Source organism: Microbispora bryophytorum, assembly GCF_006874465.1.
Classification (GTDB): Bacteria; Actinomycetota; Actinomycetes; order Streptosporangiales; family Streptosporangiaceae; genus Microbispora; species Microbispora bryophytorum.
Genome location: NZ_VIRL01000003.1, coordinates 54,387 through 112,057, shown reverse-complemented (window position 1 = coordinate 112,057; position 57,671 = coordinate 54,387). Strand labels below are relative to the sequence as shown.

General features: G+C 72.9%; 46 protein-coding genes and 2 pseudogenes (1 of these 48 only partly in view). 17 read left to right on the top strand and 31 right to left on the bottom strand.

From position 1 onward, the window contains the following. Nucleotides 1–37: 37 nt before the first annotated feature. A complete protein-coding gene (locus FLX07_RS08035) occupies nucleotides 38–721 on the top strand; it encodes an ABC transporter ATP-binding protein (RefSeq protein WP_142569894.1) in 684 nt (227 codons plus the stop codon). Continuing rightward, nucleotides 718–1,848 (top strand): annotated as a pseudogene (locus FLX07_RS38820) (hypothetical protein); the annotation flags it as partial. The gene FLX07_RS08035 and the pseudogene FLX07_RS38820, both read left to right, overlap by 4 nt. On the opposite strand, the gene FLX07_RS37550 reads toward FLX07_RS38820, so the two are convergent. Further along, nucleotides 1,788–2,222 carry a hypothetical protein gene (locus tag FLX07_RS37550; protein WP_229689527.1) on the bottom strand — a complete coding sequence of 145 codons (435 nt, stop codon included), beginning with the start codon at nucleotides 2,220–2,222 and terminating at the stop codon, nucleotides 1,788–1,790. The pseudogene FLX07_RS38820 and the gene FLX07_RS37550 sit on opposite strands and share 61 nt — an antisense overlap. 164 nt (nucleotides 2,223–2,386) lie before the next feature. On the opposite strand from FLX07_RS37550, the gene FLX07_RS08025 reads away from it, so the two are divergent. After that, nucleotides 2,387–3,343 carry an FtsX-like permease family protein gene (locus FLX07_RS08025; RefSeq protein WP_142569150.1) on the top strand — a complete coding sequence of 319 codons (957 nt, stop codon included), beginning with the start codon at nucleotides 2,387–2,389 and terminating at the stop codon, nucleotides 3,341–3,343. Nucleotides 3,344–3,396: 53 nt separating this feature from the next. Here FLX07_RS08025 and FLX07_RS08020 read toward each other — a convergent pair whose 3' ends face one another. Together FLX07_RS08020 and FLX07_RS08015 are read right to left on the bottom strand one after the other, a co-directional pair. Then, nucleotides 3,397–4,437, bottom strand: coding sequence for a sulfotransferase family protein (locus FLX07_RS08020; RefSeq protein ID WP_142569148.1), 1,041 nt, complete (start codon nucleotides 4,435–4,437; stop codon nucleotides 3,397–3,399). A 122-nt stretch (nucleotides 4,438–4,559) separates the two neighbouring features. Beyond that, nucleotides 4,560–5,450, bottom strand: coding sequence for a CDP-alcohol phosphatidyltransferase family protein (locus FLX07_RS08015; RefSeq protein WP_142569146.1), 891 nt, complete (start codon nucleotides 5,448–5,450; stop codon nucleotides 4,560–4,562). Nucleotides 5,451–5,604: 154 nt separating this feature from the next. On the opposite strand from FLX07_RS08015, the gene FLX07_RS08010 reads away from it, so the two are divergent. After that, complete coding sequence (locus FLX07_RS08010) at nucleotides 5,605–7,185, top strand: stealth family protein (RefSeq protein WP_142569144.1); 1,581 nt, start codon at nucleotides 5,605–5,607, stop codon at nucleotides 7,183–7,185. Here the strand turns inward: FLX07_RS08010 and FLX07_RS08005 are convergent. The 5 genes from FLX07_RS08005 to FLX07_RS07985 all read right to left on the bottom strand — a co-directional run bounded on the left by FLX07_RS08005 (nucleotide 7,152) and on the right by FLX07_RS07985 (nucleotide 19,406). Continuing rightward, complete coding sequence (locus tag FLX07_RS08005) at nucleotides 7,152–8,906, bottom strand: glycosyltransferase family 39 protein (RefSeq protein ID WP_142569142.1); 1,755 nt, start codon at nucleotides 8,904–8,906, stop codon at nucleotides 7,152–7,154. The two genes, FLX07_RS08010 and FLX07_RS08005, sit on opposite strands and share 34 nt — an antisense overlap. Further along, a complete protein-coding gene (locus FLX07_RS08000) occupies nucleotides 8,903–11,968 on the bottom strand; it encodes a bifunctional glycosyltransferase/CDP-glycerol:glycerophosphate glycerophosphotransferase (RefSeq protein ID WP_167748155.1) in 3,066 nt (1,021 codons plus the stop codon). Before FLX07_RS08000 ends, FLX07_RS08005 begins: the two co-directional genes overlap by 4 nt. A gap of 121 nt (nucleotides 11,969–12,089) precedes the next feature. Then, nucleotides 12,090–15,557, bottom strand: coding sequence for a bifunctional glycosyltransferase/CDP-glycerol:glycerophosphate glycerophosphotransferase (locus FLX07_RS07995; protein ID WP_142569138.1), 3,468 nt, complete (start codon nucleotides 15,555–15,557; stop codon nucleotides 12,090–12,092). Nucleotides 15,558–15,603: 46 nt separating this feature from the next. Continuing rightward, on the bottom strand, nucleotides 15,604–17,370 hold the full coding sequence (locus FLX07_RS07990; RefSeq protein ID WP_167748154.1) for a glycosyltransferase: 1,767 nt from the start codon (nucleotides 17,368–17,370) through the stop codon (nucleotides 15,604–15,606). After that, the gene (locus FLX07_RS07985; protein ID WP_142569135.1) at nucleotides 17,367–19,406 is read right to left on the bottom strand and encodes a glycosyltransferase family protein; all 2,040 of its coding nucleotides are present in this window, start codon (nucleotides 19,404–19,406) and stop codon (nucleotides 17,367–17,369) included. The genes FLX07_RS07990 and FLX07_RS07985 overlap by 4 nt, the downstream gene beginning before the upstream one ends. Before the next feature lie 219 nt (nucleotides 19,407–19,625). Here FLX07_RS07985 and FLX07_RS07980 point away from each other — a divergent pair, with 219 nt between their 5' ends. Then, nucleotides 19,626–20,363, top strand: a complete 738-nt coding sequence (locus tag FLX07_RS07980) for a polysaccharide deacetylase family protein (RefSeq protein ID WP_142569133.1) — start codon at nucleotides 19,626–19,628, stop codon at nucleotides 20,361–20,363. Here FLX07_RS07980 and FLX07_RS07975 read toward each other — a convergent pair. The 4 genes from FLX07_RS07975 to FLX07_RS38310 form a co-directional block, all read right to left on the bottom strand. Beyond that, nucleotides 20,302–21,522, bottom strand: coding sequence for an acyltransferase family protein (locus tag FLX07_RS07975; protein ID WP_229689526.1), 1,221 nt, complete (start codon nucleotides 21,520–21,522; stop codon nucleotides 20,302–20,304). The two genes, FLX07_RS07980 and FLX07_RS07975, sit on opposite strands and share 62 nt — an antisense overlap. A gap of 136 nt (nucleotides 21,523–21,658) precedes the next feature. Further along, a complete protein-coding gene (gene guaA / locus FLX07_RS07970) occupies nucleotides 21,659–23,230 on the bottom strand; it encodes a glutamine-hydrolyzing GMP synthase (protein ID WP_223853070.1) in 1,572 nt (523 codons plus the stop codon). A gap of 170 nt (nucleotides 23,231–23,400) precedes the next feature. Further along, nucleotides 23,401–24,258 (bottom strand): class I SAM-dependent methyltransferase, encoded by an 858-nt coding sequence (locus FLX07_RS07965; protein WP_142569129.1) that lies wholly within the window; start codon nucleotides 24,256–24,258, stop codon nucleotides 23,401–23,403. Nucleotides 24,259–24,297: 39 nt separating this feature from the next. Further along, the gene (locus FLX07_RS38310) at nucleotides 24,298–24,954 is read right to left on the bottom strand and encodes a TetR/AcrR family transcriptional regulator (protein ID WP_142569127.1); all 657 of its coding nucleotides are present in this window, start codon (nucleotides 24,952–24,954) and stop codon (nucleotides 24,298–24,300) included. Nucleotides 24,955–25,056: 102 nt separating this feature from the next. Here FLX07_RS38310 and FLX07_RS38815 point away from each other — a divergent pair. After that, nucleotides 25,057–27,102: pseudogene (locus FLX07_RS38815) on the top strand (HelD family protein); the annotation flags it as partial. Here the strand turns inward: FLX07_RS38815 and FLX07_RS07950 are convergent. The 3 genes from FLX07_RS07950 to FLX07_RS07940 form a co-directional block, all read right to left on the bottom strand. Next, nucleotides 27,027–28,793 carry a GMC oxidoreductase gene (locus FLX07_RS07950; protein WP_142569890.1) on the bottom strand — a complete coding sequence of 589 codons (1,767 nt, stop codon included), beginning with the start codon at nucleotides 28,791–28,793 and terminating at the stop codon, nucleotides 27,027–27,029. The pseudogene FLX07_RS38815 and the gene FLX07_RS07950 overlap by 76 nt on opposite strands. A gap of 2 nt (nucleotides 28,794–28,795) precedes the next feature. After that, nucleotides 28,796–30,352 carry a succinic semialdehyde dehydrogenase gene (locus FLX07_RS07945; RefSeq protein ID WP_142569125.1) on the bottom strand — a complete coding sequence of 519 codons (1,557 nt, stop codon included), beginning with the start codon at nucleotides 30,350–30,352 and terminating at the stop codon, nucleotides 28,796–28,798. Between the two features lie 128 nt (nucleotides 30,353–30,480). After that, nucleotides 30,481–30,963, bottom strand: coding sequence for a MarR family winged helix-turn-helix transcriptional regulator (locus tag FLX07_RS07940; RefSeq protein WP_142569123.1), 483 nt, complete (start codon nucleotides 30,961–30,963; stop codon nucleotides 30,481–30,483). Nucleotides 30,964–31,184: 221 nt separating this feature from the next. Between FLX07_RS07940 and FLX07_RS07935 the strand changes: the two genes are divergently transcribed. The 3 genes from FLX07_RS07935 (at nucleotide 31,185) to FLX07_RS07925 (ending at nucleotide 35,045) form a co-directional block, all read left to right on the top strand. Beyond that, nucleotides 31,185–32,144 carry an aldo/keto reductase gene (locus tag FLX07_RS07935; RefSeq protein ID WP_142569121.1) on the top strand — a complete coding sequence of 320 codons (960 nt, stop codon included), beginning with the start codon at nucleotides 31,185–31,187 and terminating at the stop codon, nucleotides 32,142–32,144. A gap of 33 nt (nucleotides 32,145–32,177) precedes the next feature. After that, on the top strand, nucleotides 32,178–32,858 hold the full coding sequence (locus FLX07_RS07930) for an MBL fold metallo-hydrolase (RefSeq protein WP_142569119.1): 681 nt from the start codon (nucleotides 32,178–32,180) through the stop codon (nucleotides 32,856–32,858). A gap of 189 nt (nucleotides 32,859–33,047) precedes the next feature. After that, nucleotides 33,048–35,045, top strand: coding sequence for a beta-propeller domain-containing protein (locus FLX07_RS07925; RefSeq protein ID WP_142569117.1), 1,998 nt, complete (start codon nucleotides 33,048–33,050; stop codon nucleotides 35,043–35,045). On the opposite strand, the gene FLX07_RS07920 is transcribed toward FLX07_RS07925, so the two are convergent. Then, nucleotides 35,038–36,798, bottom strand: a complete 1,761-nt coding sequence (locus tag FLX07_RS07920) for a glycerol-3-phosphate dehydrogenase/oxidase (protein WP_142569115.1) — start codon at nucleotides 36,796–36,798, stop codon at nucleotides 35,038–35,040. The genes FLX07_RS07925 and FLX07_RS07920 overlap by 8 nt on opposite strands. A 270-nt stretch (nucleotides 36,799–37,068) precedes the next feature. Beyond that, the gene (locus FLX07_RS07915; RefSeq protein ID WP_142569113.1) at nucleotides 37,069–37,797 is read right to left on the bottom strand and encodes a class I SAM-dependent methyltransferase; all 729 of its coding nucleotides are present in this window, start codon (nucleotides 37,795–37,797) and stop codon (nucleotides 37,069–37,071) included. Between the two features lie 329 nt (nucleotides 37,798–38,126). Here FLX07_RS07915 and nagA point away from each other — a divergent pair, with 329 nt between their 5' ends. Next, nucleotides 38,127–39,272, top strand: coding sequence for an N-acetylglucosamine-6-phosphate deacetylase (nagA, locus tag FLX07_RS07910; protein ID WP_142569111.1), 1,146 nt, complete (start codon nucleotides 38,127–38,129; stop codon nucleotides 39,270–39,272). A gap of 47 nt (nucleotides 39,273–39,319) precedes the next feature. Here nagA and FLX07_RS07905 read toward each other — a convergent pair whose 3' ends face one another. Next, nucleotides 39,320–39,751 (bottom strand): DUF6223 family protein, encoded by a 432-nt coding sequence (locus FLX07_RS07905; protein WP_142569109.1) that lies wholly within the window; start codon nucleotides 39,749–39,751, stop codon nucleotides 39,320–39,322. 229 nt (nucleotides 39,752–39,980) lie between these two features. Between FLX07_RS07905 and FLX07_RS07900 the strand changes: the two genes are divergently transcribed. Next, nucleotides 39,981–41,096, top strand: a complete 1,116-nt coding sequence (locus tag FLX07_RS07900; RefSeq protein ID WP_142569108.1) for a sensor histidine kinase — start codon at nucleotides 39,981–39,983, stop codon at nucleotides 41,094–41,096. Continuing rightward, a complete protein-coding gene (locus FLX07_RS07895; protein WP_142569106.1) occupies nucleotides 41,093–41,755 on the top strand; it encodes a response regulator in 663 nt (220 codons plus the stop codon). The genes FLX07_RS07900 and FLX07_RS07895 overlap by 4 nt, the downstream gene beginning before the upstream one ends. 51 nt (nucleotides 41,756–41,806) lie before the next feature. On the opposite strand, the gene FLX07_RS07890 is transcribed toward FLX07_RS07895, so the two are convergent. Next, entirely contained in the window at nucleotides 41,807–42,925 is a 1,119-nt protein-coding gene (locus FLX07_RS07890; RefSeq protein ID WP_189104893.1) for a GuaB3 family IMP dehydrogenase-related protein, read from the bottom strand. A gap of 33 nt (nucleotides 42,926–42,958) precedes the next feature. Beyond that, nucleotides 42,959–44,440 carry an IMP dehydrogenase gene (gene guaB / locus FLX07_RS07885; RefSeq protein WP_142569105.1) on the bottom strand — a complete coding sequence of 494 codons (1,482 nt, stop codon included), beginning with the start codon at nucleotides 44,438–44,440 and terminating at the stop codon, nucleotides 42,959–42,961. Nucleotides 44,441–45,040: 600 nt separating this feature from the next. Here guaB and FLX07_RS07880 point away from each other — a divergent pair. Next, nucleotides 45,041–46,048 (top strand): helix-turn-helix transcriptional regulator, encoded by a 1,008-nt coding sequence (locus tag FLX07_RS07880; protein WP_142569103.1) that lies wholly within the window; start codon nucleotides 45,041–45,043, stop codon nucleotides 46,046–46,048. An 84-nt stretch (nucleotides 46,049–46,132) separates the two neighbouring features. Continuing rightward, nucleotides 46,133–46,510 carry a DUF5319 domain-containing protein gene (locus FLX07_RS07875; RefSeq protein ID WP_139573618.1) on the top strand — a complete coding sequence of 126 codons (378 nt, stop codon included), beginning with the start codon at nucleotides 46,133–46,135 and terminating at the stop codon, nucleotides 46,508–46,510. On the opposite strand, the gene FLX07_RS07870 is transcribed toward FLX07_RS07875, so the two are convergent. From FLX07_RS07870 to groES, 4 genes are all read right to left on the bottom strand, one after another. Further along, nucleotides 46,471–46,686: an anti-sigma-D factor RsdA gene (locus FLX07_RS07870; protein ID WP_142569102.1), complete on the bottom strand. Its 216-nt coding sequence runs from the start codon at nucleotides 46,684–46,686 to the stop codon at nucleotides 46,471–46,473. The genes FLX07_RS07875 and FLX07_RS07870 overlap by 40 nt on opposite strands. Next, on the bottom strand, nucleotides 46,683–47,309 hold the full coding sequence (locus FLX07_RS07865; RefSeq protein ID WP_142569100.1) for a sigma-70 family RNA polymerase sigma factor: 627 nt from the start codon (nucleotides 47,307–47,309) through the stop codon (nucleotides 46,683–46,685). The genes FLX07_RS07870 and FLX07_RS07865 overlap by 4 nt, the downstream gene beginning before the upstream one ends. Before the next feature lie 330 nt (nucleotides 47,310–47,639). After that, nucleotides 47,640–49,265 (bottom strand): chaperonin GroEL, encoded by a 1,626-nt coding sequence (gene groL / locus FLX07_RS07860; protein ID WP_142569098.1) that lies wholly within the window; start codon nucleotides 49,263–49,265, stop codon nucleotides 47,640–47,642. A 69-nt stretch (nucleotides 49,266–49,334) separates the two neighbouring features. Further along, entirely contained in the window at nucleotides 49,335–49,646 is a 312-nt protein-coding gene (groES, locus tag FLX07_RS07855) for a co-chaperone GroES (RefSeq protein WP_030508383.1), read from the bottom strand. A 340-nt stretch (nucleotides 49,647–49,986) separates the two neighbouring features. On the opposite strand from groES, the gene FLX07_RS07850 reads away from it, so the two are divergent. From FLX07_RS07850 to FLX07_RS07840, 3 genes are all read left to right on the top strand, one after another. Beyond that, nucleotides 49,987–50,562 carry a MarR family winged helix-turn-helix transcriptional regulator gene (locus tag FLX07_RS07850; RefSeq protein ID WP_142569096.1) on the top strand — a complete coding sequence of 192 codons (576 nt, stop codon included), beginning with the start codon at nucleotides 49,987–49,989 and terminating at the stop codon, nucleotides 50,560–50,562. Between the two features lie 28 nt (nucleotides 50,563–50,590). Further along, nucleotides 50,591–51,844: a class I SAM-dependent methyltransferase gene (locus tag FLX07_RS07845; protein WP_142569094.1), complete on the top strand. Its 1,254-nt coding sequence runs from the start codon at nucleotides 50,591–50,593 to the stop codon at nucleotides 51,842–51,844. 155 nt (nucleotides 51,845–51,999) lie between these two features. Then, a complete protein-coding gene (locus FLX07_RS07840; RefSeq protein ID WP_142569092.1) occupies nucleotides 52,000–52,848 on the top strand; it encodes a hypothetical protein in 849 nt (282 codons plus the stop codon). A gap of 118 nt (nucleotides 52,849–52,966) precedes the next feature. Here FLX07_RS07840 and tsaD read toward each other — a convergent pair whose 3' ends face one another. From tsaD to FLX07_RS07805, 7 genes are all read right to left on the bottom strand, one after another. Continuing rightward, nucleotides 52,967–54,004 (bottom strand): tRNA (adenosine(37)-N6)-threonylcarbamoyltransferase complex transferase subunit TsaD, encoded by a 1,038-nt coding sequence (gene tsaD / locus FLX07_RS07835; RefSeq protein ID WP_142569090.1) that lies wholly within the window; start codon nucleotides 54,002–54,004, stop codon nucleotides 52,967–52,969. 94 nt (nucleotides 54,005–54,098) lie between these two features. Next, on the bottom strand, nucleotides 54,099–54,557 hold the full coding sequence (gene rimI, locus FLX07_RS07830; RefSeq protein ID WP_142569886.1) for a ribosomal protein S18-alanine N-acetyltransferase: 459 nt from the start codon (nucleotides 54,555–54,557) through the stop codon (nucleotides 54,099–54,101). 49 nt (nucleotides 54,558–54,606) lie between these two features. Continuing rightward, on the bottom strand, nucleotides 54,607–55,329 hold the full coding sequence (gene tsaB / locus FLX07_RS07825) for a tRNA (adenosine(37)-N6)-threonylcarbamoyltransferase complex dimerization subunit type 1 TsaB (RefSeq protein WP_142569088.1): 723 nt from the start codon (nucleotides 55,327–55,329) through the stop codon (nucleotides 54,607–54,609). 178 nt (nucleotides 55,330–55,507) lie between these two features. Continuing rightward, entirely contained in the window at nucleotides 55,508–56,062 is a 555-nt protein-coding gene (locus FLX07_RS07820; RefSeq protein ID WP_142569086.1) for a class F sortase, read from the bottom strand. Between the two features lie 2 nt (nucleotides 56,063–56,064). Continuing rightward, nucleotides 56,065–56,703: a hypothetical protein gene (locus tag FLX07_RS07815; RefSeq protein WP_142569084.1), complete on the bottom strand. Its 639-nt coding sequence runs from the start codon at nucleotides 56,701–56,703 to the stop codon at nucleotides 56,065–56,067. A gap of 307 nt (nucleotides 56,704–57,010) precedes the next feature. Next, entirely contained in the window at nucleotides 57,011–57,466 is a 456-nt protein-coding gene (gene tsaE, locus FLX07_RS07810) for a tRNA (adenosine(37)-N6)-threonylcarbamoyltransferase complex ATPase subunit type 1 TsaE (RefSeq protein WP_142569884.1), read from the bottom strand. Between the two features lie 2 nt (nucleotides 57,467–57,468). Then, nucleotides 57,469–57,671, bottom strand: the end of a protein-coding gene (locus FLX07_RS07805) for an alpha/beta fold hydrolase (RefSeq protein ID WP_142569082.1). Its footprint extends 850 nt past the window's final position; 203 of the gene's 1,053 nt are visible here — the last part of the coding sequence; the start codon falls outside the window, past its right edge; the stop codon is at nucleotides 57,469–57,471.

Sequence of the window (57,671 nt, the reverse complement as noted above, 5' to 3'; positions counted from 1 at the left end):
CCGGTTGCCCGCGCCGGACGGCGAGCCGGTCGTCCGCATGACCGGCGTCGTACGCGTCCACGGCGAGGGGACGGGGGCCGTCCACGCGCTGCGGGGCGTCAGCCTGGACGTCGCCGCCGGGGAGCTGGTCGCGGTCATGGGCCCGTCCGGGTCCGGCAAGTCCACCCTGCTCAACCTCGCGGGCGGGCTGGACCGCCCGACGGAGGGATCGGTGCGGCTCGAAGGCCGCGAGCTGCGGGATCTGTCGCCGGAGCAACTGGCGGAGCTGCGCCGCAGGAGCGCCGGTTACGTCTTCCAGGACCTCAACCTCGTCCCGTCGCTGACCGTCGCGGAGAACGTCGCGCTGCCGCGCGAGCTGGACGGCGTCCGTACGGCGAAGGCCAGGCGGGAGGCCCTGGCGGTGTTGAAGGAGGTCGGGCTCGCCGACCTGGGCGACCGGTTCCCCGACGACCTGTCGGGCGGCCAGCGCCAGCGGGCCGCGATCGCCCGCGCGCTGGTCGGGGAGCGGCGGCTGCTCCTGGCGGACGAGCCGACCGGCGCCCTCGACACGCGGGCGGGTGACGAGATCATCCAGGTGCTCCGGCAGCGGGCCGACGCCGGGGTCGCCGTGCTGCTGGTCACGCACGAGCCGCGCTACGCCGCCTGGGCCGACCGCGTCGTCTTCCTCAAGGACGGGCAGATCGCCGACTCGGCGGCCGCCGGGACGGAGACCGCCCGATGAAGGGCGTCAGGGCCGCGTTGCGGATCTCCCGCCGCAACGCCCGGCGGTCGACGTGGCGCAGCGCGCTGATCCTCGCCATGATCGGGCTTCCGGTCGCCCTCGCCTCCTTCGTGCTGAGCGCCCTCTTCGGCCCGGGGCCGCTTCCCGACCACGGGCACTACCCCCTCGGACAGGCCGGCGCGCTGGTGACCGGCGCCCACGAGTGGGCGGGCCTCACCCAGGACGCGTGGGGAAACAGCGACTCCCGGCAGCCCGGGCGCGATCAGACGCCGTTCACCCCAGCCGAGATCGCGGCGCTTGTCGGCCCCGGCAACCGGATCGTCCCCTTCGCTCAGGCGTACGTCCGATACCTCACGCCGCAGGGGTATGGCACGGGGGAGATCCGTCAGGTCGATCTGAACGATCCGATGTCCCGTGGCACCTTCCGGCTGATCGAGGGCAGGCTTCCCACAGCTCCCGGCGAGGCCGTCGTGTCCGCCGCGCGGCTGGATTCGGCCGAGGACGCGGCTCCGGGGGTCACGCTCTACGTGGGCGAGGAACGCCGGCCACTCCGGATCGTCGGCGTCGCCCTGTTCGACCTGGCGGGGATCGAGCCCGCGTTCGCGGCCTTCCCCGGCAGCCTGCCCGACGCCGCCTTCGGACCGGTCGATCCCGGGCTGATGTCGCGCGGCTGGCTGGTGGACTCAACACGCCCCGTGACGTGGGCGGACGTGCGACGACTCAACGCACGCGGCCTCGTGGTCGTCAGCCGCGCCGTCGTCGACGCGGCGCCGCCGGACGAAGCGCCGTCGCGTGTGCGCGTGTCCTCCATCGCGCAGACCGCGCCGTGGGTCGCGATCATGCTGCTGGAGGTCGTCCTCCTGGCCGGGCCGGCCTTCGCCGTGGGACGGCTGCGAAGGGCGCGCGAGTTCGCGCTCGTCGCCGTCCAGGGCGGCTCCCCCGCCCATCTGCGGACGATAGCGCTCGCCGACGGCCTGCTGTTCGGCGTCGCCGCCTCGGTGTCCGGCGCGGCGCTCGGCGTCGGCGCGGCCTGGCTCGCGCGACCGCTGCTGGAACGGCGGGCGGGCTACCTGCTCCCCCCGTTGGCCGTCCCCTGGGCGGCGGTCGCGACGGCCGCGGCGCTGGGCGTCGTCGCGGGACTGCTGGCCGCCCTCGCCCCCGCCGTCTCGGCGAGCCGTACGGACCCCGTCGCCGTGCTGTCGGGCAGGCGCGAGCGAGGCCGCGAGCGCGCGGGCCGGCCACTGCTCGGGATCGTGCTCGTCGTGGCGGGCACCGCGGCGACCATCGCGAGCGCGGGCCACGAGCTCGGCTTGATCGCGGCCTCGGCCCTGGTCACCCAGCTCGGCCTGGTGGCCCTGACGCCGGTGCTCGTCGCGGCGGTCGCCCGGCTCGCCGCCCGGCTCCCCCTGCCGCTCCGGTTCGCCGCCAGGGACGCCGTGCGCAACAGGGGCCGCACGGCGCCCGCCGTCGCCGCGGTGATGACCGCGGTCGTGGCGCTCACGGCGGTGGGGGTGACGTGGCAGAGCCGGCTGGCGCAGAAAACCGGCGTACGCGCAGGACTACCCCCAGGCGCCGGCAGGGGCGCTGTGGATCGCCGGGCCGGACCTCACTCCCGGGCTCTGGGATCGCGTCCGGTCCGCCGTACGCGCGGAGCTGCCCGCCGGCGTGCCCCTGGTCGAGGCGCGGATGCTCGCGACGAGCGCCGGGGCCCCGGTGTACGCCTCCGTGCCGGACGACGCCTCGGGAACGAGCAGGGTGGAGTGGTTGGACGCGAGCCGGTCCGGAGGCCTTCTGGTCGGGAACGACGACCTGCTCCGCTACGTGATGCGGCGCGACGACCCTCGCGCGGCGGCGGCGCTGCACGAGGGGAAGGCCGTCGTGCTCAACCCCGCGGTGATCCGGCAGGGGCAGGTGAGTATCGACGTGCCGCCCGCCGCCGGGCCGGACGACCCGGCGCCGCTCACGCTGCCCGCCGTCGGCACGCAGGCCACCGGGGAGGGCTGGGCCCGCGCGGTCGTCGCGCCCGAGGTGGCCGCGAAGCACGGGTACGGCACCGTCACCGCCATGCTCGTGGTGGATCCCGCGGACTTCCGCGTCCCGAGGGCGACGGCGGACCGGATCACCGCGAAGGTGACGGGCATCACCGGCAAGGCCACCGTGCGGCTCGAAGTGCCGGAGCCTCCCGACGACACGCTGCTCCTGGTCGTGCTGGGCATCGCCGCGGCCGTGCTCGTGCTGGGGATGACGTTCGTCGCCACCATGCTGGCCGCCGCCGAGGCGCGCCCGGACCTCGAGACCATGTCCGCCGTGGGCGCGGCGCCGCGCGTGAAGCGGGCGATCGTCGCCGGGCAGGCCCTGGTCATCGCGCTGCTGGGCTCGGTCGCGGGCGTGCTCGCCGGTTTCGCTCCGGGCATCGCCGCGGCCCGATACCCCGACTCCCACCCGGCGGTGTTCCTGCGCGCCGACGGAGTGACGACGATGGTGCCGGCGGACACCCCGGTGATCGCGATCCCCTGGGCGCTCGTCGGCCTGCTCGTCGTGGCCCTTCCCCTGCTGGCCGCGCTCGGCGGCGCCGCGTTCACCCGGTCGCGCCTGCCGCTCCCCCGGCGGAGGGCGACCTGACGGTGGGGCCATGTGGTCGCCCCCCGCCGGCCGCCTGGCTCGAGCAGGGGATGTCAGCGGGGGAGCAGCTCGTACGAGCGCTGCTGGGGCAGCCCGGCGAGCCGCCGCTGGCCCTCCGTCAGCAGCGCGGCGATCGGGCCGGGCTCGCGCAGCCGGGTGAGCCGGTCGCGGTTGTACTTGCGCAGCCGCGCCGCGCGCCGCTTGGCCCCCGCCGCCTTGAACGCGGCGACGTGCTCGCGGTCGGGCTTGCGCGCGCCGCTCAGCTCGTAACCGTAGGCGGCGAGCCGCTCGCCGAGCACCTCCTCGCACAGCGAGATCTCCCAGGGCTCCAGCCGGGAGGCCCACTTGCCCGAGTGGGCGGTGGTCACCTCCTCGTGCGTGTTGCTGTGCCACACCTTGTGCTTGGGCACGGCCAGCTCGGCGATGTGGCGCGGATCGCACATCGCCGGGTCGTACTCCTCGCCGATGAAACCGCACAGCTTCTTCAGCTCGGTCTCCGGGTCGGCGGTGAGGTCCTCGTACCGCAGCTCGTAGAAGCTGTCGGCCGGCAGCTTGCGCGCGTGCTTGCGGCCGAAGTCGACGGCCTCGGCCCAGTTGGCCATCGCGTGCACCGCGTCCGCCTTGTACCAGGGCATCTGCTTCAGCGAGGCCACACAGTCGCGACCGTCCCTGACGAGGTGGACGAACTGCGCGTCGGGGAACATGCGCATCAGCATCTCGACGTGCCGGTAGTAGCTGGGCCGCTTGTCGCCCCAGCGCGGCTTGCCGAAGCGCTCGGCGTAGCTCTTGAAGACCATGCCGACGACCGAGCCGAAGCTGCCCGGGCCGAGCATGGCCGCCTGGACGAAGTCGGGACGGCTCAGCCCGAGCTCGTGGAACTTCGTGGTCCGGCCCTCGGCGATCCAGGTCGCCAGCCTGCGCCTGTTGTCGGCCAGCCGCATGTCGCCGTACGTCCGGCGGGAGAAGTAGGCCGGAACGAGGAACCGCGTCTCGGGCGGGACCGCGATGCGCGGGTGCGAGTGCAGCATGAGCTGCAGCATTGTGGTGCCGGAGCGCGGGCAGCCGACGACGAAGACAGGTCTGTCCGAATGCATAAGTTCTATCCCCCGTGGTGAAATTGCCAGACGTCAGGCCGCTCTCCCCCGAGCGCGGCTTGTGACGCGGGTCCTACGGCGTCACGCCGTAACGTGCGTGCGGAATCGGCCGGAACGGCCGGTCAGACAAGGATCTTCTGTTTCTCGGCGGCGGTGCTGGGCACCTGCCTCGCGGCCAGCCAGACGCGGTAGACGAGGCTCATCTCGAACGTCAGCAGCAGCGCGCCGGCCACGACCGAGACCGGCACCATGGCCCTGGGACCGAACAGCGGGCCCACGACGAAGACCGCGGCGTGGAACTCGATGCCGCTCACCACGTGGGTGCGCACCCGGTGCCGCACCAGGAAGACGCGGAACCGGTCGTACCAGGGGAAGCGGGCGTGGAACGCCTTCTGCAGGTCGACCACCGTCGCGCCCTCGTCGGTGGCGACCTCGCCGAACTCCGCGGCGGCCTGCTCCAGCTCGCTGCGCGGCCTGGAGCGCAGGACGCTCTCGGCGAGGACGTACTGCCCGTCCAGCCGCGCGTAGAGCAGTGCGCGGGTGGCGTCCTTGACCCGCTTCAGCTGCGGGCCGTTGATATAGCGGAACAGGTCGAGCACGACGACGCCGACGGCGGCGAGCACCACGTCGGTGTCCCCCGTGCGGGTGTATTCCCCGAACCCCCATCCGAAGGCGCAGCAGACCACCCGCACCCGGTCGCCGACATAGTCGAGCCACAGACCGAAGGGCGTCCCCGTGCCCTTGAGCCTGGCGATCTTGCCGTCCATGCAGTCGACCGTGAAACTCAGATAGAACAGAACCGCCCCGGCGGCGAGCATGCCCTCCGTGAAGGCGGCCGCCGAGGCGAAGCCGATCAGCATGGACAGCCGGGTCAGCCCGTTCGGCGTGATCGATGTGTGATTGGCCACGAGCAGCGCGAGCCGGCAGGCGAGCGGATCGACCATGAAGACGGTCCACCACGAGTCTCTCGGCTTGCGCGTCGCGAGTATGTCGTCCAGCGTGAAGCCTCCCATGCAGGCAAGAATGACTACAACCGGTAGCCGTTGGCCTGCTCTTCGGTAACAGGCAGGGAATCTCATTGCCGGTTCTTGACCGTTCCCCTCGTGTACGTAAACCCTGCGCCAATCCGGTCGCCGATCGGTTACAGTCCGTGGTCGAGGGGGAACCATGCCCGTTGTCACGTTGTACCGGCGGCTGCAGGGGCGGCTGCCGTCGCGGGAGCCCGCACCGCGGGCCGCGCTCATCCGGGCGGACGCCGGTCCGCTCCAGGCCCAGCGCGAGACGCTGGACGTGGTCTGCGCCCTGCTGGCCGAGGCGAAGGTGCCGTACTTCTGTGTGCGCCCGCTGCCCAACCGGCCGCCGGTGATCGCCGTACCCGAGGACGACCGCACGCGCGCGTTCGCCGCGCTCGTGGCCGGCAGTCAGCCGCTGTTCGCGGCGCGGCAGCCGTACGGCAGGCAGGGGGCACGGACGCGCCAGACGGACGCGGGCCGGATGCGCCCGGTGCGGCGGGCGGCGGCGCTGCTCGGCGACGCCAAGGTCGTGCGGCTGGCCATGTATTTCGCCAGCCCGTCGCGCACGCTGATGCTCGGTCCCGAGAATGGGTGCGACCTGGAGTTCTGGTCCCGGGAGGGCGACGAGCTGGTCGCCCCGAGGCCGAACCCCGCCTGCGACCGCGTCCCCGCCGACGGCCCCGCCGTGGACGGCGGCGAGGAGCTGTTCACGCCGCTGGCGTGCGCCGCCCGCCGCGCCCGCGCCTACCGCACCCGCCCGGAGTTCGTCCGGCGGCTGCTGGACGACATCGACTTCCCGATCGACGCCGTCTACACGTGGGTCGACGGCGGCGACCCGGCCTGGCGGGCGCGCCGCGTCCGGGCCGAGCGCGACATGGCGCTGCGCACCGGCGCGCCGCTGAGCGAGATGGCGACCACGGAGGCCCGGTTCACCAGCAGGGACGAGCTGCGTTACTCGCTGCGCTCCCTGCTGATGTACGCCCCCTGGATCAACCGGGTGTGGATCGTCACCGACGGCCAGACGCCGTCGTGGCTCGACACCACCCACCCCCTGGTCGCGGTGGTCGACCACAAGGAGATCTTCACCGACCCGTCGATGCTGCCGGTGTTCAACTCGCACGCCATCGAGACGCAGCTTCACCACATCGACGGGCTCAGCGAGCACTTCCTGTATTTCAACGACGACTTCTTCCTGGGGCGGCCGCTGCCTCCCCGGACGTTCTTCGAGGGCAACGGGATCACCCGCTTCTTCCCCAGCACCGTCCACGTGCCCTTCGGCGTGCCGGAGACCGAGGAGTCCCCGGTCCACGCCGCGGGCATGAACAACCGGCGCATCCTGGAGAACCTGACCGGCCGCACGATCACGCAGAAGCTCAAGCACGTGCCGTACGCGCTGCGCCGGTCGCTCATGTACGAGCTGGAGGGGCGTTTCCCGGCGGAGTTCTCGGCGACCGCCCGCAGCAGGTTCCGCACGTCGCGGGACATCTCGGTGGTGTCATCGCTGGCGCACTACTACGGCTACCTGAGCGGGCGGGCGGTCCCGGGCACGGTCGACTACACCTACGTGGACCTGTCGCTGCCGAAGACGCCGGCCAAGCTGCGCCGCATGCTGGCCCGGCGCAGGCACGACGTGTTCTGCCTCAACGACACCGCCCCCACGACCCCCGACCAGGACGCGCTGCTGGCGCGGTTCCTGGACGCCTACTTCCCCACCCCGGCGCCGTTCGAGCGGTGAGCGTGCCGCAGGACGTACCGGTCCACGAACAGGCCGCGGAACGTCCAGCGGCCGGCCGGGGCGAAGGTACGGGTGACCAGGGCGCGCCGCCGCGCGGGCAGCACGTTCTTGCCCGTGTGGCCGACGACCCAGAGCGTGCGCAGCCCGTCGAGCCGGGCGGCGAGCACCCGGGCGCCCACCTCGCGGCCGGGGAAGCTGCCGTCCTGCTCGGGTGACCGGGCCAGCGCCACGTCGCGGAGCCTGCCGAAGACCGACGGGTAGACCGTTTCGTACTTCCTGACCTTGGCGGGGACGAACAGCACCCCGTCGCCCGGCTGCGCCTCGGCCGCGAGCAGCGCCATGACGGGCCGGGGGTCGTCCTGCCTGCCGTCCGGCCCCCGCGTGGCGAGCTGCCCGGGAACCGACAGGCCGAGCCAGGCGGTCAGCACGGCGGCGGCGAGGCCGGGGGGCAGCGCGGCCAGGCCCGCCCCGGCGAGCAGCGCCGCCGCGGGGACGCAGCAGAAGACGTAACGGAACACGTACACGGGATGGACCGTCCACGAGGCCGCGAGCAGCACCAGCGCCGGAACGAGCAGCCACGGCAGCGTCAGCCGTACGAGCGCGGCGGGCGTCCCGGCACGCTCGTGACCGGGCGTCTCCGCACGCGCGCCGGGCCCGTCGGCACGTCCTGCCGCGGGCTCTGGCGTGTGCTCTTCCCCGGGCTCTGGCGCGTGCTCTGGCGCTGGCTCTTCCATGCGACGGGCCGCGCGGGCCCGGCGGACGCCCACGACCGCGGCGTACGCGAGGCCGAAGAACGCGAGCGCCCAGGTCGGCGGGGCCACCCCGGGGCCCGTCGCCCCGCCGAGGTCGCCGAACAGCTGAACGGCCAGCCTGCCCACGTCGTCCGCCGCCGGCCGGGGGATCCACCCCACCTGCGCGCTCTGCCGGGAGCCGAGCCAGGCCAGCGGCGCCACGGCGGCCAGTGCCGGCGTCGCCGCGCACGCCCACTGGAGCAGCGGTCCCCTCGACAGGATCAGCGCGATGCCGTGCGCCCCCACGACCAGTAACGCGAACAGGTTGAGATAGGCCAGCACGGTCAGCGCCGCCGCGTACGCGGCCAGGACCGCCGACGTCGGCGACCGCAGCACGCGCAGGAACAGCAGGGTCACGCCGACGGCCGCCGCCGCCGTCAGCGCGTACGGCCGGGCCTCCTGGACATACCTGGAGAAGATGGGCATGAGGGCCAGCAGCACGCCGCCGTACAGACCCGCCCGGGGGGCGCCGAGCGCGCGGCCGATCGCGCCGGTCCCGGCCGCGGCCAGCGCGCCCGCGACGACGGACGGGATCCGCAGCGCCACCTCGGCGGTGCCGGACAGCCCCGCGACCATGTGCATCAGCGCGTAGTAGAGGCCGTGCACCGCGTCGACCGACCACAGCAGGTGCGCCAGCTGGGGAAGGGTGCGGCCGACCGCGCTGACGGTGGCCGCCTCGTCCCGCCACGGCGGCGGCCCGCCGAGGTCCCACAACCCGGCGGCCAGCGCGAGCACGGCAGGCACGACGATCACGACGGACAACCGGTCCAACCGGGCGGCGCGCTCGGCCGCCTCCGCCGGGGCCGTCGGCGCCGCAGGGGCCGTGGGCGCCGTGGGGGCTGTGGGCACCGTGGGCGCGGTGCCTCGCGACGGCGCTTCGGCCGTACGGCGGGGCGAACGGCCGGCGGCGTGCCGGGACGGGCGGGTCATGGCCGCACGCGCGCGACCACGCGCGCCGAGGCGTGACCGTCGTCCCACGGGCAGTATCTGCGGGCGAACCCCTCGTAGCGCGCCGCGAACTGCCCGAGGTCGCCGTACCGCAGCACGTCGAGCACGTCGTCGGCGGTCCCGAGGACGGGCCCGGGGGCCTCGGCCTCGAAGTCGAAGTAGAAGCCGCGCACCTCGTCGCGGTAGTGCTCCAGGTCGTGCGTGAAGAACACCATGGGCCTGCCGGTGCACGCGAAGTCGAACATCGCCGACGAGTAGTCGGTGACCAGCACGTCCGCGGCGGCCAAGAGATCCGCCATGTCGGGAAATCTGGAGACATCGCGGATGCGATCGCCGTTCGGGATCGTCATGTCCCGCGCCACCAGGTAGTGCGCCCGCACGAGCAGCAGGTCGTCGTCGCCCAGCGCCCCCGCCACCCTGACCGGGTCGAGCGCGAGCCGTCCGCCGGTGTCGTCGTCCCGCCACGTCGGCGCGTACAGGATGATCCGCCGGTCGCCGGTCAGGCCAAGCCGCCGCCGGGCCGCGCGGGCGCGAGCGGGATCGAACAGCAGGTCGTTGCGCGGGTAGCCCGACTCCAGGATCTCCCCCTCGTAGCCGAACGCGCCGCGCAGCGCGGAGGTGGCGAACGGGCTCGGCGACAGCAGCAGATCCCAGGTCGCCACCTGCCGCGCCAGCTCGTCGCGCGGCACCCGCTGCGCGTACGGCATGCCCTCCAGGTCAAGCCCAAGGCGTTTGAGCGGCGTGCCGTGCCAGGTCTGCACGACCGTCTGCCCACGCGGCTTGCGATACCACCCCGGCTGCGTACGCCGGTTCGCCACCACGAAGCGGCTGGTGCGCAGCGCCTCCTCGTGCTCGCGCGAGCCGTACAGGACCAGGCGCACCCCCGGCGGGACCGCGAACTGCCCGTCCCGGGTGACCCAGACGATCTCCATGCCCGGGTGGCGGCGCGCCAGCTCCTCCGAGACGGCCCGGGGATTGCAGGAGTACTGCCCGCCGCCGTAACTGTCGAACACCGCCGCGTCCCGCAGGGTCGTGCGGCGCGGCGCCACCGCCCGCCGCCTGCGCGTCGCGTACGGCCCACGCTCGTGCGGGCCGAGCGCGGGGCGCACCGCGAGGCTCAGGTCGCCGTCGCGTGAGGTGCGGACGGAGATCTCGTGGAACCCGGTGACGCGCGGCCGCGGCGGGTCGGCGATCAGGGCCGCGCTCAGGCGCACGCGCGCGTCCGTGCCCTCCGGTGACAGGGTGCCCTCCGGTGACACGGCGCCCTCCGGTGACAGGGTGCCCTCTGGTGACAGGGTGCCCTCTGGCGACGGGGCGAGCACCCGCCAGGTCCCGCTGCGGAGCGGGAGTCCCTCGGCCGTCCTGCCGACGGCGGCCGTCCACGTCTCCTCGTCCTGGCGGACCGGCCAGGAGTGCCGCTCCGCCCCGCGCTCCAGCACGATCCGGCCGGCAGGGCACCGGCCCGTCCCCTCCAGGACCAGCTCGCCGGACTCCGTCCACCGGATCGTGCTTATTTCGCCGCCGGACTCCGTCCGCCGGGCCGTGGCCATTTCGCCGCCCGGATCGGGACGCGGGCCGCCGCCGGTGCGGGGGCCGAGCGTCAGCCCGCGGTCACGGGTGAGGGAGACGCGCGTGTTTCCGGCGTCGAAGACGCGCTCGCCCGGGGCTCCGACCGCCCGGCCCGTCCGGGTCACGCCCCGCGCCCGGACCCGCGCGTGCAACGCCCACCGGCCGGCGGGCAGGGTGTCGAGGGCGATCACGGTCTCGAAGCCGGAGTCGTCGTGGCAGGCGACCGACTGGCGGGAGTCGGCGGTCACGTCGGGCCTGCGGGTCCGCCGCACCGGCAGAGCGATCCGCTCCTCCCCCCGCTGAAGCCACAGCTCGATCCGGCTGCGCCCGCTGTCCAGGTGGGCGATGTACGCGTGGCCGGCCAGGGCCAGCCTGTCGTCCGCGTGCCGTACGTCGTCCACGCAGGCGACGAGCCGCAGGTCGTGGGTGGCGTCGAACAGGGAGCGCGGGAGCCGGGGATCGCGGCGGAAGGGGTAGTCGAGATACCAGCGGCGGGGCCGCAGCCCCCGCCGGAGCACGCCCCGGTGCCTGATCTCCGACGCGGCGAACGTCCGCAGCTCCGCCAGCTCGCCGGTCATGCCGCTGGCGGCGAGGTGGATCTGCAGCCGCCTGAGGACCGGCAGCCGTTCCACCGCTTCGGGGTCCAGGCGGCCCAGGCGGCCCAGGATCTCGGCGGGCGCGTCGGGAACCGGGTCGCGTACGGACCCCAGCACGGCGTCGAGGTCGGGGCCCTCCGCGAGGCGCAGGTCGTAGGCCGTGCGCAACTGCGGTGCGTGCCGTCCGAGCAGGTCCGACACCTCCAGCATCGCCTCCAGACGGCGCAGCGGATCGGCCGGCGGCCGGGACCCGCGCGTGAGGCAGACCACGTCGCCGAGCACGTCGGCCGAGGTGGACAGCACGTGCGCGGGAATCGTCACCGGGAAGTCCTCGCCCAGGCCCGCGAGGAAGGCGAACCCGTGCCGGTTCCAGAACTCCCGGCGGAAGACCGTGCCGCCCGCCCGCGGGTCGTCCAGCAGCTTCGGATGCCGGGTGATGTGCGTGCGCAACCGCGCCCTGCCCTTCGGATCGCCCTTCTGATCCGGGACATCCGCCGGCGTGGACGTGTGGTCCGGCGCGTACGGCGTCCAGGCGCGGATCCGGCCGCAGGCGAGGTCGGAGCCGGTGTACTCGAGGGCGCCGACCAGCGCGCGGTAGGCGTCCGCGGGGACGACCGAGCCGGGGTCGGCGAAGGCCAGGTAGCGCCCGGTGGCGAAGGACGCGCCCGCATTGCGCGCCGTGCCGGGGTCGTCGCCGCCGTCGCCGAGAGTGAGGAGTGTGAACCTGTGGTCGGGCGGGCGAAGGCCCCGTGGACGGCCGACGAGGATCACCTCGATGTCGTCCAAGGTCTGGTCGCGCAGGGATTCTAGGCACTCCTCGGCGTGTTCCTCTCCGCCGTGCAGGGGAACGACCACCGAGAGCCTGGCAGGCACCGTCACGCCGTCAGGATGCCGACGCGGGACGGCACGCCACCCGGTCCATCCCCATTGCCTTACGGTCGCTTGGCCAGCTCTTGACCCGCGAGGGCCGCCAGACCGCGGATCTCCGGGTTCGCGGCGGTCAGCCGAACAGGGCGTCCGCCACCCGGCGGGCGGCCTGCCCGTCGACCATCGGGCGATACCTCGCCAGGAACGCGGCGTACGCGTCCCGGTGCTTGGCCGCGACCTCGCCGAGGTGCGCGAGCGCGTCGAGCACCTCGTCTTCTCCCCCGGCGCCACCCCAGGCGTTACCGTGCAGCACCGGCCCCGGCGCCTCGGGCAGCAGCCACAGGTCCCGCGGCCGGCCGGCGTGCAGGAGCACCGGGCGTCCCGTCACGGCGAAGTCGAACACCGCCGCCACGTCCCCGGCGATCAGGACGTCGGCGGCGAGGTACAGCTCGTGCGGGTCGGGATGGCCGCTCACGTCCCGCAGGCGGACGCCCTCCGTCCCGGTCCCCGCCGGATGACGGACCAGCAGGACCTCGTCGCCGGTGAGTCGCGCCGCCAGGCGTCCGGCGTCGAGTGTGTCGTGCTCCCCCGCGACGTACAGCAGGACGCGGGCGCGGCCCGGCAGGCCGAGGCGGCGCCGCACCTCGGCGGCGCGCTCCCGGGCGCCGGCTCCGGTCAGCAGGTCGTCACAGGGCAGGCCGGTCTCCAGCACCTCTCCCTCGAAGCCGAACGTGCGCCGCAGCAGCGGCGTCCACCATGGGCCCGCGGAGACGAGATGGGTCCACTGACCCGCGCGGAAGCCGTCCGCCGCACCGGTCGCGGAACCGCCGGCAGAACCGGCGGCGGGGCGATCGCAGGAAGAACCGTGCACCGAGGCACCGGCCGCGTGCACGGGCTGCTGCCAGGTCTGCACGACCACCTGGCCGGGCCTGCGCTCGAACCACGGCGGCAGCGGCGCGTCGGTGACGATGTAGCGGCACCGGGCGAGTGCCTCGTAGTGCTCCCGTCCCGACGTGCGCACCGGTTCGACGTCGCCGGGCAGGGCGACCTGGCCGTCCCGCACGTTCCACAGCAGGGGCAGGTCGGGTTCCCGGCGGCGCAGTTCCTCGCAGACCGCCCTCGGACTGCCGCCGAAGCGGGTGCCCGCGCCGCCGTCGAACAGGACGGCGTCCCGCAGCGGCCTGTCCCTCATCTCGGGATAGGTCCTCGTGCGCAGCACCCGCTGGGCCTTCCTGCCACGCTCGTCGCCGGTCAGGTCGCCGCTCACGGTCAGCACGGCCCGGCCCGGACCCGACATGACGATCCCGAACGTGCGGCGGGCCGTCTGGTGGGCCGCCGGCACGTCCGTGTCGAACTCCAGCGGCAGGTCCGTCCACTCTCCCCCGGCGGCGCGTGCCCGGACCGCCAGGGCGTACCGGCCGCGCGGCAGCGGCAGCGGCCCGGCGGGCGAGCCGGCCTGCTCGGGGGTGAGCCGCGCCCGGAAGCGGGTGCCCGCTCCCTCGATCGGCAGCAGCCGCTCCGCCCGCCCCGAGGTGCTGGAGCCAAGGGCGGCCACCACCAGCGCCGACATCTCGTGCGGCACCGCGAGGCCGCCCTCGATGAGCAACTCGCCGCCGCCTCCCCGGTGCGCGGGCAGCCATTCGGCGAGGTCGGCGTACGCGGCGACGGGCTGGTCCCGCAGCACCAGGCCGCCGGTGCGGTCGCGGGTCACGACGACCTCGCGGCCGGCCAGGCCGTACCGGCCGGTGGGCACGTCCTCGGCGACGGTCACGGGCGTCACGGTGCCGTCGGCGGCCCGCACCTCGACCTCCCACCACGCCTCGGGCGCGGCGACCTCCGCCGGCACGGCGATCCACGGGGCCGGGGACGCGGGCAGCAGGTCCCGCAGGTCGACGACGGCCTCGAACGTACGCCGGTCGACGTGCACGGGATAGACGCGGGGAACGCCTCCGGGGCGCCGGGTGACTTGGAGCACCGGGCTCGGGCCGAGGTCGTTGACGACATGACCCACCAGGCGCAGGCGGTCGTCGCGCACCTCCCGCGTGACGACGCGGGCGGTCTCCCGCTCGGCCCGCAGCACGAGGACGCCGGTCTCCCCGAGCAGCGGCGCGACGTAGTGGTCGGGGCCCACGGTGCGATAGCCCGCCTGCTCGACGGCCGAGGCGTCGGCGCGCGGGTCGGTCAGCCGTCCGCGCCGCAGGACGCCCCGGTGGAGCACGCGCAGCTCGACGTGCCACCGCCCGAGCCGGCCGGGCCTGGCCAGCGCGGCGGGGTCGATGGCGAGCCGGAAGCCGCCCCAGTCGCGCTCCTTCGACTTCGTGGATACCCGGGTCCTGATGACGGAGGCCGGCACCCGGACGCGCTTCCCCGTGCGCTCGTGGACGAGGGCGGCGAAGACCTGCTGGTGGACCCGCCGAGTGGGGCGCAGGAACGGCGAGGCCGCGCGTCCCTCCACCACGAGCACGCCGTTCTCCCAGCGGACCGCGTCGATGCGGTGCCGCGGGACGAGTTCGTCCCTGGCCCGGGTCACGGCGGCGGGGATCTCGCGGTCGGCGGTGCGGGCGAAGGGCACGTTCAGATGGTGGCCGCCCATCCTGCGGACGAGCCGCCGGTCCGGTGTCGTCTCCCGGTCCCAGGCCAGGACCTCCAGCAGGTCGGCCGGGCGGCGCAGCCGCACCAGATGCCACTGCAGCCGCCGCAGCGCGGGCAATCCGTCGAGCACGGGCGGCGCCACGTCCTCCAGGTACAGGCCGGCGAGGTCGAGGAACCGCTCCCGGAACGCCGGGGAGGCCTGGTCGAGCACGTCGAGGAAGTTCGTGAGGTCGCCGTCGAGCACGGCGTGGTCCCAGGCGTGGATGTGCGCGGTGAAGTTGTGCTCGCTGAGGAAGCGGCGGACCTCGGTGACGGCGGCGAACCGGTCCTCCAGATGCGCGGCTCGCGTCTTGTCCTGGGTGATCGAGCGGCCGCCGCCCTCGCGCCGCCGCCACAGGTAGACCGGCGTGGGCAGCACGTCCACGGCCCGTGCCAGGAAGTGGGCGCGCAGGGCCACCGCGATGTCTTCGTAGAGCACGCCTTCGGGAAAGGCGAACCCGTGGGCGTCCCAGAACGAGCGGCGCCACAGCTTGTTGGTGACCAGCCGGTCGCGCAGGAGCGCGTGCGCCCGGGTGATGTGCGTGGCCGCGGCGGCGTCGGCGAAGACGGCCCGGTGCATGGCCGACTGGCGGGCGCCGCGCCCGTCGAGGCGCAGCACGTTGCCCGCGGCGAGGTCCGATCCCGTCTGTTCCAGGGATGCCAGGAGGCATTCGAGGGCGTGCGCCGGCAGCAGGTCGTCGCCGTCGAGGAACATCAGGTGCTCCCCGGTCGCGTGCCGAACGCCCGTGTTGCGCGCCGCGCCGAGCCCCGCGTTGGCCTGGCGGACCAGCCGGAACCTGCCGTCTCGCGCCGCGAAGCCGGCGGCGATCCCGGCGCTGCCGTCGGGCGAACCGTCATCGACCATGACGACCTCGATGTCCTGCCAGGTCTGCGCGGCGACCGAGGCCAGGCAACCGGCGAGGTACGGTTCCACGTCGTAGATCGGGATGATCACGCTGAGGCGGGGCACGGGCGGTCCTTAGGGTCGGCGAAGCGGCGGGCGGAAAACGCGCGGCTCAGGCCGGGCGCACGAGCGCGCGCAGGCGCCTGCGGAGCCGCCGGGCGGTGCGGCGCAACCGGGCGGTGTGGCGCAGCCGGGCGGTGCGGCGCAGCGGCCTGGGCGCGGAGAGGCTCAGCCCGCCCCGGCGGCGGGGACTGCGACTGCGGAGCGCCCTCGCGGTCCCGGCCACTCCGCGAGCGCCCGCCTCGCCGGTAGCACCAGCGTCACCGCGAGCGCCCCCCTCACCGAGAGCGCCCCTCTCACCATGAGGGCCCGCCTTACCGCGAGGGCCCCTCTCACCGAGAGCGCCCGTCTCACCGAGAGCGTCGGTCCAGGCGCGGCCGGGCGCCGTCGGGGCGAGCGCGGCGGGCAGGAACCCCCATTTGTCGCCCGCGTCCCACACCGTGCCGTGCATCTCGTGGACCAGGTCGCCGAGGTCGTCCCCCGGCCCTGCGCAGTGGCGGGCGCGGCGTATCGCGGCGGTCCGCTCAAGCCGGGCGTGCACGACACGGCCGTCCTCGCGCTCGTCCAGCGCGAGCGAGACGATCCCGAGCCGCTGCCGGTCGGCGTGCTTGACCACCGAGCCGATGGCGCCGCGCGACGGCACCCAGCCGGGCGGGCAGTGGAAGCGGAACGGCACGGGGAAGCAGTCGTCCGGCACGGCCTCGCGGAACCGAACGCGCGGCTCGCCCTGGTAGCACGCGAGCACCAGCCGAAGGTCGAGCGAGGGATCGCCGAGCGGATCCCGCCGCCCGCCGCCGAGCCGTCCCCACGGCCCGACGACCGTCACCCGCACGTCGGGCAGCCGCCCGGCGAGCACGGCGTCGACGGTCGCCCTGACCTCCTCGAACGACGCGTCCCCCACCTCGACCACGACCTCGACGTACGGCACGAGGTAGGTGCGCTGGGGGTGCCTGCGCAGCCAGCGGAAGCTCGGGACGCGCTCGGCGAGGTGGGGCCAGTTGTGCCGCTTCACGTCGGGCTCCCGGCGCATGACGGTGGACCGGCCGAGGTGCCAGCACCGGCTGAGCCGGTCGGGCACGAACACGGCCCCCGCCTGGGCCAGCCGGTAGCCGAGTTCGGTGTCCTCGCCGAGGACGAGCGAGGCGTCCAGCCCTCCGGCGGCGCGCAGCAGGCGGGCGGGCAGCGACGCGGTGGCCCCGACCATGACGGAGAAGGCGCCGAAACCGGCCGTCCGCAGGTCGTCGGTCTGGTCCCAGCGCCGTTCGGTCCACTGCGGCGTGGCGTCCTGCTCGGCGAAGAGCTTGGGCACCGCTCCCGCCTCGACGGCCGCGAGCACCTCGTTCGCCGGGACCTCGTCGAGGCCGGGCACGAACCGCAGGTGCCCGAGCACGACCAGATAGTCGGCCAGATGGTGCCAGCGCATCTGGGCCTCCACGTGCTCGGGGAACAGCACGAGGTCGGCGTCCAGGTAGAGGATCACCTCGCCCTGGGCCGCCTCCGCCCCCGCCGCGCACGCGCTCGCCCTCCCCCATGCCCCGCCGCGCGGGCGGACCACCCGCAGCCGCTCCGGCAGCGGCCCGGCCGCCGACTCGGGCGGCGGCTCCATGGGCCGCTCGCCGTCGTCCACCACCACGACCTCCATGAGGTGGGCCGGGTAGGTCTGCCGGGCCAGGCTGGCCAGCGTCAGCGGCAGCGTGCGCTCCGCGCGGTATGCGGGGATCACCACGCTCACCGTGAGTGTGGGAGTCCATTCCCCCGGCGCGGGTGGCTCTCCGAGCACCCCGTAGTCGTTGAGCGGGATGCGCGCAGCCCCCGTCACGTCCTCACCTCCGCCCGCCATCGGGCACCGTCCTCCATCAGTTCGTTGAAGACCAGCCCGCGCCACTGCTCCTGGTAGGACGCGAGGAACGACTGCACGGGCTGGCGCCAGGTGTGGCCGTACGCGCTGCGGCGGCGCAGCACGTAGCCGAGGCCGTGGGTGCGGTAGATCCGGCCGCCGACTGCCTCCACCGCCTGCAGCAGCTGACCGTCCACGGTCCTCGCCAGCGGCCGGAAGCCGCCGGCCGCCTCGAACGCCGCCCGGGTGACCAGCATCGTGCCCCCGGCCACCAGCGGCGCGAACCGCTCCGTGCCGATGCACCTCCTGATCGTCACGTCGAGCGACTCCAGGTAGACGAACTCCGCGGCCGAGCCGACGAGGTGGGCGCCGCTGTAGCGCCGGGCGAGCAGGAGGTCGGCGAGGTGGTCGGGCCCATACCAGTCGTCGTCGTCCACCTTCGCGAGGTACGACCCGGAGGCGGCGGCCGCCATCCGGTTCAGGACCTCCCCGAACGGCGTCGCGGCGGGGGCCTCGATCACGGTGACCGGCAGCCGCGTGCGGGGGATCGCCGCCTCCCGCGCGGTGAAGCCGTGGAGCCCCACGATCAGCTCGGCGCTCACGCCGCGCTGGCGCTCCATCTGCTCGACCGCGAACGGCACCATCTCCGGGCGTCGCGTGCACAGCAGGATCGAGACCTTCGGATCCGGCGGCACCGGCAGGCCGGCCGCCAGGGCCAGACGCCGCCAGCGGGCGGCGGCCCCGTGCTCGCGCAGCGCGGCCCTGCGCAACCGGATGCTCAGCTCCTCGCGGCGCAGGTCGGACGCGAGCGCCTCGCCGGTCACGGCGGCGAGCGCGGCGGCGAGCGCGGGGCCCAGCGCCCGGTCGCGGGCCGGGTCGGGCGCGGCGAGCACCGGGATCCCGGCGGCCGAGAGGGCGGCCACGACGCGGGCGACCGCGCTAGCCCTTCCCTGCCCCTCCTGCGAGTCGAAGGCGGGCACCTCGATGCCGCGCACCTCCCGCAGGCGGGCGACGTCCACGTCCGTGACCCGCCCACTGGCCGGCAGCCGCACGAGCCTGCTGCCGCCGAGGGTGACGACGAACCCGTCCCGGTGCGCGGCGAGCGCCGCCGTCTCCTGCGAGGGATGCCGGCGGAATCCGATGGGGTTGACCACGGCCTCGTCCAACGGCGGCAGGCCGGCGGCGACCGGGCGGTCGACCACGGGACCGGCACCCACAGAGCCCGCACCCACCGGACCGGCACCTACAGAGCCCGTAACCACAGGGCCCGTAACCGCAGGACCCGTAACCACAGGGCCCGCGATCACAGGACCCGCAAGCACACAACCGTCTGCCTCAGCCCGGCGCAGCGGCAGGTCGCAGCCCGGGGCGTCGCGGCGGTCCGGCACCGGCCCGCCGGGTGGCGTCAGCGTCACGTTGGGGTCGCCGGGCCGCCAGTCGGCGGTGACACCGCCTTCCAGCCCCGCGACCGGGGTGACCGCCTCGCATCCGCCGAACAGGCCGTTCGCGACGTGGGCCACGACGTCACCGGCCGGCACCGGCTCAGTGAAAGCGGCGTCCAGGTGCCAGCCGCGCCCCCGGCGGGAGACCCGCATCTCGGTCAGGTGCCGCCAGCAGGCACCCGGCGCGGCGACCGGCAGCGGCTGGGCCGCCCAGGGCGGCACGTCGGCGACGGCGATCCGCACCCGCGTCGTGGCGGGGAGCAGACCGCGCAGCGGCACCGCCCTGCGCAGGTCGGCCGGGGACCGCGCGGCGAGCACGACGCATCCGATCGCGCCGGTCGCGCCCGGCTCCACGTCCCGGCTATCGCCCCGTGCCGCGTCCCGGCTCTTGTCCCGGCTCTCGTCCCGGCTATCGCCCGCGTCGCCCACCGGAGCTGCCGCAAGGCCGGGGACGGGGACGTCGTCCAGCGGGGTCCAGGGACCGGCGAAGCCCTCGACCAGGCGGCCGAGCAGCATGGGACAGGACTCGAACCCGATCCACGTCCCCCACGCCGACCGGGTGGCGGTTCGCGTCACCCGCCCTCCTCACGCTGCCCGGTTCCTCTTCCGACCGGCCCAGCATCGCGAACCCCACTCGTGCGGGGGCAGGCTTAGCCCCTTCCTTGGTCGAAGGTTTAATCGCTCCCGTCCCAGGTGGACGAAGGTTTCCGGGCCGTACGAAATCGGACTGAAGAGGAGGAAGCAACCCGAAGCGCGTTACGATGCCGCGTTATAGATCCCCCCGAGGAGTACCCCATGGCTGTACGTCGTCTGATCCCTCTGGCTGTCGCGTGCGCTCTCGCCGCGGCCACCGCCACCCCTGCGCAGGCTCGCGGGACCGATGAGCCGTACTGCGCGACCCACAAATGCATCGCCCTGACCTTTGACGACGGTCCGGGGCCGTACGTGCAGACGCTGCTGAAGACCCTTTCCGAATACAAGGCGAAGGCGACGTTCTTCGTCATCGGCTCGGAGGTGAAGAAGCACCCGAAGCTCACTCAGCTGATCGCCAAGTCGGGCCACGAGATCGGCAACCACTCGTGGGACGGCACCTACCTGACCTCACTCAAGTACGCCGAGATCAACAAGAAGATCGGCGACACCCAGCGGCTGATCCAGAAGACGACCGGCAAGGCGCCGAAGCTCTTCCGCGCGCCCGGCGGGCTGCGCAACGGCGGCGTGGAGGAGATCACCGCCAAGTTCGGGCTCCTCCAGGTGCCCGGCACGACCGCCACGAAGGACTACATCAAGGACTACCGGCATGTGGACTTTCTCACCAACCGGGCCCTGGACGTGGCCGGGGAGGGCGAGGTCGTGCTGATGCACGAGACCGTGAAGGAGACCGTGGAGTCGATGCCCGAGGTGCTCCAGATGCTGACCGCGGAGGGCTACAGCTTCGTGACGGTGTCCACCCTGCTCGAAGGCCAGGAGCTCACCCCGGGACAGGTATATCCCGACCAGCCTGGGGTGGAGACGACGACCGCCGTCGACTGATCCTGCGGCCCAGCGCCTGGGCCGGCGCCTCCACGAAGCGGTAGGTGAGCCAGCTCAGCGTGAGCAGCACCACGAGGTAACCGAGCGCGGCCACGGCCCGGCCGGTCGGCGTGAGCGACCGCAGGTCGCCGGCGAGCGCGTTCAGATACTTGAGCAGCGGGTGGTGCACCAGGTAGACCGAGTAGCTGATCAGGCCGAGCCAGGTCAGCACGCCGGGGACGCGCCGCCCGCGCAGCACCATGCCGAGCGCGAACGTCCCGCCGGCGAGGACGATCGTGGTGATCCACACGTCGGGCTGCACCCACCACCAGCCCGCCTGGATCGACCACACCGGCGCGGCGGCCACCAGGGCCGCCGCGGCCACGACCGGGCCGAGCCCGCCCGTGCCCCGCTCCCACCGGTACAGGGCCGTTCCCGTGAACATCACCGCGAGGATGGCCGCACCGAACCACGGCACGAAGCTGCCGAACACGAGCAGCACGAGCGCCATCAGGCCCAGCGCGTACGCCGCGACCGTGCGGAACCGGCCGGTGATCAGGCAGGCCAGGCCGGCGAGGAACAGCACGCAGGCGGCGACGGCGGGCCACGGCCCCGGCAGCAGCGGCGCCGACAGCACCAGCCCGGCGGCGACCGCCACGACGCCGAAGGCGATCGCCAGCGTGCCGCTGCGCTGGTGCACCCCGCCCGCGAACAGCGCGGTCACCAGCAGGTAGAACACCATCTCGTAGGAGAGCGTCCACATCGGGTCGGCCAGGGCGCCGGTGTGGACGACGTCGAGCAGCATGCTCATGTGCGCGGCCACGGCCGACAGATCCCGGGGCACCTGCGGGCGAACGGGAACCCAGAACGCCATGACGAGCACGGCGGCGATCACCAGCAGGTAGAGCGGGTACAGCCGGAACACCCGGCTGGTCCAGAACGCTCCGACGTCACCCCTGTTCTCCAGGGAGGCGGGGATGATGTATCCGCTGACCAGGAAGAAGACCAGCACGCCGTACATGCCGAGGCTGAACCAGTAGGGGCGCAGCGACGGCATGAGCCAGGGCAGCGCGTGCTCGGCGACCACCGCCATCGCGCCGATCCCCCGCAGGGCGTCGAGCCACGCGAGCCTGGCGACCTTGGTGCCCGACCGATCGGTGGCTTGGGGAGTGGCAATCACACCGCGCCACTCTATCCGGCACGGCCGGGATCACACCGATTGATCCCGGCTCATTGCCCCGCGTCCGTTCATCCGCGCTCGACGAGCCGGGCTCGGACACACCGGGCTCGGACACACCGGGCTCGACGAGCCGGGATCACTCCCACTCGATGGTGCCCGGCGGCTTGCTCGTCACGTCGAGGACCACCCGGTTGACCTCGCGGACCTCGTTGGTGATCCGGGTCGAGATGCGCGACAGCACGTCGTACGGCACGCGCGCCCAGTCGGCGGTCATGGCGTCCTCGGAGGTCACCGGCCGCAGGACCACGGGGTGGCCGTAGGTGCGGCCGTCGCCCTGCACGCCGACCGAGCGGACGTCGGCGAGCAGCACGACCGGGCACTGCCAGATGTCACGGTCGAGACCGGCCCGGGTGAGCTCCTCGCGGGCGATGGCGTCGGCCTCGCGCAGCAGGTCGAGACGCTCACGGGTGACCTCGCCGATGATCCGGATGCCGAGGCCGGGCCCGGGGAACGGCTGGCGCCACACCATCGCCGCAGGCAGGCCCAGCTCCTCGCCGGCCCGCCGCACCTCGTCCTTGAACAGCGTGCGCAGCGGCTCGACCAGATCGAACTTGAGGTCGTCGGGCAGGCCGCCCACGTTGTGGTGCGACTTGATGTTCGCGGTGCCGGTGCCGCCGCCGGACTCGACCACGTCGGGGTAGAGCGTGCCCTGCACGAGGAAGTCCACCGGCCCGTCGGCGAGGATCGCGCGCTGCTCGTCCTCGAAGACCCGGATGAACTCCCGGCCGATGATCTTGCGCTTCTCCTCCGGGTCGGTGACGCCGGACAGCGCCTTGAGGAAGCGCTCGGCGGCGTCCACGACGCGCAGCTTGACGCCGGTCACCTCGACGAAGTCGCGCTCGACCTGCTCGGCCTCGCCCTTGCGCAGCAGCCCGTGGTCGACGAAGACACAGGTCAGACGGTCGCCGATGGCCCGCTGGACGATCGCGGCGGCGACGGCGGAGTCGACGCCGCCCGACAGCGCGCAGATGGCCCGGCCGTCGCCCACCTGGGCGCGCACGGCCTCCACGGCGTCCTCGACGATGTTGAGCATGGTCCACGAGGGGCGGCAGCCGGCCGCCTCCAGGAAGTGCTTGAGCACCCGCTGCCCGTGCTCGGAGTGGAGCACCTCGGGGTGGAACTGCACGCCGTACAGACCGCGCGAGGGGTCCTCCATCGCGGCGACCGGGGTGGCGTCGGTGGCGGCGGTGACGGCGAACCCCGCGGGGGCGCCGACCACGGAGTCGCCGTGCGACATCCAGACGGTCTGGGCGACGGGCAGGCCGGCGAACAGCAGGCCTTCCTGAAGGACCTTGAGCTCGGTCCCGCCGAACTCGGCGGAGCCGGTCTTGGCGACCTCGCCCCCGAGCGCCAGGGCCATGGCCTGGAAGCCGTAGCAGATGCCGAAGGTCGGCACGCCGGTCTCGAACAGGCCGTCGGGCACCGGCGGGGCGCCCTCGGCGTACACCGAGGAAGGGCCGCCGGACAGGATGATCGCCTTGGGCTTCCTGGCCAGCATCTCCGACACCGGCATCGACGATGGGACGATCTCGGAGTAGACGTGGCACTCACGTACCCGTCGTGCGATCAGCTGCGCGTACTGCGCGCCGAAGTCCACGACGAGGACCGTGTCGAACTCAGACACTGGAAAGGACCCCCAAGAAGGCAGCGAGGCGGTGACGCCAGTCTATCGGCGCGGTGACGCTGCCCGCCCGGGCGTCCACCGCCCGCCCGATACCCCTGCTCGATGCCCCTGCGGGATGCCGTGCGGGATGCCGTGCGGGATGCCGTGCGGGATGCCGTGCGGATGCCGTGCGCGCACCCGGTGGACCGACTCCGTCAGGCCCTCCGGCGGGCGTGGGTGATCACCGAGATCCCGCTGCACGCCAGGGCGTCCGCACGCTCCCGGAGGGCGGGGCCGGCGGCGTCGCACTCCGGCACCTGCTCGGCCACCTCGAAGCCGTGCTCCTCCAGCAGGTCCGCCGCCTCTCGCGGGCTCAGGAACGTCAGCCAGGGTTCACCGCCCTTCGCCACCAGCGGCATCAGGGCCTCGGCGTACGCCCGGGCCCGCGGGCCGCGCAGCGCCTCGGGCAGCAGGTGGTCCATGACGATCTCACTGCCGGGGGCGAGGCGGCCGAGCCCGGCCAACGTGCGCGCGACGGCCTCGCGGGTGAGGTAGACGGTCACGCCGAGCCAGCTCACGAACGCCGGCCGGGCCAGGTCGAACCCGTGCGCGACGAGCCGGTCGACGGGGCACTCCCCGGCCTCCATGTCCGCGGCGACGTACGTGAGGTGGGGCGGCGCCGGGAGGCCCGCGCGTGCGGTCGCCTCCCGCTTCCAGCGCTGCGTGCCCGGGTGGTCCACCTCGAAGACCTCCACCGGCCCGGAGGCCGGCCTCCAGGCGTAGGTGTCCAGCCCCGCGCCGAGGATCACGTACTGGTGGACGCCCCGCCGTACGGCGCCGGCCAGGCGGTCCTCGGCGTAGCGGCCTCGGGTGACCACGGCCGCACGCAGCCCGGCGACGACGGGATGGTCCCCCATCTCACGGTGCGGGCGCAGGTAGTCGTCGGCCCACTCGCCCAGCAGGGCGTACGCGAACGGGTCGCGGAAGACGACCGGCTCCCCGTCGACGATCAGGTGCGCGGCGCGCGCCGCCGCCGCGTGGAGCGCGGTCGTGCTGGGCCCCTCGGTCTGCACCCGTCGAGCGTAGACCGCCTCAGCGATCTTGGCGATGGGTCACAGGCCGTGTGCCCGCGCGCCGTGCCGTAGCAGTTCGAAGGCGGTGCCGGCGGCGGCGACGGCCTCGCCGTACACCTGTCCGGCCGTCCGGCCGGACGCCAGCGCCGCGTAGTTGTCCCTGGCCAGGATCTGCCGGACGGCGACGTACTGCGCGGCCACCAGCCGCGATGTCAGGCGCGACGTCGGGCGCGGCACGGGATCGGAGTCGGTGCCCGCCGCCTCGCGCAACGCCTGCGCCAGCGCCTCCGTGTCCGCCACGGCGTACTCGGCCACGCGGGAGGCCAGGCTGGGGGTGTCGAACACGAGGCGGTGGTAGGCCATCACCGCCGGGTGGTCGCACAGGCCGGTGGTCGGCTCACGGGCGTCCAGCCCGGCCATGAAGGCGTCGTGCAACGCGTCCAGCGGGGTCCGCCCGGCCTGGCGGGCGCGCACCACGGCCGCCGCCTCTCCCCGGTGGTCGGCGATCCGGTGCAGGACCAGATCCTCCTTGGAGGGGAAATACCGGAACAGTGTGGGCTTGGAGACCTCCGCCGCCACCGCGATCTCGGCCACGCCCACCCGGTCGAAGCCGTGTTCCAGGAACATCGCGATCGCGACCTCGGAGATGGCTTGCCGGGTCCGCTCCTTCTTCCGCGTGCGCAGCCCCTCGACCATGCGCACAGGCTAGCAGCAGTGCCGAGAAAAGTTAACCAGGTTGCATATTTAACCGAGTTGCTGTTCTATGCCCCTACGGAGACCGGGGGAAGGAGACGGCGGATGACCCCGCTGGAGGAGGAGCAGGCGTACGTCGAACGCTGCAGGGAGGGCCTGCGCCGGATGCTGGACGGCGCCCGGCACAACGTGGTCGTCGGGGAGACCGTGGCGGGCGACCGCTACAGCGCCGAACGGCTGGGCCGCCACCTGAAGAGCCTGGCCAAGGAGCTCGGCGAGGACGACGGAGGGCCGCCGTTCTTCGGCCGCCTCGACTTCGGCCCGGCCGTGAGCGAGCACGCCGGGCGGCGCTACCACATCGGCCGCCGCCACGTCTCCGCCGACGGCGGCTGCCCGCCTCTGGTGATCGACTGGAGGGCGCCGATCTCGCGGACGTTCTACCAGGCGTCGGCCCGGGATCCGCGGGGCGTGGCCGTACGGCGGCGCTTCGGCTGGGCCGGCGGGGAACTGACCGGGTTCGAGGACGAACACCTCGACCGTGGCCCGGACCATGGCCCAGACCACGGCCCAGACCACGGCATGGATCGCGGGGCGGACCACGGGGCGGACCTCGACGGCGCGGGGCGCATCCTGACGGCCGAGATCGAACGCCCCAGGGTCGGGCCGATGCGCGACATCGTCGCCACCATCCAGCCGGAGCAGGACGACCTGGTCCGCGCCGGCCTGGAGGAGTCCCTGTGCGTCCAGGGCGGACCGGGCACCGGCAAGACCGCCGTCGGCCTGCACCGCGCCGCCTACCTGCTCTACGCCCACCGCAAGCGGCTGTCACGCGGCGGTGTGCTCGTGCTCGGCCCCAACCGGGCCTTCCTCGGCTACATCTCCGCGGTGCTGCCGGCCCTGGGCGAGGTCGACGTCGAGCAGACGACGCTGGACGCGCTCCTCGCCCGGGTCCCGGCCAGGGGGATCGACGGCACGGACGCCGCCGTGGTCAAACACGACGTGCGCATGGCCGAAGTGCTGCGCAGGGCGCTGCACCGGCGCGTCCGCGAGCCCGCGGAGCCGCTCGCCGTGGCGGACGGCTCCTCCCGCTGGCGTGTCTCGCGCAGCGAACTGCGCCACGTGGCCGAGGAGGCCCGGCGCGAGGCGATGCCGTACGCCGTGGGCCGCGAGCGCGTCGTCGCCCGCGTGGCGTCACTCGTGCGGAGCCGTGCGGAGGCTCGCGGCCGGACGATCGACACGGCGTGGACGCGCCGGACCACCCGGGCCGTCACCTCCGCCGTGGACGCCTTCTGGCCGGCCGTACGCCCCGAGGAGGTGCTGTTCGAGGTGCTCACGGATTGCTCGGAGGCCGCCGAGGGCGTGCTCACGGCGGCCGAGCGGGCGGCGATCACCTGGGCGAGACCACCGCGCACCCACCGGAGCGCCGCCTGGACGGCCGCCGACCTGATCCTGCTCGACGAGCTCGCCGGCCTGATCGAGCGCCCGCGGGGATACGGCCATGTGATCGTCGACGAGGCGCAGGACCTGTCGCCGATGCAGTGCAGGGCCGTCGCCCGGCGCAGCGAGCACGGCTCGCTCACCGTGCTCGGCGACCTGGCCCAGGGCACGACCCCGTGGGCCGCGCGCGACTGGGCCGAGCAGATGGCGCACCTGGGCAAGCCGGACACCGCGGTCATGGCGCTCACCACCGGTTTCCGCACGCCCGCCGTCGTCGTCGAGCTCGCCAACCGCCTGCTGGCCGAGCTCGCGGTGGACGTGCCGCCGTCCCGGTCCTTCCGGCGCGACGGCCGGTTGCGCGTGCTCCGCGGGCACGACCCGGCGGTCGTGACGGCGGTGTTCGAGGCGCTCGGCCACGAGGGCTCGATCGGCGTCATCGCCGCCGACGCGTCGGCCGGCCGCCTGCGCGCCGCGCTCACCGGCGCCGGGCTGGCCGTCGCCGACGGCCCCACGCCCGACCCGTCCGTACGGATCTCCGTGGTGCCCGCCACCCTGTGCAAGGGCCTGGAGTACGACCACGTCGTGCTGGCCGAGCCCGCCGAGATCGTCGCGGCCGAGGAGCGCGGGCTGGGCAGGCTCTACGTGGCGCTCACCCGCGCGGTGTCCCGTCTCGACGTGGTGCACCGCCGTCCGCTGCCGTCCCCCCTGACGTCCCCCCCCGACGTGATGCCCACGATCGGCAGGCGCAGCGCGCCCGGCGCCGACGCGGGGACGACCGGCCGCACGGGCGCGACCGGCCCGAGCCGCACGTACGCGGAGCCGAGGGCGGGGCGCGGGTCCGGCTCGCCCTTGTTGGGCCACAGCGCCATCGCCCGCTCGGCCTGCGCCGTGATCGTGAGCGAGGGGTTCACGCCGAGGTTGGCCGACACGGCCGAGCCGTCCACGATGTGCAGGCCCTCGTAGCCGTAGACCCGGTGGTAGGGGTCGATCACGCCGGTCTCGGGCGAGTCGCCGATCGCGCAGCCGCCGAGGAAGTGCGCCGTCGCCGGGATGTCGAACAGGTCGAGCCAGGAACCGCCCGGCATTCCGCCGATCTCCTCGGCCGCCTGGCGGACGGCCTCGTGCCCGGCGGGGATCCAGGTGGGGTTCGGCTCGCCGTGGCCCGGGCCCGTCCGCAGTTTCCCGCCCTTCAGCGAGAGCGTGATCGAGTTGTCCTTGGCCTGCATCACCAGGGCGATGATGGCGCGCTCCGACCAGCGGCGGTGGTTGAACAGCCGGGGCAGCAGGTGGGGCCGCCGCAGGGCCGCGCCGAGGAACTTCAGCCAGCGTGGAGCCCGGCCGCCCCCGTCGACCAGCAGCGTGCGCAGCGCGGCCATGGCGTTGGAGCCGTCGCCGTACCGCACGGGCTCGATGTGCGTCTCGGGGTCGGGATGGATCGAGGAGGTGATCGCCACGCCCCGGTTGAGTTTGGCGCCCTTCGCGGTGAGGCGTTCGAAGCCGAGCAAAGCCTCGGAGTTCGTCCTGGTCAGCACGCCGAGCCGGGGCGAGATCCGGGGCAGCGCGGTCGCCCTGAGCCGGTGGAGCAGGTGCTGGGTGCCGTACGTCCCGGCGGCGAAGACCACCTGCCCGGCGGTCAGCGTGCGGGTGGGGCCGAACGGTCCCGTTCGCTTCACCGTGATCTCGTAGCCGCCCTCGACGGGCCGCACACCGGTCACGGTGGTCTCCGGGTGGACCTTCGCCCCGGCCTTCTCGGCCAGGTAGAGGTAGTTCTTGATCAGCATGTTCTTGGCGCCGTGGCGGCAGCCGGTCATGCACTCGCCGCACTCGGTGCAGCCTCGGCGGCGCGGGCCCGCGCCGCCGAAGTAGGGGTCGTCCACCTCGGCGCCGGGCTCGCCGAAGAACACCCCGACCGGGGCGAGATGGAAGGTGTGGCCGACGCCCATCCGCTCGGCGACCTTCTTCATCACCTCGTCGGCGGCGGTCACCGTCGGGTTCTCCACCACGCCCAGCATCCGCCTGGCCTGGTCGTAGTACGGCGCGAGCTCGGCCTTCCAGTCGGTGATGTGGCGCCACTGCGGGTCGTCGAAGAACGGGTCGAGCGGCTCGTAGAGGGTGTTGGCGTAGACCAGCGACCCGCCGCCCACCCCCGCGCCGGCCAGCACCATCACCCCGTTGGAGCCGCGCAGGACGTGGAAGCGTTGGATGCCCTTCAAGCCGAGCGCGGGCGCGAACACGAAGTCCCTGGCCCGCCAGGAGGTCTTCGGCAGGGTCGTCTCGTCGAAGCGCCGGCCGGCCTCCAGGACGCCGACCGAATAGCCCTTCTCGGTCAGCCGCAGGGCGGTCACGCTCCCGCCGAACCCCGACCCGATCACCGCGACGTCGTAGTCCAACGCCCCGCCTTCCATCTTCACTTGAGGTGCAGCCGCTTCATCGTCTTGAGCAGCCCCGCGAGCGTGTCGGCGTACTTGTCGTAGGTCATGCCGAGGATCGGCTCGAAGCCCAGCCACGTGGCCTGGCTGGCCACCGTCTGGACCTCCGTGTATTTCAGCAGGCCCTCGGTGCCGTGGCGGCGGCCGAGCCCGGACGACTTCATCCCGCCCATCGGCGCGTCGTAGGAGGCGTACGCCGAGCCGTACCCCTCGTTGACGTTGACGGTGCCCGCCTTGATCAGGGCGGCGAGGCGGCGGCCCCGCGCGACGTCCCTGGTCCAGATCGAGGCGTTCAGCCCGTACGCGGTGTCGTTGGCCGCGTGCACCGCCTCGTCCTCGTTCCTGAAGCGGTAGAGCGACACGACCGGCCCGAACGTCTCGTCCCTGCAGACGGCCATGTCCTCGCCGACGCCGTCGAGGACGGTCGGCTCGTAGAAGAACGGGCCGAGGTCGGGGCGCGGCCTGCCGCCCGTCAGCACGGTGGCGCCCTTGGCGACGGCGTCCTCGACATGCGCCGACACTCCGTCGAGCTGCCTCTTGGAGGTGAGCGAGCCCATCTGCACGTCCCAGTCGAGACCGGGGCCGATCCTCATGTTCCGCACCGCCCGGACGAACTTGTCGCGGAAGGCGTCGGCGATCGCCTCGTGCACGTAGAGACGCTCGATGGAGATGCACAGCTGGCCCGCGCTGGTGAAGCAGGCCCGGATCGCGCCCTGGGCCGCCACGTCGAGATCGGCGTCCTCGAGCACGATCATCGGGTTCTTGCCGCCGAGCTCAAGGGAGCAGCCGATGAGCCGCTTGGCCGCCTCCTCGGCGATCCTGCGCCCGCCGCGCGTCGAGCCGGTGAACGCGACATAGCCGGCGCCGTCGATCAGCGGGTCGCCGACGTCCTCCGGATCGCCGAGCACGACCTGCCAGATGTCGCGCGGCATGCCCAGCTCGGCCAGCAGGTCGATCGTCCACAGCGTGGACAGCGGGGTCTGGGTGTCGGGCTTGTGCACGACCGCGTTGCCCGCGATCAGCGCGGGGACCACGTCGGAGACGCCGAGGGCCAGCGGGTAGTTCCACGGGCTGATCACCGCGACCACGCCCTTGGGGTGGCGCAGCTCGGCCGTGCGGGTGGCGATCGGGAAGATGCCCTGCCTGCGCTGCGGCTCCAGCAGCCCGGGCGCCCGCCGCGCGTAGTGGAGCGTGCAGCCCGCCACGTCGACCACTTCCTCGTACGCGTGGCGCCGCGCCTTGCCGGTCTCCCACTGCACGATGTCGAGCAGCTCCTGGCGGCGGTCGAGCAGCGCGTCGTGGAGCCGCAGGAAGGGCGCGATCCGCTCCCGGACCGGCAGCGCCGCCCAGGCCTCCTGCGCCGCCCCCGCCCTGGCGTACGCCGCGCGGACGTCCTCGGGGGTGGAGATCGGGACCTCGGCCAGGACCTCGCCGGTGAACGGCGCGACGATCTCCCGCGTCTTGCCCTCGGAGGAGACGTGCGTGAGGATCCGGTCGACCATGGCCGCGTCGAGCGTCCGATTCATGGCACCCATGCCCGAAGAATATTCCGGAGCCCCGCTCGTGGCTACCGGTAAGTAATGCCTCGGTCGCCGCACCCCCGGCCCGTGCCCGTCTGAACCGCCCTGACCTCCGGTCGCGGGACGGGAAGGCGATGGGAGGGTCAGGGGAGCCCGTTGAGGGTCGTCACGGCGCGGTCCAGGAACGCCTCGAAGAGGCGTCGTTCCTCCTCCGTGAACGCCGCGCCCAGGGCCCGCTCTACGCGCAGGGCGGCCTCGTCCGCCTTGTGGACGAGGGTGCGCCCGCGCGCCGTGAGCGTGTTCACCAAGACCTTCTGGTGCAGCGCCGACGAACGTCGCTCGATCAGACCGGCCCGCTCCAGATTGGCCAGCACGGTCGCCATCGTCTGGGGCGTCACCATGCATTCCCGGGCCAGCTGGGCGGCCGACATGCCCTCGGACGTGGACAACAGCAGCAGTGTGGCGTACTGCGGCACGGTCAGGCCGTACTCGCGCAGCGCGTGGGTCTTCCGGCCGATCAGGGCCTGCTCGGCGCGCTTGATGACGTGCCCCAGTCGGCCCGCGGCGGGCCCGGGCGTTCCCGAGGGAGGGCCGTCCGTCGTCCCCACGGCTCCGATATCGGTCATATCAGTAGTCTGACATGGAGAAACGCCTGTCAGCCCTTGGTCGTCCCCCGCGGCGCGGGCGGGAGCCGCTCCGCGAGCTGCTCGTACGCATACCGAGGAAGCACGAGCACCAGCCCCGAGAGCCTTGCCGTCATCAGGTACCGTCCCCTGATTTACTATCGTACTCTGTCTTATATCAGGGCTCTGTTATTCCTGGAAGAACCGAACAAAGGGGTCTCGTTATGCGCACCACCACCTTGGGTGGCTCCGGCTTGGAAGTCGGCGTGATCGGGCTCGGCTGCATGGGGATGTCATGGGGCTACGACATGCTCGGCCGGGACCAGGCGACATCCATCGAGGTCATCCATCGCGCCGTCGATCTGGGCTGCACTTTGATCGACACCGCGGACCAGTACGGCCCCTTCACGAACGAAGAACTGGTCGCCAAGGCCCTGCGGGAGCGCCGGGACGAGGTGGTGGTGGCGACCAAGGGCGGCCTGGTGGTGGATGATCCGCAGACCTTCGCCAGCCACCGCGACGGACGCCCGGAGCACATCCGCAAGGCCTTCCATGACAGCCTGCGCCGGCTGCGGACGGATCACGTGGATCTCTACCAGCTCCACCGGGTCGATCCCGCCGTGCCGATCGAGGAGACCTGGGGGACGATGGCGGAGTTCGTGGCCGAAGGCAAGGCCAGGGCGCTCGGCCTGTCCGAGGTCTCCGTCGAGCAGATCGAGCGTGCGCACGCCGTCCACCCGGTGGCGAGCGTGCAGACCGAGCTTTCGCTGTGGAGCCGTGAGCCGCTCCTCGACGGGGTGCTCGACCACTGCCGCGAGCGGGGGATCACGTTCATCGCCTACTCACCGCTCGGCCGGGGCTTCCTCTCCGGGCGGATCTTCGGTTCCTCCGACCTGCCGCAGGTCGACGGCCGGCACCGCACACCCCGCTTCCAGCCCGAGGCCCTCGCGGCCAACCAGGCCGTCGTCGCCCCGGCCCGTGAGCTCGCGGAACGGTTGGGAGTCACCGTGCCACAGGTCTCGCTTGCCTGGGTTCTGGCGCAGGGCACCCACGTCGTGGCACTCCCCGGCACCAAGACCCTCCGCTATCTGGAGGAGAACGCCCGCGCGGCCGATCTCGTCCTACCGGAAGACGCCCGCAAGGCGCTGGCCGACGTGCCCGCACCGGTCGGCACCCGCTACTGACCGCAGGCAGGAGCAGAGGATCAGGGATCCTTCATGCTTGTATTCCAGTTCCGCGCCGGTTCCTTCGAGACCAACGCCTACGTGGTCGCAGCCGGGCCGGGCAGCGGTTGTGTGATCATCGATCCCGGGCAGCGCTCGGCCGCCGCGCTGCGCAGGCTTGTGACCCGGCATCGCCTCGAACCGGAAGCGATCCTGCTCACCCACGGCCACATGGACCATACCTGGGACGTGCTGCCGCTCAGCGAGCGCTACGGCGTGCCGGTGTACGTCCATCCCGATGACCGGTTCATGGTCGCCGCGCCCGCCCGGGGGCTGCCGGAGAGCTTCCCCCGGGAACTGCTCGCCGGCCACCCCAATGCGGAGCCCTCAGACATGCGCCCCTGCGGAGCGCCCGGCTCTCCGGTCGTCGAGGCGGCGGGCCTGACCATCCAGGCCCATCATGTCGCCGGGCACACTCCCGGTTCGGTGGCGTACTACGTCGAGTCAGGTGAGCCCGCGCTCTTCACCGGTGACGCGCTGTTCGCCGGGTCGCTCGGCCGAAGTGACGGGCCGGGCGGCGACGCCAGTCGGCTCCGTGACGGCCTCTCCCGGATCTGCCGGCCGCTGGACGACGCCACACGCCTGCTTCCGGGCCACGGAGGACCGAGCACTCTCGGCGGGGAACGGCGGTTGCACGCCTTCCTCCGGTGGCCCCGCCCTGTCCTCCCCCGGTGACGAACCGCTGGTGCTCCATGTCGTCGGCATGCTGCCGCAGGGCGCCCCCGTTGCGGCGCCGGCCGCGAATCCCGGCTGCAGGAACCTGCCTGCCCGGATGACGACGGGCTCGCGCGGGCCGTACGAGGCGCACCGACCGGATCGGCGGCGGCCGTCGAACCGGGACGGAGGGTGATCCGTCTTGGGAGCATGAGGACATCGATCCGTACGGCGGGCGTTCTCGCCGCGCTGCTGGCCCTGGGAGCCACGGGCTGCGCGGGTGGCCGTACGACGCAGGACTTCCCGCCGCCTCCCGCGGACGTGACCAGTACCGATCCAGCCGGCACCGATTTGGTCGACAACGTGCGGCTCGTCGCGTACGCCGACTGCGACGAGATGACGGAGGGGCTGCGGCGGGCGGCCGCGCGGAACGTGACCCCCTGGGGCTTCGGGGACGCCATGTTCTACGCGGCCCGCTCCGACGTCGCCGCCACCGCCAAGCAGGCGATGCCCGAGCAGCAGTCGCACTCGACCACGAACACGCACGAGGCGGGCATGGACGAGCCCGACCTGGTCAAGACCGACGGCGACCGGGTGATCACCGTCACCGGGGGCGTGCTGCGCGTCGTGGACGCGAGGACCCGGAAGGTCACCGGGACGCTGCGGCTCGTCGCCCAGGATCAGGCGGGGGACCAATCGTGGGTCCAGGCCGGTCTGCTGGTGCACGGCGACCGCGCGCTCGTGCTGTTCGAGGGGGGCGGGATCATCCCCTTCGGAGCGACGGCCACGGCCCGGGTCGCCCCCGGCGGCCCGAGGTACGTGCTCGTGGACCTGTCCGGCGAGCCGCGCGTCCTCGGCGCGATGACCGTGCACGGGCAGCACGTCGACGCCCGGCAGGCCGGCTCCACGGTGCGGCTCGTCGTCCGGTCCCAGCCGGAGATCGCCTTTCCGCCGCCGAAGGAGAACGCGTCGGAGCGGGAACTGCTCGAAGGCAACCGTGAGGCCGTGCTGTCCGCCCCCGCCGGCGCGTGGCTGCCGTCGTACGACGTCGAGTCGGGTGACGCGAGGCGCACCGAGCGGGTCGGCTGCGACCGGGTCAGCCACCCCGGCCGGTTCACCGGCACCTCGATGCTGACCGTCCACACGATCGACCTGGCCGCCGCCACGCCGTTCGGCTCGCCTGCGCCGATCGCGGTCGCGGCCGACGGCGACACCGTGTACGGAACGGCGGGCAGCCTCTACGTCACCAGCAATCCCCGCTGGTGGGGGGCTCACCCGATCGACGTGGCGCCCGCGCCCGGCTCGTCGGCCGCCGCGCCAACGGCCACCCCGGGGGTGCCGCCCGAGCGCACGGACGTGCATCGCTTCGACGTCTCCACCCCCGGCGCCCCGCGCTACGTCACGTCGGGATCGGTGCCGGGACGGCTGCTGAACCAGTACTCCCTGTCGGAGTACGACGGTCATCTGCGGGTGGCGACGACCAGCGGCGACGAGGTGCTCGGCGCAAGCCCGGGCACCGGCGAGAGCGGCGTGTACGTGCTCGACGCCGGCACGCTCGCCCGGACGGGCTCGGTCACGGGCCTCGGCAAGGGCGAGCGGATCTACTCGGTGCGGTTCGCGGACGGCCTCGGCTACGTGGTGACGTTCCGCCAGACCGACCCCCTGTACGCGCTGGACCTGCGGGATCCGGCCGCGCCGAAGGTCACCGGCGAGCTGAAGATCACCGGATTCTCCGCCTATCTCCACCCGGCGGGCGAGGGGCGGCTCGTCGGCATCGGCCAGGAGGCGAGCGAGGCGGGCCGCGTGCTCGGCACGCAGATCTCGCTGTTCGACGTCTCCGACCCGGCCGCGCCCGCGGTGCTGTCGCGGTTCCACCGGGAGGGGTTCGGCTCGGAGGCCGAGTGGGACCCGCACGCCTTCCTCTACTGGCCCGCCACCGGGCTGGCCGTGCTCCCGCTCCGAAACCGGGCCGGCGGCGGGATGGCCGGCAGCGCGGCGCTCGCACTGCGCGTCGGCGACCGCGAGATCACCGAGCTGGGCGTCGTGACCCACCCGCGGCCGCCGGCCAGGAGCGGCTTCGCCCCCGCCGACCAGGGCATCCGCCGTTCCCTCGTCATAGGCGCCGACCTGTGGACCGTGTCCGGCAGCGGTCTCAAGGTCAGCGACGCCGCCACGCTGGCCGAGCGCGCGTGGATCCCTTTCATCTGATGGTCCCCGGCGCCTTCGCGAGGTCGCGCGGGGGTGCGACGGGCACGATCTCCGGCGCACCGAGGCGGATGGCGTCGGCCTCCTGGTCGGTGTCCTGCTCCTGGGAGGCCCGCTCCGCCTCGATCCGCTTGGTGTAGTACTCGACCTCGCGCTTGACCTGATCGGCGTCCCAGCCGAGCGGGCCGGCCATGAGCTCGGCGGCCTCCTGAGCGACCGCGGTCCCCCGGTGGAAGGTCTCGATCGAGATGCGGGTGCGCCGCGTCAGCGTGTCGTTGAGGTGCCGGGCGCCCTCGTGCGTCGCCGCGTACACGATCTCCGCGCGCAGGTGGTCGTCCGCGCCGTCGAGGGGCCGCCCGAGCGCGGGGTCGCGCTCGATGATCGCCAGCACCTCGTCGATCAGCGAGCCGTACCGCTCCAGCAGGTGCTCGATCCTCGCCACGTGCAGCCCGGAGGAGCGCGCCATGCGGTGGCGGGAGTTCCACAGGGCCTGGTAGCCCTCCGCGCCGGCGAGCGGCACCTGATCGGTGCAGGACGGCGGCACGCGCTGGTCGAGGCCGTGCGCGACCGCGTCCACGGCGTCGGCCGCCATGACCCGATACGTCGTGAACTTCCCGCCGGCCACCATGACCAGCCCCGGCACGGGGTGGGTGACGACGTGCTCGCGCGACAGCTTGGAGGTCTCCTCGGACTCCCCGGCCAGCAACGGCCGTAGGCCGGCGTACACGCCCTCGACGTCGTCCCTGGTCAGCGGCACCGAGAGCAACGCGTTGACCCGGTCGAGCAGGTAGTCGATGTCCGCCCGCGAGGCCGCCGGGTGGGCCTTGTCGAGGTTCCAGCGGGTGTCGGTGGTCCCGATGATCCAGTGCCGGCCCCAGGGGATGACGAACAGCACCGACTTCTCGGTGCGCATGATGAGCCCGCTGAGCGAGTGGATGCGGTCGCGCGGCACCACGAGGTGGATGCCCTTGGACGCCCGCACGTGGATCTGCCCCCGGCCGCCGACGAGGTGCTGGATGTCGTCGGTCCACACGCCGGTCGCGTTGACGACCTGGCGGGCCCGCATGTCCAGCTCGGCGCCGGTCTCCAGGTCGCACACGCGCACCCCGGTGACCCGCTCCCCCTCGCGCAGGAAGCCGACCGCCTGCGCCCGCGAGGCGACGTGCGCGCCGTACGTCGCGGCGGTGCGCAACGTGGTCATCACGAAGCGGGCGTCGTCCACCTGGGCGTCCCAGTACTGCACGGCGCCGGTGAAGGCCGACCTGCGCAACGAGGGGGCGACCCGCAGCGCCTGGCGGCGGGTCAGGTGGCGGTGCCCCGGCACGCCCCGGGTGAGGCCGAAGGACAGCCCGAGCGTGTCGTAGAGCGCGAGCCCCGCCCCGACGTACGGCCGCTCCCAGCCCGCGTGCGTGAGCGGGAACAGGAACGGCACCGGCCTGACCAGGTGCGGCGCGATCCGCTTGAGCAGCAGCGACCGCTCCCGCAGGGCCTCCCTGACGAGGTCGAAGTTGAACTGCTCCAGATAACGCAGCCCGCCGTGGATCAGCTTGGACGACCGGGACGACGTGCCGGAGGCGAAGTCGCGCGCCTCGACCAGGCCCACCGAGAGCCCGCGCGTCGCCGCGTCGAGCGCGACACCGGCGCCCACGACGCCGCCGCCGATCACGACCACGTCGAGTTCCTGCGCCTCCATCCGCGCCAGGGCAGCGGTGCGTTCCGCCGGGCCGAGCCTCGCCGTCCCCATCCTCGCCGTCATATGGCTCCTTCTGTACCGCTTTCGCCGCTTCCGAGCAATCTACCCGTGAGTAGTTACCCACCAATCCATCTTTTCCGTCCGCTTTTCCAGGGATCTCCTAATAGTCGGTGAACACTTCGGCGCACCCCTCGCCGTCCCGCGGCGAGGCGCATCACGGTCACCACACACGGCACGCGCCCACTCCGGGACGCTGCGTGATCAATCAGACGGGCCTGGCAGGCGGTCATCGCCGTAACGTGAGCGGCGGACCGTCCCCACCGGCCCCTGATCTCAGGGACGTCTGCAGGCGACCATCGACGTACGGGCGTGCGGCCCGCCGTACCAGAACCTCCAGCCGAGGTCGTAGACCTCGACGTCGGCGGCGCCGCACTCCGTGAGCACCTCGGCGTACCGGCGGGCGTTGCGGAAGTCGGCGATCCGCAGCAGCCCGCCCGGCTTGAGCACGCGGAAGGCCTCGCGCACCGCCTCCGCGCGGCCCTCCTCCTGCGGGATGTTGTGGATCGCGAGGCTGGAGACGACCAGGTCGAACGTGGCGTCGTCGAACGGGAGGTCGCGCATGTCGCCGGTGATCAGGTCGACCCGGTCGCCGACCCCCTCCGCGCGCGCGTTGGCCGAGGTGGCGTCCTGATTGTTGCCCGACTGGTCCCTGGTCGACCACAGGTCGATGCCGGTGGCCCTCCCGGACGACAGCCGCGCCGCGGCCTTGAGCAGCACCAGGCCGCGGCCGCAGCCCAGGTCGAGAACCTGTTCGTTCCCCGTCAACCCGAGCCGGTCGAGTTCGGCGTCCCAGACCTCGAACTTGCCGCGGAGGGTGGTGTGGGCGAACAGCGCCCCGCCCACGACCAGCACGATCCCGCCCACGAGGAGCACGACGGCCGGGATCGGCCAGCCGATCCCGAAGAGCACGGCGGCGAGTGCCAGCTCGGCGATCCCGCCCAGGGTCAGTCCGGCCAGCACGCCGGGGGCGTCCACACCGTAGTTCGCACGCGGATTTACCATCGTTAGTTCTTACCTGTGACTTACCTGTCATGTACAGGGTTTCTCGGGTGAATGATCCGGGTTTCCCGATCGATGCCCCTGACGTGCGCTGACGTGCGCAGACGTGTGCAGACGTGCCCCGACATGCCGTCTCCCGGGGTGCCTGACGTGCCCCTTCCGGCCCTTCATGGCGTTATAGAGCTTCGACCGTTATTCACGCCCATTGTGGACTTATCGCTCTAATGGGCGCTTTCTGGAGTGATGACCGTCCTGTCGGCGTGCCCACGCGTACGGCGGGAGCCGCCGGACCCCGAGCGGCGGGCACGCGCGGCACGCGGGAGGATGGCGGCATGAGCGTGACTCTCTCCGATGCCCGTGTCGTCACTCCCGACGGCGTCCACGACGGCTGGCTCACCATCGAGGACGGCAGGATCACCCACATCGGGCGCGGGCAGGCCCCGCGCGACGGGCTCGGCCTGGGCGGGCGCACCGTCGTCCCCGGCTTCGTCGACATCCACACCCACGGCGGCGCCGGCGGAAGCTTCCCCGACGGCGACCCGGAGACCGCCGCCACGGCCGCGGCCCTTCATCTGAGCCGGGGCTCGACCACCCTGATGGCCAGCCTGGTCACCGCCGCGCCCGACACGCTCACGCGGGCCGCCTCGGCGCTCGCCGACCTGTGCGAGCAGGGCCTGCTCGCCGGCATCCACTTCGAAGGGCCCTACATCGCCAGGTCGCGCTGCGGCGCGCACGAGCCCACGCTGCTGCGCGAGCCCGACGTGGCGGAGTTCCGGGCACTGGTGAAGGCCGGGCGGGGCCACGTCCGGATGCTGACGATCGCGCCCGAGCTGCCGAACGCGCTCGACGTGATCAGGGACGCCGCCGCCGAGGGCGTCGCCGCCGCGCTCGGCCACAGCGACGCGACCTACGAGCAGACGATCGAGGGGATCGACGCCGGGGCGACGGTGGCCACCCACCTCTACAACGCGATGCCGCCGCTCGGCCACCGCGCGCCCGGACCGATCGCCGCCCTGCTCCAGGACGAGCGGGTGACCGTCGAGCTGATCAACGACGGCGTCCACGTCCACCCCGCGATGCTGCGCCTGGCCATGCACGCCGCGGGCGCGGGCCGTACGGCCCTGGTCACCGACGCGATGGCGGCGACGGGCATGGGCGACGGGCGCTACCCGCTCGGCCCGATGACCGTCGACGTCGTGGACGGGGTGGCCCGGCTCGCCTCCGACGCGCCCGGAGGCGGCCCGATCGCCGGCAGCACGCTCACGATGGACGTGGCCTTCCGCCGCACCGTGCGGGAGGCCGGGCGCTCACCGGTGGACGCCGCGCTGATGGCCTCGCTCACCCCCGCCCGCGTCCTCGGGCTGGACGGCGAGATCGGCTCGATCACGGTCGGCAAGTACGCCGATCTCGTGGTGCTCGACGACGACCTGCGCGTCGGCGGCGTGATGAAGCGCGGCGCCTGGGTCCGCCACCCCTGACCGTTCCCCGCCAAGCCGAAGTTGGGCCCGGCGGGCCCCCTGGCCGATCAGCCGATGCGGCGGGATCGGGTCAGCGCCAGCCCGCCGACGACCACGCCGGCCAGCCCCACCACCAGGGCGAAGTAGCCCCCGACTATTCCGTAGCCGGTGCCGGGACCGCCGTCGGCGGCGGCCACGACCAGCCCGCCGACGACAGCGCCGGCGAGTCCGGCCACCAGGGCCACGACGGCCCCGCGTCTCGCGTCGCCGATGCCGATTCGTCCGGCGGAGCGGGCCAGCGCCAGCCCGCCGACGACCACGCCGGCCAGCCCCAGCATCATGGCCGCCAAGGCCCACAGACGTCCGGCGGTCAGGGTGTAGGCGCCGACGCCGGCCGGCTGAACCAGGAGATGCGCCGCCGACGGCGTGGCATGCCCGGCATATCCGAGCAGGGCGGCCGGGGCGGTCGGGGCGGCGGCAAGCAGGTGACTGACGGACATGAGGGGCTCCTTCTCCTCGAACGACAGGACGTCACCCGAGCATGTCCGCCGGACCCGCCGCCGGTCGTCCGCCGCGAGCGGGCGATCGGCGCTGCCGCCGGTGCCGCGTCCGGCTGCCGCGGACGCGGCAGGAGCCGTGGAAGTACCGCGGGCGCGGTAGGCCGCCGATCATCCGCGCGGAGGAGCCGCCCATGCGCGCATCCGGCTAGGGTGCGCGCATGAGGCGCGCATGAGGACAGTCCGGTCCGGTGCCGGAGACCGGGCGATTGCCGTCTGCGTGGCGGCGGCGCTGCTGGTCACCGGGCTGTCCAAGCAGCACCCCGCGACGAACCTCGATCCGGTCGGCTACACGCTGCTGGTGGCCGGCGGCCTGGCACTGGCCGCGGGCCGCAAAGCGCCGGTCCCCGTCCTGGCCGTCACCGGGCTGTGCGCGGTGGGTTACCAGGCGGCCGGCTTCGATGTGCCCGCCGTCGCGTACCTGTTCGCGGTGTACGCCGCGATGCGGGCCGGACACCGCGTCATCACGGTGGCGGCGAGTGTGACGATGTTGGCCGCTCTCCCCCTCGCGGCCATGGCCGCGGGCCTGCACGACACGGGCGCGGCGCTCGCCCAGGCCCGCGGCGCCCTGGAGCTGGCCTGGCTGATCGCGGCCGGCGCGGCGGGTGAGGCGCTGCGGCAGGCGGAGCGCCGGGCGGACGAGGCCGAGCGCACCCGTGAGGAGACCGCGCGCCGCCGCGCGGACGAGGAGCGGCTGCACATCGCGCGGGAACTGCACGATTCGCTGACCCACCAGATCTCGGTGATCAAGGTGCAGGCCGAGGTCGCCGTCCACGTGGCCCGCAAACGGGGCGAACAGGTGCCGGAGGCCCTGCTGGCGATCCGAGAGGCCGGCCGTGAGGCGGCCCGCGAACTGCGGGCGACTCTGGAGGTGCTGCGCGACGACGGCGAGAACCCGATGCGTGGGCTCGACCACGTCCCGGACCTGGTGCGAAGGGCCCGGACGACCGGCCTGGACGCGACGCTGACGGTCGAGGGACACCGGGACGACGTGCCGGCCGCGGTCGACCGGACCGCGTACCGGATCGTCCAGGAGTCGCTGACCAACATCGCCCGGCATGCCTGCGCCACCACTGCGGCGGTCTGGATCGACCACCGTCCCGACGCCCTGGTCATACGGGTGGACGACGACGGAAAGGCCACTCCCGGCGCCGCGCCCGTGCCCGGTGTCGGACTGCTCGGGATGCGCGAACGGGTGACCGCCCTCGGCGGTCGCCTGCGCGCGGAGCCACGCGGCGAGGGCGGCTTCACCGTCCACGCTGAACTCCCGGTGGAGCGGACGCCGTGATCCGGGTCGTGCTGGTCGACGACCAGCCGCTCCTGCGCAGCGGGTTCCGCGCGCTTCTCGACCTCGAAGACGACATCGAGGTGGTCGCCGAGGCCGGCGACGGGGTGGAGGGCCTGGCGCTGGTCAGAGAGCACCTGCCCGACATCGCTCTCATCGACATCCAGATGCCGGTCGTCGACGGCATCGAGGCGACCCGGCGTATCGCCGCGGACCCGGCCCTGGCCGGGGTGCACGTCGTCATCCTCACCAATTACGGGCTGGACGAGTACGTCTTCGACGCGCTGCGTGCCGGCGCCGCCGGCTTCCTCGTCAAGGACATCGTGCCGGAAGACTTCCTGCACGCCGTACGCGTCGCCGCGCGCGGCGACGCCCTGCTCGCACCGTCGGTCACCCGCAGGCTGATCGACCGGTTCGTCACGCAGCCGCTCCACACGGGCGCCGAGGTGGAGCTGGAAGAACTGACCAACCGCGAACGCGAGGCCGTCGCACTGGTCGCCCAGGGGCTGTCCAACGACCAGGTCGCCGGCCGCATGATGATCAGCCCGATGACCGCCAAAACCCATGTCAACCGGGCCATGGCCAAGCTGCACGCCCGTGACCGCGCGCAGCTGGTGGTCTTCGCCTACGAATCCGGCCTGGTGACCCCGCGCGGCCGCTGACGCGGGGCCGGGTGCCTGAAGGAGGCCGGGCCCGGCCTGCTTGACAGCGGCTCAGCGCTGCGGCGGGGCGACGACCACCTCGACGCGCTGGAACTCCTTGAGGTCGGAGTAACCGGCGGTGGCCATCGTGCGGCGCAGCGCGCCGAGCAGGTTCATCGAGCCGTCGGCCAGCGACGACGGGCCGTGCAGGATCTCCCGCAGTGTGCCGATCGTGCCGAACTCGACCCGCTTGCCGCGCGGCAGCTCGGGGTGGTGGGCCTCCGATCCCCAGTGGAACCCGCGGCCGGGGGCCTCGCTGGCCCGCGCCAGCGGCGAGCCCACCATGATGGCGTCGGCGCCGCAGGCGATCGCCTTGGCGATGTCGCCGGAGCCGCCCATGCTGCCGTCGGCGATGACGTGGACGTACCGGCCGCCCGACTCGTCCATGTAGTCGCGGCGGGCCGCGGCCACGTCGGAGATCGCGGTGGCCATAGGCACGACCACGCCCAGCACGGTGCGGGTGGTGTGCGAGGCGCCGCCGCCGAAGCCGACCAGCACGCCGGCCGCGCCGGTCCGCATGAGGTGCAGCGCCGCGGTGTACGTCGCGCAGCCGCCCACGATCACCGGGACGTCGAGCTCGTAGATGAACTGCTTGAGATTGAGCGGCTCGGCCCGGCCGGAGACGTGCTCGGCGGAGACCGTCGTGCCGCGGATCACGAAGATGTCCACGCCCGCGTCGATCACGGCCTTGTGGTGCTGCACGGTGCGCTGCGGCGACAGCCGTACGGCGGTCGTGACACCGGCCGCGCGGATCTCCTCGATGCGCCGGCCGATCAGCTCGTCCTTGATCGGCGCGGTGTAGATCTCCTGCAGCCGCGCGGTCGCGGCGGCCCGGTCGAGGGTGGCGACCTCCTCCAGGAGCGGCGCCGGGTCCTCGTAGCGGGTCCACAGCCCTTCGAGGTCGAGCACGCCGAGGCCGCCCAGGCGCCCGATCTCGATGGCCGTCTGCGGCGACACGACGCTGTCCATCGGGCTCGCCACGAGCGGAGAGTCGAACCGGTAGGCGTCGATCTGCCAGGAGATCGACACCTCCTCCGGGTCGCGGGTGCGCCGGGAGGGCACGATGCCGATCTCGTCCAGCGCGTAGGCACGCCGCCCGCTCTTGCCGCGCCCGATCTCCACCTGTGTCATATCGCCCGTTCTTTCCGTCTCTTGCGGTACAAACTATCGCCCGTGGTAGTTCGGAGCCTCGACCGTCATCTGGATGTCATGCGGGTGGCTCTCCTTGAGCCCGGCCGTGGTGATCGGCATGAGCTGCGCCTTCTCGTGCAGCTCCTCGATCGTCCGGGAGCCGGTGTACCACATGCCCTGCCGCAGGCCGCCGACCAGCTGGTGGGCCACCGCCGCCGCCGGGCCGCGGTAGGGCACCTGGCCCTCGATGCCCTCGGGGATGTACTTGTCCTCCCCGGACACCTCGGCCTGCGCGTACCTGTCCTTGCTGAACGACGTGCCGCCGCGCTCACGGTTGCGGACCGCGCCCAGCGACCCCATGCCCCGGTAGGACTTGAACTGCTTGCCGTTGATGAAGATCAGCTCGCCGGGCGACTCCTCGCAGCCGGCCAGCAGCGAGCCGAGCATGACCGTGTCGGCCCCGGCGGCCAGCGCCTTGGCGATGTCGCCCGAGTACTGCAGGCCGCCGTCGCCGATGACCGGGACGCCGGCCGGGCCGCACGCCAGCGCGGCCTCGTAGATGGCGGTGAGCTGCGGGGCGCCCACGCCCGCGACGACCCGGGTGGTGCAGATCGAGCCGGGCCCGACACCCACCTTGACCGCGTCGGCGCCCGCGTCGACCAGCGCCTGCGCACCCGCGCGGGTGGCGACGTTGCCGCCGATGACGTCCACCCGTCCGTTGGCCTTGATCTTGGCGATCATGTCGCACACGCCGCGCGAGTGCCCGTGGGCGGTGTCGACGATGATGACGTCCACGCCCGCCTCGATCAGCGTCATGGCGCGCTCCTCGGCGTCGCCCGCGACGCCCACCGCCGCGCCGACCATCAGGCGGCCGTCAGCGTCCTTGGTCGCGCTCGGGTACTGCTCGCTCTTGGTGAAGTCCTTGACCGTGATGAGGCCCTGCAGGCGGCCGGCCTCGTCCACGAGCGGAAGCTTTTCGACCTTGTTCTGCCGCAGCAGCCGGAACGCCTCGTCGCGGTCGACCCCCACCGGCGCCGTCACCAGCGGCATCGGGGTCATGACGTCGCGCACCTGCCTGCTCTGGTCGCTCTCGAACCGCATGTCGCGGTTGGTGACGATGCCCACGAGCACGCCGTCCCGGTCGGTGACCGGGACGCCGGAGATCCGGTACGTCGCGCACAGCCGCTCGACGTCGGCCAGGGTGTCCTCCGGAGAGCAGGTGACGGGGTTGGTCACCATCCCCGCCTCCGACCGCTTCACCAGGTCGACCTGCTGCGCCTGCTCCTCGATCGAGAGGTTGCGGTGCAGGATGCCGATGCCGCCCTGCCGGGCCATGGCGACCGCCATGCGCGCCTCGGTGACCGTGTCCATCGCGGCCGACACCAGCGGGATGCGCAGCGTGATGGTGCGGGACAGCCGGGTCGTCGTGTCGGCGTCCCCCGGCTGCAGGTCCGAATAGGCGGGAACCAGGAGCACGTCGTCGAACGTGAGTCCCGGTTCGGTGAACTTGGCCATCTGCTGCACCCCTCCTGCGCTGTGGGTCCCCGTGCGCGGGTCTTCGCGCGCGGGTCCTCGCCAGACCCGAGGTCAGTCTAGTGGCCGCCCCAAACCGCATCCGGCCGACCTGTCAAGAGGGAGGGCATAAAAAGTGGGGGGACCGGCTTCCGGTCCCCCCACTTCCCCGCGTCGCGCCCGCCACGCCCGTCGAGCCCCCCTCCGCGCCCGGCAGACGGGGCGTTCCCGGCTAACGCTGGGTCAAGAATGCGTCACGTAGCGTCCATGCGCAATGGCGTAACGTGCAACTGCACAAAGATGCATTTCCTGTCTCTCGAAACTACGCCCGAGACAAATGCCGAACGATCACATCCATACAAAAGCCGCCATGCTCACCCCGGCCAAATGTGTGAACGCGACGGACAGCGCGGAAAATCCGAGCTATTCTCGCGATCCGAAGCGAGGCGGGGATGGGCGGAAGTCGGCGCGCGGGACGCCGGGAAACGTTTTCCCCCAGGGGCCGGCGGGCCATTGGATCAACGCGCCGATGCGACCGGCGCGGCGCGACCGGTGCGGGGCCATCGGCGCCGCGCGACCAGTGTGACCACCGACGGAGCGAGCATGAGTACGACGCGCAACGCCCCCTCCCCGGCCGACGACCCGTTCGGAAGCCTCGGCCTCTCCCCCGACCAGACGGCCCTCTATACGGCCATGCTGCGGCTGCACCGCACCACGCTGACCGAGCTCGCCGAGGCGGTCGGCCGGTCCGCCGAGGACGTGCTCGACGCCCTGGACGGGCTCGTACGGCTCGGTGCGGTGAACCGGCGGCGGGAGGAGCTCATCGCCCGCCACCCGGCCGCGACGATCGGGCGGCTGGTGGCCGAGCGGCTGGACCGCATGGCCCGCGAGACGCGCCAGATCGACGAGGTGCTCGCGGCGGCGGGGCGCCTGACCCACCACTACGACGCGGGCCTCGACTGGCGCAGCGGGCGGTTCTCGGTCGAGGCGGTGAGCGGCGCGGACGAGCTCTGCGAGAGCGTGATCGGCCTCGCGCTGCAGGCGCCCCCCGCCGAGCTGGTCATGGCCGTGCCGGACCTCCGCACCATGGCCAGGCTGGCGGACGGGTACGGCGCCCAGTGGATCCAGGCCACCGCGGACGGCATCCTGAGCCTGCGGATGGTCGTCGCGCTCGACGCCGTGTCCGCACCCGCCATGCGGGAGGTGTGCGCGCGGTTCTCCGCGGCGGGCGCGGGGCTGCGGGCCCTCGACGCGGTGCCGAGCTGGTTCTTCGCCCTCGGCGACGGCACCGCCGGGCTGCCCGCCGAGTGGGGCGTCCCGCCGCACGAGCACTCCTGCAACTGCTTCCTGGTCCACGCCCCGGTGGTGGTGGGGGCGCTGCGGGCACTGTTCGATGCGCTGTGGGCCCAGGCCGCGCCGATCTCCCCGCGCACCAACGCGCAGCAGGTGCTGCGGCTGGCCGCGCACGGCCTGTCCGACGACGCCGTCGCCCGCCACCTCGGGGTCTCCGTACGCACGGTGCGGGCCAGGTTCGCCGAGGCGATGTCGGAGCTGGGGGCTCAGTCCCGCTTCCACGCCGGAGTGGAGGCGGCCCGCCGCGGCTGGCTGTGACGCCCGCGCCGCGGGGCGCGGCCCGCCGAGCGGATGGGGCGCACTTATCCTCGTGGAGGGGGCCGTGGTCATAAGGTGGGATGCGTGCTGGAAGACGTCCCCCGCGACCCGTTCGCGGATGACCCCAACGACCCCGCGTCGGAGCTTGGAGCGCCCGACGACGTGGAGCCGCTGACGCTCGCGGAACGCGACGAGGCGCTGACCGATCTCGCCGACGTGGAGGTCTTCCGTTCCCTGCTCGAACCCCAGGGTGTGCTCGGCCTGGTCCTCGACTGCCCGGAGTGCGGCGAACAGCACTACTTCGACTGGGACCTGCTGCGCGGCAACCTGCGCCAGATGATCGACAACGGCCGGCCTCAGGTCCATGAGCCGGCCTACCAGCCCGATCCGGCCGACTACGTCAGCTGGGAGTACGCCCGGGGCTACGTGGACGGCGTGATCGACACGGAGGAGAGCCACTGACCGTCCACGTCGACGACGAGCGCGCCGAGCAGCCGGATGGCGGCGTCCGTGCCGCCGACCGGCTCGCGGCGGGCGAGCGCGTCAAGGACGGCGTCCGTCCGCATTACTTCGCCCTCCACGTCGGCATCGCCGTACGACCCGAGGTGGCGAGCCGTACGACGACGTTTCGTGGTCACGCAATCGACTCCAGCTCGGCCAGTTGCCGGAGCCTGGCGAGCGCACGATGCTGCGCGACCCGGACGGCACCTGGTGACATGCCGAGTACATTACCCGTCTCCTCGGCGGACAGGCCCGAGACCACCCGCAGGATGAGGAGCTCGCGCTGGGTGTCCGGGAGCCGGGCGAGCAGGTCGCGGGCGTGCTGGGCCTCGATGTAGCGCACCACCGTCTCCTCCGGCCCGGGACCCTCGTCGGGCCCGTCCGGCAGGTCCTGCGTGGGCACGGCCGAGCGAACCGAACTGCGGAGGGCGTCGGCCACCTTGTGGGAGGCGATTCCGAAGACGAACGAGGCGAACGGGCGGCCCATGTCGCGGTAGCGCGGCAGCGCCGACAGCACCGCGATGCACACCTCCTGGGCCACGTCGTCGGCGATGTGATACTGACCGGACACCCTGCCCAGTCGAGCTCTGCAGTAGCGGACCACCATCGGGCGCAGGTGTCTCAGCAGTGATTCGATCGCGGTGCGATCTCCCTGTACGGCAAGGCTGGTCAGTTCCCTGAGGTCGGGCTCATCCGATCTCGTCGCAAGCCTTACCCCAGTTACGGCGTCGGCGACGCATCCCTCGGTCACGTTAGGCATGATGCCCGTCACGATCGTTCATGTCGTCATGGTTAACGGCTACGGATTGGTCACATTGGCGCGTCGATAACACTCCGTAATCGACTGATCACTCTGCCGTTGGAACATTCCAACCGTAATGTCGAAAATGACGAATATACGACTGACGACTTGACAGGGAAAAAGAAACATGCGGGTCGTTCGCATTGCCCGCGAGCCCGCTTCGCCTCCCGGCGGCCCGTCTCACCGGCGGAGCGGACAAGGGGCGGAGCGGACAAGGGGCGGAAAGCAGTGCGCCCCGCGGTCCGCCCTTACGGGCGGCGCGGGGCGCGGTGCGCGGAAGGCGCGGGATCAGTGGCCGTGACCGTGGCCGTGACCGTGACCGCCGTTGGCGGCCGGAGCCTCCTCCTCGGGCTTGTCCACGACGAGGGCCTCGGTGGTGAGCAGCATGCCGGCGATGGACGCGGCGTTCTGCACGGCCGAGCGGGTCACCTTGACGGGGTCGATGACGCCCTGGGCCACCAGGTCGCCGTACTCGCCGGTGGCGGCGTTGAGGCCCTCACCGGCCTTCATCTCGGCGATCTTGGCGGTGACGACGTAGCCCTCCATGCCCGCGTTCTCGGCGATCCAGCGGGCGGGCTCGACCAGCGCCTTGCGGACGATCGAGACACCGGTGGCCTCGTCGCCGGTCAGGCCCAGGTCGTCGAGCTCCTTGGACACGTGCACGAGCGCGGAGCCACCGCCGGAGACGATGCCCTCCTCGATCGCGGCGCGGGTCGCGGAGATCGCGTCCTCGAGGCGGTGCTTCTTCTCCTTCAGCTCCACCTCGGTGGCGGCGCCGACGCGCAGCACGCACACGCCGCCGGCCAGCTTCGCGAGACGCTCCTGGAGCTTCTCGCGGTCCCAGTCGGAGTCGGACTGCTCGATCGCGACCTTGATCTCGCGGACGCGGTCCTCGATCGCCTGGGCGTCGCCGGCGCCGTCCACGACCGTGGTGGTGTCCTTGTTGACCACGACGCGGCGGGCCGTGCCGAGCACATCGAGGCCGACGTGCTCCAGCTTGAGGCCGATCTCCTCGCTGACGACCTGGCCGCCGGTGAGGATGGCGATGTCCTGCAGCATGGCCTTGCGGCGGTCGCCGAAGCCGGGGGCCTTGACGGCGACGGAGGTGAAGGTGCCGCGGATCTTGTTGGTCACCAGGACGGCCAGGGCCTCACCCTCGACGTCCTCGGCGATGACCAGCAGCTGGCGCTTGGTCTGCGCGATCTTCTCCAGCAGCGGCAGGAAGTCCGCGATGGAGGAGATCTTGCCCTGGGTGATGAGGATGTAGGGGTCCTCCAGGACCGCCTCCATGCGCTCGGAGTCGGTCACCATGTAGTGCGACAGGTAGCCCTTGTCGAACTGGAGGCCCTCCGTGAACTCCAGCTCCAGGCCCATCGCGTTGGACTCCTCGACGGTGATGACACCGTCCTTGCCCACCCTGTCGAACGCCTCGGCGATCAGGCCGCCGATCTTCGCGTCCTGGGCGGAGATCGTCGCGACGTTGGCGATCTCCTTCTTGTCCTCGACGTGGCGGGCGCTGCTGAGCAGCCGCTCGCTGACGGCCTGCGCGGCCTTGTCGATGCCGCGCTTGAGCCCGAGCGGCTGCGCGCCGGCGGCCACGTTGCGCAGGCCCTCGCGGACCATGGCCTGGGCCAGGACGGTCGCAGTGGTGGTGCCGTCACCCGCGACGTCGTTGGTCTTGGTCGCCACTTCCTTGGCGAGCTGGGCGCCAAGGTTCTCGTACGGCTTGTCCAGCTCGACCTCACGAGCGATGGTCACACCGTCGTTCGTGATCGTCGGGGCACCGAACTTCTTGTCGATGACGACGTTGCGGCCACGGGGGCCGAGCGTCACCTTGACGGCGTCGGCGAGAGCGTTGACACCACGCTCGAGAGCGCGCCGCGCGTCCTCTTCGAACTCCAGGATCTTCGGCATTCAGGTCTCCTTAAGAGCGCGCGGAGCCCCGGGCGCATGGCCCGGGGCTCCACAGGCCGGCGCGGCCTACTACTTCTCGATGATGGCGAGCACGTCGCGGGCCGAGAGCACCAGGTACTCCTCGCCGCCGTACTTGACCTCGGTGCCGCCGTACTTGCTGTAGAGGACGACGTCGCCCTCCTTGACGTCCAGCGGGATGCGCTTCTCGCCGTCCTCGTCCCAGTTGCCCGGGCCCACAGCGAGGACACGGCCCTCCTGCGGCTTCTCCTTGGCGGTGTCCGGGATAACCAGGCCGGAGGCGGTGGTCTGCTCAGCCTCAAGCGGCTGGACCACGATGCGGTCGCCAAGCGGCTTAACGGGAACCTTGGTGGCGGTCGTCACGATCGGACCTCCCCTTCAGATTGCGATGAATGAGCTGAAGAGGCGACCAGCGGCCTGCCGTCGCGGGTGTCAGACCTGTCTCGTCGCTATTGGCACTCTCACTGGGAGAGTGCCAACACGAAACAGTATGCAAGTGGCGCGTGACAGTCAACACGAACCGGCATCGCAGGTCAGACGCACCTGGCGGCAACACGCCAGAGCCCGCCCGTTCAGCCGTCCGCCGCGCCCGCGTCACCGTCCGGCCGGAACATCGCATCCACGGCTCACATTTCAATGTCGAAGTGTTGGATACGATGGCAGCGGAGGAGGAGCGGCGAGGAGGACCCAGACCGCGCGCGCCATGAACGACACCCTCACGGACACCACCCTCACGACGCACACCGCCGCCGACCACACCACCGCCGACCGCGCTCCCGGCGAGGACGCCGTCGACCGGATCCTCGGCCAGTGGGCCCGGGTGCGCCCGGATGTGGACTGCTCCGCGATGGGAGTCGCCGGGCGGATCTCCCGCGCCTCCCGCCTGCTGGAGAAGGGCATCAAGGAGTACTTCACCGGGCACGACCTCGAACCGTGGGAGTTCGACGTGCTCGCGACTCTCCTCCGGTCCACCCCCGATCACCGGCTCTGCATGAGCGATCTCGCCACGGCCGCGATGGTCAGCTCCGCGGCGCTCACCAACCGGGTGGACCGCCTCGTCGTCAAGGGCCTGGTGCACCGGGAGGTCTCGCCGTCCAACCGCCGCATGGTCCTGATCACCCTCACCGGCGAGGGCCGGGCGGTGGCCGACGCCCTGCTCGCGGGTCACGTGGCCAACGAGGAGCGACTTCTGGCCGGCCTCACCGGCGAGGACCGGGAGCAACTGTCCGGCCTGCTGCGCAAGCTGCTCACCTCGCTCGGCGACGTCGGCTCCTGCTGACCGCCGGGCAGGCGGTAGCGTCGCGGGCGTGGACCTGGACGCCTTCCGCACGCTGCTCACGCCCGCCGGGCGCGGGGCCCTGGACGAGGCCGTGAAGATACTCGCCGACGGCGCCGACCCGGTGGCCGCCGCGAGCGCGATGCGCCGCAGCCACCCGGCGGACCTGACGGCGGCGGCGCTCACGCAGGCGTCGCTGCGACGGCGGGCCGAGGCCAAGTTCGGCCCCGACGCCGCCGTCATGTACTTCACCCCCCACGGGCTGGAGCAGGCCACGCGCCCCGAGGTCGCCGCACACCGCGCGGCCAGAATCCGCGCCGCAGGGCTCCAAGCCGACGGGCTCCCGGCCGACGGAACCCCGGCCGACGGAACCCCGGCTCACGGGGAGCCGGAGGGCGGTCCTGCCGTACTGGACGTCTGCTGCGGGATCGGCGGGGACCTGCTCGCGCTGACGAGGGCGGGCTGCCCGGTCGACGCCGTGGACCTCGACCCGCTGACCGTGGAGATCGCCCGCGCCAACGCGGCGGCGCTCGGACTGTCCGGTCTGGCCCACGTCCGCACGGGCGACGCCGCGCTGACCGACCCCGGCGGATACGGCCTGCTGTTCGCCGACCCCGCCAGAAGGGGGGCGAGAGGACGGACCTTCGACCCTATGGCCTACTCCCCCACCTGGCCGGTCGTGCTCGACCTGGTGGCCCGCGCCCCGGCGGCCTGCCTGAAGGTGGCTCCCGGCATCCCGTACGAGTTCATCCCGGAGGGCGCCGAGGCCGAGTGGGTGTCGTACCGCGGCGAGGTGAAGGAGGCGGCCATCTGGACCGGGATGGGGCCGGGCGGACGGCGTGCCACCCTGCTGCCGTCCGGGGCCACGCTCACGGCGTCCGGCGCGGAGGCGGAGACCGGGCCGGTGAGCCGCTACCTCTATGAGCCCGACGGCGCCGCGGTGCGGGCCCACCTGGTCGCCGAGGTCGCCGCCCTCGTGTCGGGCCGCCTCGTCGATTCGCGGATCGCCTACATCACAAGCGACCGTCTCGTACGCACGGAGTGGGCCTCCTGCTACGAGGTGACCGACGTCATGCCGTTCTCGCTGAAACGGCTGAGAGCGGTGCTGCGCGAACGGCGCGTCGGCGTGGTCACCATCAAGAAACGCGGGTCCGCCGTCGACGTCGAGCGGCTGCGCAAGGATCTGCGGCTTTCCGGCGGCAATTCCGCCGTGATCGTGCTCACCCGCATCGAGGAGCGTCCGTTCGCCCTGCTCTGCCAGCCCGTGACCAGCGCAAACGGATGAAATCGGAATAATTCACCGGCAATTACCGCCTTTCTCATTCCCCGCCTGATGGCCGCGGGTCAGGGCCTAAAGTTGGCCGTCGGGCGTCCGCCTGTTCGTTCATCTGCGCGAGACCGGGCCGAACCGATGTTTCGGCGAGTGAAGGAGCATTCTCGGTGGAGCATTCCAGCCACAACCTCCTCCAGGCGGGCAGCCAGACCGCCATCTCCGATCGGATGCGCGAACTGCTCGCCCGGGCGGCCCAGGACCATGTCTACGAGCAGCGAACGCAGGGTGCCGTGCTCGACGAGATCCGCCAGCGGCTGGAGGGCATGGAGTGGCTCCTGCGCGAGGTGCGCGAGCGCGAGCTGGGCGGCCTCGGCGTGGCAATCGAGGTGATCACGCAGCGGCTCGACGACATGACGGTCAGGCCGCCCGCCTGGGCGGAGGGGCTGGCCCAGCACATGGAGCTGCTGCGCGACCACGTGGACGAGGTCGGCGGCCGCGCCCAGGGCCTCGCCGAACGGATGGCGGACGTCGCGCACCGGCTCGGCAAGTTCCAGGGGAGCATGGAGGCCGCCGCCGGGCGGTTCACCCGGATCGACAAGACTCTCGCCGCGATCACCGAGCGCACCGAGCGGCTGGAGGCCGTCGTCGTCGAACGGCTGGACTCGGTCGGCGGCCGGATCGAGGCGGTGGAGAGCGGGGTCGAGGGCATGGACGCCAGGGTGACCGCGCTGGGCGCCGGCGTCGGCGACGTCGCCGCCGGAGTGGACGAGATGAGCACCACCATCGCGGGCATGAACGCCGACCTCACCGTGGCGGCGGGGGCCGTCGTGCCCCTCGTGGACGCGGTGCGCAGCAGGCCGGACCGTGAGCAGATCGCCGAGACCGTCTCGGACGCGGTCACGCGCGCCATGGAGCCGGCCCGGGGCGACGTGGCCCGGCGGCTCGCCGCGCTGGAGGAGACCATGCTGGCGCTCGCCGAGGTTCTCCTGCGCCCCGCCCGCGGCCACGCCGACTGACGACCGCCCCCGCAACCACGCCGGCTGACGACCGCTCCGCCGCCACGCCGGCTGAAAACCGCAGCGCCGACCCAAAACCGCGACGCCGGCGGGGAACCGCTCCGCCGCCCGGCGGCGATCAGACGTTGACGACGGTGATCGGAAGCGACGAGTCGGCCGGGATCTCCAGGGTGGAGGGGTGCACGCCCGCCGCCACCAGGTCCGCGCCGAGCGCCGCCACCATCGCGCCGTTGTCGGTGCACAGGCCGGGCCGCGGCACCCGCAGGCGCACCCCGGCCGCGTCGCAGCGCTCCTGGGCCAGGGCCCGCAGCCGGGAGTTGGCGGCCACGCCGCCCCCGATCAGCAGATCCTTCACGTCGTAGCGGGCACACGCCTGCAGGGCCTTGCGGGTGAGCACGTCCACGACCGCCTCCTGGAACGACGCCGCGACATCGGCCACGGGCACCGTCTCGCCCGCCGCCTCGCGGGCCTCCACCCACCGCGCCACGGCCGTCTTCAGGCCGGAGAAGGAGAAGTCGAGGGTGCCGTCGTCGAACTTGCCCCGGGGGAACGTCACCGCCGTGCCCGAGCCCTCGCGGGCGGCCCGGTCGATGTGCGGCCCGCCGGGGAACGGCAGCCCGAGCACACGGGCCACCTTGTCGAACGCCTCCCCGGCCGCGTCGTCCACCGTCGACCCGAGCGAGATGACGTCCCGCGCCACGTCGGGCACCAGGAGCAGCGAGGAGTGCCCTCCCGACACCAGCAGCGCGATCGAGGGCTTGGGCAGCGGGCCGTGCTCCAGTTGGTCCACGGCGACGTGCGCGGCGAGGTGGTTGACCCCGTAGAGCGGAACGCCGAGCCCCAGCGCGTACGCCTTGGCGGCGGCCACGCCGACGAGCAGCGCACCCGCGAGACCGGGGCCCGCGGTGACGGCGACCGCGTCGATGTCGGACAGGCGCAGCCCGGCGGCGGCCAGCGCGCCTTCGACCGTGGGCGCCATCGCCTCCAGATGGGCCCGCGAGGCCACCTCCGGCACCACGCCGCCGAAGCGGGCGTGCTCGTCCATGCTGGAGGCGATGGTGTTGGCCAGCAGCGTGTGGCCGCGGACGATGCCCACGCCCGTCTCGTCGCAGGACGTCTCGATGCCCAGCACGATCGGCTCGTCATGCCTGCTCATGCCGCCTCCTCGCCTCGCCGCTCGGGGTCTCGTCGTGCCGGAGGCGCGCAGACGACCCAGCCGCGAATCGCCCGGTGTCCACGTATTCGCTCGTTCATGCCCCGCCCCCCAGGTCTCCGTCTCGTGGCCCGAGGTCCTTCACCATGGTGATGGCGTCGGTGCCGTCGTCGTAGTAGCGCCGCCGCAGCCCCAGCCGCCGGAAGCCGAACCGCTCGTACATCGCCTGTGCGGGCGGGTTGTCGGCGCGCACCTCCAGGAACACCGAGACCGCACCGCGGCGGGCCGCCTCGGCGAGCAGCGCGTCCATCAGCGCGGTTCCGACGCCGGCGCGCCGGTGGTCGGCGAGGACCGCGATCGTCTGGACGTCGGCCTGGTCGCCCGCCGCCGCCAGGCCGGCGTACCCCACGACGCGGTCGCCCACCTGGGCGACGACGTAGTGCCGGGTGCGCGGCTGGTCGGCCAGCTCGCCGCGCAGCATGGCCTCGGTCCAGGCGTCCACGGGGAACGTGGTCCGCTCGATGTCCATTACGACGGGCAGGTCCTCGTGGGTCATCTGGCGCAGCGCGACCCCGGCCTGCCTCACGACGTGCTCCCGCGGCGGCTCACGCCGTCACCCGCTTGGGCGCCCCGGGCACCTGCGCGTCGGGACGCCGCAGGTAGATGGGCCGCGGCGGGCCGAGCACGGCCAGCTCTCGCGCCTTCTCGACCGAATCCACGCGTCCCTCGGGCACGCGGGCGAGCCGCGCCGCCTCCTGCTCGCTCAGCGGCGCGAGGAGCTCGGCCGCCAGGGCCGCGAGCGCTCCGGCCGAGGGATGCTCGGGACCGCGCACCCGGTCGGCGCCGACGACGTCGGCGTACATGGCGCCGCCCGCACCGATCACGGGCAGTTCCCCGGGCAGGTCGTGCGGCCGGTCCACGCGCGGCCCGTCGAGCCGCGTGCGCGGGTCGCCGTACCGCGCCCAGAAGACCTCCTTGCGGCGCGCGTCGGTCGCGACGAGGAACGGCCCGCTCTCCCGCGCGGAGTACGCGAGGGCGTCGAGCGTGCACACCCCGAACGCCGGCACACCGGCGGTCATGGCCAGCGCCTCCGCCGTCATCAGGCCGACCCGCAGACCGGTGTACGGCCCGGGGCCGGTCCCGGCGACGATCGCGGTGACGTCCTTGAGCGTCGCGCCGGACTCGCGCAGGACATGCTCGACGGCGGGGGCGAGGAGCTCTCCGTGCCGCCGCGCGTCGATCGTCGTCGACTCCGCCACCACGCGTTCGCCGTCGTACAGCGCGGCGGTGACGGCGGGAGTTGCGGTGTCGAAGGCCAAGACAAGCACGAAGGTCAAGCGTAGTCGCTGTGCGGAGGCGGACGGCCACGCCCGGGACCGGCTCCCGCCGCCCGGTCCCCGGGGCCGCGGCGGCCTCGGCCCACGGGGTCGCCGACGGCGTCAGGCGGCGCGAGCAGGGAGGCGTAGCCGGCGTCAGGCGGCGCGGATCAGGGAGGCGTAGCCGGCGTCAGGCGGCGCGGATCAGGGAGGCGTAGACGATGATGTTGTCGCGGTACTCGTGCCGCGACCAGTCGAAGTTCCCGCCGCAGGTGATCAGGCGCAGGCCGTCCTCGGTGTAGACGCGCTCGGCCGGGAAGTCGTCCTTCGGCACGCGCTCCACCGAGTCGACCCGGTAGGAGGCGGTCTTGCCGTCGCTGCGCGCCACCTTCACGACCTCTCCCTCACGCAGGTCGCGCAGCCGGTAGAAGACGGCGGGAGCGGTCTTGGTGTCCACGTGACCGATGATCACGGAAGCGCCGGGGTCGCCCGGCACCACGCTTCCCGTGTACCAGCCCGCGGTGGTCGGCTTGTCGAACGGCGGCAGTTCGACGTCGCCCTCGTCGGACAGGCCGAGCTTCATCAGGGGGGCCTTGAGGTGCAGCGCCGGGATGTCGATCCGCTTGGGGACGACGGAGGACCGGGCGGCGGGCTGGTCCGTCGTCCCCTTGCCGCCGGCGACCGCGGCGAACACGAGCCCGGTGACCGCCCCGGCGATGATCACCCCCCGGGTGGACAGCGCCAAGGTCAGGCTCCGGAGCGCCTGCGGGCCACGGCGACGCCGACGCCGAGCGCGGCCAGCAGCACGACGACGGTCACGCCCGTCGGCAGGCCGGACTCGTCTTCGGGGCCACCGGCCGCCGTGCCGCCGCCGCCCGCGTGCGGTGCCCGGGTGGGAATCCTCGTGTGGTCCTCGGTGCGGTCGGGCTCCGGCGCGACGATCCTGAACGACGCGCTGCCGATGTCGTTGGTGGCCTCGCAGCGCACCTGCACGCGGTAACCGCCCGCCTTGGCCCCGGCCCTGATGGTCGCGCTGCCGCGCACCATCGGCACGGTCGCGGCCGGGCTTGCCGACGGTGGAGGGGGCGCCACCAGCGTGACGAGGCCGGTGAAGGCGTCGGAGCGGGCGGTCGCCCGATATTCCGTGCCGCCCTGGGGCAGCGGGCACCTGGCGGTGATGTGGATGCTCTTGGTCGACCCGCCGACGATCCGCTTCGGGTCGACCTCGACCCGCACGTCCTGCCGCGAGACCGAGACGAGCGGCGTCGGCAGAGCCGGGGTCAGCGTCATCGTGGGGTCGGCGGAGACCGTCTTGGCCGACGCGGTGCAGCCCAGCGCGCCGAACAGTAAGGCTCCCCCGACGGCGACCTGCGTGATTCTGCTCAACGGCACACCTCTTCCACGCCGGTCCCTTACCCAGAAAATCCTTACCGACTCATGACCAAGGATCTTCCTTGCCCCGATGATCCTCAGGAACGCGGACAGGCGTCAAGGACTGTTCGGCGGACCGGTCTGGATCGCGCGCGGACGGTGCCCGGCTTATCCCCGCAGGTCCTTCTCGCACTTCAGAGTCCGGGTTGCAGTCTTTTGTGCGGCTCCGGGGTGGCCATTGCTCACGCTTCTATTCGACTCCGGGTGACCGGTGCTCGGGCTTCTACGGGCTCCGGCTCCGGGTGACTCGGATGGCCGGCGCTCAGGTCAGGGACAGCCCCGACCAGCGCGGGCCCACACCTGTCACCCGTACGCGGCGCTCCTCGTCCTCGGCTCCCCGCTCGACGTGGACCTCCAGGCGCTCCTCGGACAGGCCCTCGACCAGGCCCTCGCCCCACTCGACCACGGTCACCGACTCCTCCAGCGAAGCGTCGAGATCGAGGTCGTCCACCTCCAGCGTGCCGCCCAGCCGATAGGCGTCCACGTGCACGAGCGCGGGCCCGCCGGACAGGGACGGGTGGACCCGGGCGATCACGAACGTGGGGGACGTGATCGGCCCGCGCACCTTCAGACCCTCCGCGATGCCCTGCACCATCGTCGTCTTCCCCGCGCCCAGCGGCCCGCTCAGCACGACCAGGTCTCCGGGAGCGAGCAGCGCGGCCAGCCGCGCTCCCAGCGCCCGCGTCTCCTCGGCGGTCGTCGCCCGGAGCCCGGCCATGGTCACTGGTTCTCCCTCTCGGCTCGCTTCAGCAGCTCGCGCAGCGCCTCGTTCACGACGTCGGGGCGTTCGAGCTGCACGAGATGCGCCGTCTCCGGCACCGTCGTGAGCTGCGCGGTCGGCGCGGCCGCCGCGATCGCCCTGCTGTGGTCGAGCGGCGTCAGCCAGTCGCGTTCGCCCACGATTATCGCGGTGGGCACCTTGT

Bases quoted from the DNA above. Each gene is read 5' to 3' on its own strand.
- FLX07_RS08035 (WP_142569894.1), top strand. From the start codon at position 38: ATGACCGGCGTCGTACGCGTCCACGGCGAGGGGACGGGGGCCGTCCAC.
- FLX07_RS08020 (WP_142569148.1), bottom strand. From the start codon at position 4,437: ATGCATTCGGACAGACCTGTCTTCGTCGTCGGCTGCCCGCGCTCCGGC.
- FLX07_RS08015 (WP_142569146.1), bottom strand. From the start codon at position 5,450: ATGGGAGGCTTCACGCTGGACGACATACTCGCGACGCGCAAGCCGAGA.
- FLX07_RS08010 (WP_142569144.1), top strand. From the start codon at position 5,605: ATGCCCGTTGTCACGTTGTACCGGCGGCTGCAGGGGCGGCTGCCGTCG.
- FLX07_RS08005 (WP_142569142.1), bottom strand. From the start codon at position 8,906: ATGACCCGCCCGTCCCGGCACGCCGCCGGCCGTTCGCCCCGCCGTACG.
- FLX07_RS07980 (WP_142569133.1), top strand. From the start codon at position 19,626: ATGGCTGTACGTCGTCTGATCCCTCTGGCTGTCGCGTGCGCTCTCGCC.
- FLX07_RS38310 (WP_142569127.1), bottom strand. From the start codon at position 24,954: ATGGTCGAGGGGCTGCGCACGCGGAAGAAGGAGCGGACCCGGCAAGCC.
- FLX07_RS07950 (WP_142569890.1), bottom strand. From the start codon at position 28,793: ATGGAAGGCGGGGCGTTGGACTACGACGTCGCGGTGATCGGGTCGGGG.
- FLX07_RS07945 (WP_142569125.1), bottom strand. From the start codon at position 30,352: ATGGGTGCCATGAATCGGACGCTCGACGCGGCCATGGTCGACCGGATC.
- FLX07_RS07940 (WP_142569123.1), bottom strand. From the start codon at position 30,963: ATGACCGATATCGGAGCCGTGGGGACGACGGACGGCCCTCCCTCGGGA.
- FLX07_RS07935 (WP_142569121.1), top strand. From the start codon at position 31,185: ATGCGCACCACCACCTTGGGTGGCTCCGGCTTGGAAGTCGGCGTGATC.
- FLX07_RS07930 (WP_142569119.1), top strand. From the start codon at position 32,178: ATGCTTGTATTCCAGTTCCGCGCCGGTTCCTTCGAGACCAACGCCTAC.
- FLX07_RS07925 (WP_142569117.1), top strand. From the start codon at position 33,048: ATGAGGACATCGATCCGTACGGCGGGCGTTCTCGCCGCGCTGCTGGCC.
- FLX07_RS07920 (WP_142569115.1), bottom strand. From the start codon at position 36,798: ATGACGGCGAGGATGGGGACGGCGAGGCTCGGCCCGGCGGAACGCACC.
- FLX07_RS07915 (WP_142569113.1), bottom strand. From the start codon at position 37,797: ATGGTAAATCCGCGTGCGAACTACGGTGTGGACGCCCCCGGCGTGCTG.
- nagA (WP_142569111.1), top strand. From the start codon at position 38,127: ATGAGCGTGACTCTCTCCGATGCCCGTGTCGTCACTCCCGACGGCGTC.
- FLX07_RS07905 (WP_142569109.1), bottom strand. From the start codon at position 39,751: ATGTCCGTCAGTCACCTGCTTGCCGCCGCCCCGACCGCCCCGGCCGCC.
- FLX07_RS07900 (WP_142569108.1), top strand. From the start codon at position 39,981: ATGAGGACAGTCCGGTCCGGTGCCGGAGACCGGGCGATTGCCGTCTGC.
- FLX07_RS07890 (WP_189104893.1), bottom strand. From the start codon at position 42,925: ATGACACAGGTGGAGATCGGGCGCGGCAAGAGCGGGCGGCGTGCCTAC.
- guaB (WP_142569105.1), bottom strand. From the start codon at position 44,440: ATGGCCAAGTTCACCGAACCGGGACTCACGTTCGACGACGTGCTCCTG.
- FLX07_RS07880 (WP_142569103.1), top strand. From the start codon at position 45,041: ATGAGTACGACGCGCAACGCCCCCTCCCCGGCCGACGACCCGTTCGGA.
- FLX07_RS07865 (WP_142569100.1), bottom strand. From the start codon at position 47,309: ATGCCTAACGTGACCGAGGGATGCGTCGCCGACGCCGTAACTGGGGTA.
- groL (WP_142569098.1), bottom strand. From the start codon at position 49,265: ATGCCGAAGATCCTGGAGTTCGAAGAGGACGCGCGGCGCGCTCTCGAG.
- FLX07_RS07850 (WP_142569096.1), top strand. From the start codon at position 49,987: ATGAACGACACCCTCACGGACACCACCCTCACGACGCACACCGCCGCC.
- tsaD (WP_142569090.1), bottom strand. From the start codon at position 54,004: ATGAGCAGGCATGACGAGCCGATCGTGCTGGGCATCGAGACGTCCTGC.
- rimI (WP_142569886.1), bottom strand. From the start codon at position 54,557: ATGACCCACGAGGACCTGCCCGTCGTAATGGACATCGAGCGGACCACG.
- tsaE (WP_142569884.1), bottom strand. From the start codon at position 57,466: ATGGCCGGGCTCCGGGCGACGACCGCCGAGGAGACGCGGGCGCTGGGA.